A 57,671-nucleotide genomic window follows, 5' to 3' on the forward strand; every position below is an offset into this window, starting at 1 on the left:
CGCCAAAGATTTGAAAAACAGCGATACCACTGTCAAGACAGCATTGGCGAAAGTGGGGATCAGCGAACAGACATACTATAACTGGAAGAAGGCTTCAGAGACAAAAGTCCCAAGCGTGCCGGTACAGCAGAGTGATGAACTTAGAGCTTTGGTTGAACTTGAAGCTGAAAACCAACGGTTACGTAAGGCTTTAGCGGAAAAGCTTCATGCCGAAAATGCGGAGCTCCGCAAACGCCTTGGATTGTGATGATCGGTTGTTCGTGTATCGATTGGAATACGAATAACCAGCCCCTTTGTCGCCTTTCCATACATTGTCTGCTAACTTGTTTCGATGAAATCTCTAGCGACATTCTTGAGGAACAAGTTTGTATTTTGAAATAATCACAGTCGTGCTGCTGACACTTCTGAACGGCGTGCTTGCCATGTCGGAGTTAGCAGTGGTTTCCTCGCGCCCTGCAAGGTTGCGCGTTCTGGCAGATAAGGGCAGTCGAGGCGCTAGAATGGCCATAGCACTGGCAGAAAACCCTGGCCGTTTTCTGTCAACAGTCCAAATTGGCATTACTCTGGTCGGAATTTTATCAGGAGCATTTTCTGGTGCCACGCTCGGCGCACGCTTGACGGGCTGGCTCGTCGCCCAGGGCGTGTCTCCTTCGCTCGCTGACGCCTTTGGTGTCGGTTCTGTGGTGGTCGTCATCACTTATCTGTCGTTGATTGTTGGCGAGTTGGTTCCCAAACAGATCGCACTGCGCGAACCGGAAGTTATAGCGAGCCGTGTGGCGCCCAGCATGGCAGTTCTTTCAAAACTGGCTGCCCCACTCGTGTGGCTTTTGGATACATCTGGTCGTCTTGTTTTGCGCTTGCTCGGTCAGTCGGGTAAATCAAGCGACGGTGTCACAGATGAAGAAATCAAAACCGTACTTGCCGAGGCACACCATGCCGGTGTGATAGAGACTGAAGAATCTCGAATGATTGCTGGTGTTATGCGCCTTGCCGATCGTACTGCTCGCGGACTGATGACACCACGTCTCGATGTTGAAATGATAGACATTGAAGACGGCATTGAAACTATTCGCGATCAATTACAAAAGTCCAGCCGATCCCGCCTCCCCGTTCGGGGTGAAAATTCAGACGAAATAATCGGCGTCTTGCAAGCTCGCGATTTTTTTAATCAGCTTTCGTTAAAAGGTAGCGTCAATCTGCGTCAAATTCTCAAAGACGTACCAGTCGTTTCTGACTTTTCTGACGCTCTGGATGTCGTGGAGGCTATCCGCGGTACACCCACCCATATGGTGCTTGTTTATGATGAGTATGGCCATTTTGAAGGGTTAGTTACAGCTGGAGACATCATGGAAGCAATCATTGGCGCTATGCAGGAAGAACATATCGAGGAACAAGCCATTGTCCGTCGGGCTGATGGCTCTTATTTGGTGTCCGGCTGGATGCCCATTGATGAATTTTCGGAATTCATGCATTTTCCCATCGAAGACGATGTCGAGTATAATACAATCGCTGGTTTCGTACTTGAAGAACTGAAGCATCTTCCCGATGTTGGTGAAACTTTCAGCAAGAATGGTTGGATGTTCGAGATCGTCGATCTGGATGGTCGCCGCATAGATAAATTGCTTGTTAAATCGGAAGAACCTCAAACCGAATAATTTTTCGCGCGCGCTCAATGAACGTGCGCGAAGACACATCACAAAAGCAATTTATCTAAGCGTACATGATGACGCGTTTTTATACATTTGCCTATTTTATGAGCAACATATTGTCAAATATTGAACCTCTGGATTATGCTTAGCTCAATCCGCAGCACCTCCCAACCGTGATCATCTCAGCCTAAGCCCGCCTTTGGTTCACTAACGGTCGCTGAAACATGCGCGATCCCGCGATCGCTTCAACTGGCATGACACTTGCTTCTATTAAATCAAACGCATTGACGGACACATGACAAGTGGGCGGCAATGTTGGGAATCGGTTTAATACGCAGAACAAAAGAGACTAGGCGATGACAAAATATAAGCTCGAATATATCTGGTTGGACGGCTACACCCCTACCCCGAACCTGCGTGGTAAAACCCAGATCAAGGAATTCGAAACATTTCCAACCCTTGATCAGCTTCCCTACTGGGGCTTTGATGGTTCTTCCACGATGCAGGCAGAAGGCCGCAGCTCGGATTGCGTATTAAAGCCAGTTGCAATTTATCCTGATCCGGCGCGCACCAACGGCGCACTTGTTATGTGCGAAGTCATGATGCCTGATGGCGTGACGCCTCATCCATCGAACAGCCGTGCGACTGTTCTTGAAGATGAAGATGCGTGGTTCGGTTTCGAACAGGAGTATTTTTTCTACGAAAACGGTCGTCCACTTGGTTTCCCGGAACAAGGTTTCCCTGCACCACAGGGCCCGTATTATACCGGCGTCGGTTACAAAAACGTTGGATCGATCGCGCGCAAGATTGTAGAAGAGCATCTTGACCTCTGCCTTGCTGCAGGGATCAATCACGAAGGCATTAATGCTGAAGTGGCCAAGGGTCAGTGGGAATTCCAGGTTTTCGGTAAAGGCTCAAGAAGCGCTGCAGACCAGATCTGGATTGCTCGTTACCTTCTTCTGCGCCTTTGTGAACAGTACTCCATCGATATCGAGTTCCACTGCAAGCCACTCGGCGACACCGACTGGAATGGCTCGGGAATGCATTGCAACTTCTCGACCAAATTCATGCGCGAAGTTGGCGGAAAAGCCTATTTCGAAGCTCTGATGGCTCAGTTCGACAAAAACTTGCAGGATCATATCGACGTCTATGGTCCTGACAACCATATGCGTCTGACCGGTAAGCATGAAACGGCACCTTGGAACAAGTTCTCCTATGGCATTGCTGATCGCGGAGCATCGATCCGTGTACCACATTCGTTTGTGCAGAATGGCTATAAAGGCTATCTGGAAGATCGCCGCCCCAACTCACAGGGCTGCCCTTACCAGATTGCCTCTCAGGTTCTTAAGACAATTTCTGAAGTGCCAACGATAGCTGATGAAGCTCTCGCAGCTTAGATAGTAGAACAGAATAAATATGAAGGCCGACCGAGTGTTCCTCGGTCGGCCTTCAATTTTCTGGTTTCAATAACTTCCACCAAGCTCATTAGAGCACATCCCGAAAAGTGTGAAACGGTTTTCGGACAAAGATGCGCGTTAAAACAAATATTTAGAGCGCCGATCTGATCCAATCAGATCGGCGCTCTAACTGCACCCGCAAAGTGCAACATCAAAAAGTTAACTGTGCCCTCATCACGAAGTGGAAGCTTTTTAAAGAAACAGGCCCTAAAATGCTGATTTTGTTCCGCACTTTAGGACCTGATTATTTGATGCTGCCTCGTGTTAAAGATTTAGGCTGCCAGATAGTTTTTCAGGAATGTACGTGTTCGATCCTGCTGAGGGTTGCGCAGGAGCTCATCGGGAGCGCCCTCTTCGACGACTACCCCGCCATCCATGAACAGTACCCTGTCTGCAACTTCACCAGCAAAACGCATTTCGTGCGTGACGATCAGCATTGTCATGTGCTCTGCAGCGAGCTGTTTCATGACGAGATTGACCTCATCAACCAGTTCGGGATCGAGTGCCGATGTTGCTTCATCAAACAGCATCACCTTGGGCTGCATGGCCAACGCGCGCGCAATCGCAACACGCTGTTTTTGTCCGCCCGACAGGCGCGACGGATAGACATCGGCCTTATTAGCCAATCCAACTTTGGCAAGCAGCTCCAGTGCCAGCTCACGCGCTCGCGACTTACTTATGTTCTTCAATTTAATCGGACCGAGCGTAATATTCTCCAGAACGGTTAAATGTGGAAACAGATTAAAATGCTGGAACACCATACCCATTTGCTGACGCACGGAGTTTATATGCTTTTCAAAGGCCTGCCCTTTGAGCGGCTGATTGACTTGCGTACCGTCAAGCCAGACTTCGCCGCCATTCAGGGTCTCAAGATGGTTGATGGAGCGCAGAAGCGTACTCTTTCCTGAGCCGCTGGGACCTATAATTGCAATGATCTGCCCGCGCGATACAGAAAGATCGATGCCTTTTAGAACCTCCAATGCGCCATAGGCTTTGCGGGCACCTTTAACTTCAACCATTGGCTTCAGCGTGCTCATCGCGTGACCTCCACTTTTCTTTCAATATGTCGCAGCCCTGCTTCCATAACGAGGTTCACCAGATAGTAGAGTGCAGCTGCAGTAAGATAAAACTCAAAAGGACTATAGGTTTCGCTGATAGCGATCTGTGCACTATTGACCAGTTCGGCAATTCCGATAATCGAGACAAGTGATGTGTCCTTGAGCAAGACAATCATGTTGTTGCCAATGGGTGGAATAGTGTTCCGTATCGCCTGTGGTACGATCACATAACGTAGCGCCTGTCCCCGGCTCAAACCGATGGATCGTGCGCCTTCTGTTTGTCCGGGATCGACAGAAACAATACCCGCACGAATGACATCCGCATTATAGACCGCGAAATGCAGGCTCAGGCCGATAATGCCCGCAAAAAGTGCCGGGATATCGATGCCGATTTGCACAAGCCCGTAATAGATGAGGTAGAGCTGCAACAACAAGGGCGTTCCCATGAAAAGCCACATGAAGAAGCGTACGGGATATGCAAGTACAGATGGCGCATAAAGCACAATCAGGGCGAATAGAATACCGAAGGCAAAGCTGAGAACACTGGAGGCAACGGCCAAAACAAACGTCCACCAAAGCCCGGCCAATAAGAGGTCGTAATAGGGTACAACGATACTGAAATCGAGTGTTGGCATAATCTGTCCTCCCTCAATGCGGCGCAAAGCGCTTGTCGAGCAGATCGACAATCATGACGACGACATAAACAATGATCATGTAAAGCACAGCAGCGACTGCAAAAATCTCGAAGGGCTTGTATGTCGAGCTGATAAAGCGCTGCGCTGTATAAGTCAGTTCCACGACCGAAATTGTTGAAACCAGTGCCGATCCTTTGACGAGTGCGACGGCATTGACGCCCAATGGCCGGATCATGAGGCGGGCGGCTTGCGGCAGAATAATCAAACGTAACGTTCTTTCACGATCAAAACCAATTGAGCGTGCAGCTTCCGTTTGTCCGCGGTCCACACTGGCAATCGCACCACGAATTGACTCAGCCATGTAGGCGCCGATGTTCAACCCAAGGCCGATGACGCCTGCTGAATACGGCTCCAGTTCCAAGCCTATCTGGGGGCCACCGAAATACAGGACGAACAATTGCACCAGACAGGGTGTCCCACGAAATACGCTGACATATGCCCCGGACAAAAAACGCAAGATCGCAATGTTTGAGAGGCGACCGATCACCAACAGGCCTGCAACGACGAATCCTAGCAGAAGAGCAAGCACAGAAATCTGCACAGTGACCCATGCAGCCTCCAGAAAAAATGGGAGGACGCGCTGCATTAACGCAAGATCCATAAAGATACTCCGGAAAGTCATGTGAACCGGCCCGGAAAAACCGGGCCGGATTTAAACTCGATTAGCGAATGTCGCTGCCGATCCACTGCATCGAGATCTTTTCGTAACCACCATCAGCGAGCATATCGTCGAGGGTCTTCTGCATTGCAGCTTTCAGTTCCGGATTGTTTTTACGGATTGCAATACCGAGGGCAACGCGGCCACCTTCGATGTTTGGTGTATCCAGAATACGAACCTTTTGGCCTGTTTCCTTCACAGCAATCATGACCGGGATGCTATCCATGACAAGCGCATCGATACGACCTGCTTCCAGATCGATCAGCATTTCAGGCAAGCCCTTATACGTACGAACGGTCAAATCGCCCTGCGCTTTTGCCCATTTTTCATGCGCGTCACCCATTGTGACACCAACAGTCTTGCCGTTCAGTTCTTCAAGTTTTTGAATGGATGAACTGTCTTTTACAACGATTGTGCGGCCTGCGTGGTAGTAAGGGCCGACGAAGTCTACGGCCTTTTCACGCTCTGGTGTAATCGTCATGGATGCAACAACTGCATCATATTTCTTTGCAAGAAGACCCGCGATAATACCATCGAACGGCGTAGTAACGATCTTTGGCTTCATGCCCATGCGGCCCGCAATTTCAGCGCCAATCGATGCATCAAACCCAACCACTTCGTTTTTCTCGTTTGTGAAGCTGAACGGTGGATACTGACCACTCATCGCAATGCGCATCTCACCGGTTTCCTTGAGCTTTTCCAGCTCATCAGCCTGCGCTGGCACGTTCGAAAAACTTGCAGCAATCGCAACAGCTGCGATTGCAATGAGGCTCTTCAATTTGGAACTCATGACTTTCCGTTTCCTCTGGATTTGTCTTTTTGTTTTAGGGTTATGGTTTGCCACTAACCTTCATTTGAGAGCTTGGCACAGGCTCAGTTCGCAAGCATCCTGCAATATGTCTGCGCGCCCGACACATTGCCGGAATCTACCGGCATATTGTCGGCGTCTCGTATGAACGCTTTGACGATGATTATCGGAGCTCAAGCCACGTTCTGAGTGAACGATGAGTGTGAGTAAGCGAAACAAAAAGGCCGTATCCTCGTCCGGATTGCCCGGCGAGAATACGGCCTTTAGATCAAGCCTTTCGGCTGCTCTTACCGCAGAGCAGCTACAAAACTATCGTTCAGGACGCTGAGCAGATGATCGGCATTGTCGCGACTGAAAACCATCGATGGACGCATCTTCAGTACATTATCATGTGGCCCTTCCGTACCCATCAGAATACCGCGTTGTCTTGCGCCATCATTGATACGTTTTGCCAGAGTAGTTGCGGGTGCTTTCGTCTTACGATCTGTAACCAGTTCAATCCCCAGGAATAAACCTTCACCCCGAACATCGCCGATAATGTCAAAACGCGTCTGCATTTCGCGAAAGCCAGCAATAAGGTAGTTACCAACATCAAGCGCATTCTTACGCAGGCCATCTCTTTCGATCACATTGAGCACTGCGAGGCCCGCGGCACAGGAAACCGGATTGCCGCCGAAGGTGTTGAAATATTCCATGCCATTGTTAAAGCTGTCTGCCACTTCCCGCGTTGTGACAACCGCAGACATTGGATGACCGTTACCAATGGGTTTGCCCATGGTGACGATGTCAGGGACAACATCCTGCAATTCGAAAGCCCACCAGTGACTGCCCACCCGACCAAAGCCGACCTGCACTTCATCAGCGATACATATGCCGCCCGCAGCCCGAACCATAGCGTAGACTTCTTTGAGGTAGCCTTCCGGCAGAAATACCTGACCGGCAACACTTGGAATGGATTCAGCCAAGAAATATGCGGGTGCGCGACCCTGACTGCGCATCGTGTCGATATGCTCGGCAATATTGCTGGCAAAACGTTTGGCGTGCTCTTCAACAGGCCAATCTTCCGGAGCATGATAGCTGTCAGGAATGACACCTTCAAAGACATGCGTAGGGCGACCCTTCCCACCTTTGCGCTTATACTTATAAGGGCTGAGATCGATGAGTTCCTGCGTTGTCCCATGATAAGCCCAGTCAAGCACGATTGCTTCGTCGCGACCAGTATGATTGCGCGCCATTCGCAACGCCAAGCTGTTTGCCTCGCTGCCTGAGCAAGCAAATGATGCAACGGTTAGGCCTTCTGGCAATGTCGCGGTAAGCCGCTCGGCATATTCAACGATATTATCGTGCAGATAGCGTGTGTTGGTGTTCAACAATGCTGCTTGCCGTGCGATGGCTTCGACAACCTCGGGATGAGCGTGGCCTATGTGACAAACATTGTTAAAGCAATCGAGATACGCCCGCCCGTAATTGTCGATAAGCCAGGTGCCTTCTCCGCGTACAAACTTTATCGGCTCGGAATAGGAAATAGACAGGTTGGGCAGCAGGATTTCTTTGCGTTTTTCGATAATTTCCGCCCGTGTGCGACCATCCTGATGGAAGGTTTCAGGTGGAATACCTGCCAGTTCAGCCACATCCGGGAATAAATCCGCCCACACGTCCAGATATGCGGCTTCGCCCACACCCAGAATCTCGGTTGCTGTGAGATTGACGTCTGTCGTCATCTCAAAATGCAGATGTGGCGTCCATCCACCATTCTCATGAATACCGCCCATATGACCGACGAGATCACCAGCCTGCAGCTCCTGACCAGGCTTCAGACGTTCCAGTGCCTCATGTGCCATATGTCCCCAAAGCGTCACGAATGGCGGGCAGCCTTCGGGGCGGTGTTCCAGCTTGACCAGACCGCCATATCCAAGCGGCTCGTGTTCGATTTCAACGCTTATGACGGTTGCCGCCAGTGGCGTGTAAAGCGGAGTACCGGCTGGCATGAACAAATCCACACCAAGGTGATGGATGCGGCGCTGTCCATTAATGAAGCGCGATTCAAAAGCCTTGTCGGTATAGACAGTTCGCTTCTCGCCCCAGGAACCAATGCCAAGATCAACGTTATTCCGGGCACAGAAGTCGTCCCACCATTGCGTGGCCTCTGTTGCGCGCTGTTCAGCGGATGCGACTGTCATAAAATGGGATGCGTCGCCATAAGGGACAATCGCTTTGGTCATGGTCGCAGGCGCGGGACGCACAATTGGAGCAAATGTCTTGGCATTGTCAGATATCCATTTGCGGATAGCGCCTGCGCCATCTATGGCATCAAACCCGCAAGCTTTGCGCAAAATGGCTGTCGCAAAGCGTGGGTTCATTGCATCCATCTTCTCCAAGAGACGCCACGCTGGCGCTTCGCTAATGGCGAGATAAGGATTATCGTCTGTCTTCTCACGACGCGAGGCAGAGAATGTAACGCTTGTCACAAGCCGCATGGCAATAAGGTCGAACAGAAGATCGATTTCTTCTGCCTTGAGCGGGTATTTTTCATGAAAGCCCGATGCGAGTGCCGCAGCGGCGCCAATCGGATCGTCTGTGTCCAGCGCTGAATAGGCGCAAGCTATGGCCACTTCCGCGATCAGTACTGTATGAACGGCATCACCAAAGTCGATGAGACCTGCAATCTTTTCATGGTCTGTGTTGTCGACCAGAACATTCCAGTCATTCGCATCATTATGAATGACCTGCGCGCGCAAACCTGCAAGTTTGGGCTCAACAAGGGTTTCAAAGCGAGTGATGAAACGATCAAGCAATGCTCTTTTGTCGGCATCGTCTATGAAATGCAGGCGCGTACGCGCGCGGCCAGCATGACGGAGGTCCCAATCCAGATCGCGAAGCGCGCCCGGATGGATGAACCCTTGCAAAGCATGATCGAGCTCGCCCAATGAGCGGCCCAGATTACGCATCAAATCAAATGTTCTGGTTACCTGCGCAAGTGGTGTTCCCGGTAGCCAGCCAACCAGGCGCAGGGCATGTTTTTCTCCACCGTCAGCAACGGTTGAAGCAAGTACATCACCCGAAAGACTCGGTTTGAGATGCGGCACCGCCAATTTGGATTTGGCATTGGACAGGTGATGCAACAGAGCCGTCTGGAATTCACTCTCGACTTTCGGTTCGCTGGCATTGACGATCTTTAGAATCCAGTCGGATTCCGTTCCAGTTTTCAGGCGGAAATTACAATCACGCTCACTATCAAGCTCAGAAGCGCTTGCGCTTACGCCAAAAACTTCCTTGGCAAGCCTTTCGGCATCAATGGCTGAAAACTGGGGAGCGGGATGGGAGAGATCGGTCATAGTCAGTATTTTTCCAGGTTACATTTCTTACCCGCAGCTTGGCATGCAAAGGATTTTCGGGCATCAAGTATCCTGTCGGGATAACCGGCACTTTGTCGGAATAGACCGGCATATGTCCGGTCATGTGAATAGGGTAAAGATGCGCGAACTTGATGCGAAAGATCGTGAAATACTGGCAATCCTGTCGAAAGAGGCGCGTATTGCGCTGAAAACGCTGGCAGGGCGTATTGGGTTGTCGCGTAGTGCCACGAGTGAGCGCGTCACAAATCTTGAGCGCAGCGGGGTCATAAGAGGATACCGTGCGGATATCGGCGAAATCGACGCAAATGTTATTCGCGCGGCGTTTTTGATCAATCTGCGACGAACCCCGGCACATGATCTGCTGGATATACTGGCGCGTCACCCGGAGGTGCGTCGGGTATCATCGGTCAGCGGGCAGCTTGATCTGATCGTCGAACTGGAGACCGGTTCAATCGACGGTCTTAACAGGGTACGTGACTTGATAGCAGGACATGACATTGTGGAAGATCTCACAACCGCAATCGTTCTGAGACGCGATATTGATCGCGAGTTAAGTTAAGATCTGCCTTCTCCTTGAATGCCGCTTCGAATGACGCTATATTACGTCATAATTAATGGCTTCACGGATATGGAGGCAACATCATGGGTCTCACACAATATTCAGATAACGGTCTGTTCGCACCGCGAAAAATTGCTGACGCGCTGCGTACAACGAGCGATGAAGTCGCCCGTTCCGCAGGATTGGGACGTGACGCAGTACAGCGCAAGGATCGCGTGCAATCTGACAAGACGCAAAAACGGCTACGTGAGATGGTCGAGATCTTGAACAAGGTCGAACCGCGTTTTGGTTCAGCGCTTATGGCTTATGCCTGGTATCGTTCGGAGCCGCTGGCTGGCTTTTCGGGTCAGACTGCGATGCAACTGGTGCTTAATGGCCGAGCCAGCGCAGTGCTCGATTATATTGATGCGATTGACGCGGGGGTTTATGCCTAACCGTGTCAATCAGCTATCGAGATAAACTTTATCGGGCTTTGAATCCTGTCTTTGCCCGGGAACCTCTTTCCGGGCGGGGCGCCGAGCTTTATGGCGGACGCTTCAATCCCAAAGGAGTTCCCGCGCTTTACGCGTCTCTCAGCATCATGACGGCACTTCGCGAGGCCAATCAGGTCGGCAACCTGCAGCCAACGACAATTGTATCTTATGATGCGGAGATCGAAACCATATTCGATTGCAGGGATGAGCTTGCATTAAAGGCAATGGGACTGGAAGCTGCAATGCTTGGGCATGATGGCTGGCGGGAGCAAATGCGCTTGAAAGGCGAAGCTGCGACGCAGATTTTTGCGAGACGTTTGATTGCAGATGGATACAGCGGCTTGCTGGTTCGCAGTTTTGCAAAGGGCGCGAGCCGGGATGATCTCAATCTCGTTCTATGGCGGTGGGGTTCATCGTCCCCTTCCCGCCTCACCTTGATTGATGATGAAAACAGACTCTCGCTATAAAATGCGTTCCGTCACACAAATTCTGACGTAAACTTCTTCAAGAAACACTAGGAGGAAGCTGTCTCAACACAATTTTTTCCCTGCGATTTCGCTTCATAAAGCGCCATATCGGCTTGGCGCAAAATACTATCAAACGTCGATAATGTGTTTTTCTGCTTAGCCACACCGATCGATACCGTTACTTTTATTTTGACATCTCCGATGACGAAGACATCGCGTTCTATTTTTTTCCGGATCGCTTCGGTAGCCGTTGTGGCCAATTCGCTGTTGGCTTCCCCGAAGATAATCACAAACTCTTCCCCGCCAGAGCGCGCAACAAAATCCCCTTGTTCCATCGAATCTTGCAGTTGGAAAGCGACATGTTTGAGTACTTTGTCACCAATATCGTGACCATGACTGTCGTTGATCAACTTGAAATTGTCGATATCGAGAACCGCTACCGCGTGGTGAGCTTCTCGTTCACCGGTAGCTTCAAATCTTTCGCTGCCAACTTCATTCAATGTCCTGCGATTGGGGAGCCCCGTCAAATAATCATTAGAGGCGGCACGCTCCCAACGACGCCGTATTTGATCCGTACACATGAGTATAAAAGTGGTTGTCCCAATAATAGGAAGAATCGCCAGAAACAACGGCGTAACTGAGTTCATCCAGTTTGAATTACTTGCAATATCCAACGTTGCACCGGGGTTTACGCCCAAGTAAAAAAGCGCCCGCGCTGCGGTGGCACTCAAAGCGGCGATGTAAAGTGCAAGTAGCATCACACGGCTACGCGAGCCATCTCTATACCGACGGCTGGCAAGGATTCTAATGCTCGCAGCCATCAGCCATATCCAGACAATGGAAACAATCACGATACGTGCCAATGTGTTTGGCGCAAAAACCACAAAATATGTAAAAGGCATCATAGCCAAAATGAAAAGAACCCAGGGAAACAGAGTTTCTTTCAGATTGTGAAACTGCCTGATTGCCGTATAGTACAGGCATACACCTGCAAAAAGACAGGCGTTTGCCACTGTCACTGTTACATTGGGTGGCACGGCTTTGCCAGCCGCAAAAGTGGCACATCCGAGTGCGACAAACAGCGTTGCCCACATCCAACTCATGGCAGCTGGTCTTAGAGCGACCGGAAAATCACGATTGATCGCGCTCAGCATGCCGCCATTGACGAGAATAATCAAAGTGACGGTTAAAAAAACCGATTTGGCATCCACTTTTTCTTCCCCCCATCAATCCGATCTGATGAAGATCGAAACCGTTAGTTTAAGAGACGTTTCAACGCCTCGAAAATGTGACCACCGCGGTAGGTTACTTCCATCAAATCTCCTGACTCATATTGATTGAAACTGTTCAACCGAGTGCATTGTTCCAATCTATTCGGTATTTCATAATTTTATGATTAATGTATCTCAAAACATATGCGCGCGCTCGTGTTCAGCAAGGGTTCATAAACTTTTAGCTAACGAATTCGTGATGTCGCCGAACTTTGTTCTAAATCAACAAATAATGATGGCGGCATCAGCGTCGTGTTTGATCAGGATTCGATGAAATAGGGCGTGCAATTTCTGCCTTCCCAAGGAGAGGGATAATGAGTATTCGTTCCAAGCTTTTAGCAACCGTTGTTTTGCCGGCATTTTCCGCAACCATCATGATGCAGCCGGTCCAAGCAGAAACGTCTGGAGCGCCAATCATCCTCGCGCAGGATAGCGGTGAACAGCCCTCCGACGATCAATCGCTCCGTCAGCAACAGGCGGAAGAAATGGAACGGGAAGCAGAGGAATCCCGCCGCCAAGCTGCAGAACAACAGCGCGCAGCCGAAGAGGAAACCCGTCGGATAGCCGAAGAGCAGCAGCGCGCGGCACAGGAAGAGGCTGAGCGTCAGGCAGCCGAGCAGCAACGTGCGACTGAACAAGCCGAGCGCGAAGCCGCAGAACAACAACGCAAAGTCGATCAGCAGAAAGCACTTGAAGAAGAAGCGCGTCAAAAGGAAGCCGAAGACGCTGCGCGACAAGCTGCTGAGCAACAGAAAGCGGCAGAAGAGGACGCCAAACGCGTAGCGGAACAGCAGCAGAAAGCGGCTCAGGAAGAAGCCGATCGGCAAGCGGAAGAACAAAAGCGTGCGTCCGAGCAGGCACAGCGTGATGCAGCCGAACAGCAGAAAAATGCCGAGCAGCAAAAGGCAATCGAGGACGAAGCCAAAAGGCAAGCCAATGAGGCTGCGGAGCAGCCCAGACCAAAGGAAAATCCGGATCAGCAATCAGAACCCGCTCAGTCTGAAGAGGTCCCTGCGGCCCCTACTGATCAGGAACCGGTAAAGCAGCCGGAAGAGCCAGCTGTCCCTCAGGTCCAGCCCGAGCAGCCTGAACCACAATCACCCGCTCCCAATGAAAAGCCTCAGGATGTTGAACCCGTCCCAGCAGAACAACCGGATCAGCAGCAGCCACAGCCGCAACCTGAGCAAGAAGCACAGCAACCTGCAAATAATTCCGTGCCAGAGCCCAAAGCTGAGATTGTCGATGAACGAACAACCGAGCAGAAACAGGAAATCGCGAAAGATCCTGCCAGCACGGATGAAACTGTCGTTCTACCGGTCGAAAACGGAGCTGCCATTCTTGATAGTGACAAGGATGCCGACAATTCCGGGGGCAATCAGTCTCGAGAAGAGCGCCGCAAACAACGCGAACAACAACGCGCTGCCGACGAACAAAAAGCACCCCCGCCCACGGATGATGCCGCAGCTCAGGTTGAAATTCCTGCGGAGGTGAAAGCTGCCCTGCCCCAAAAAATCGAGGCTAATCTTAAGGAAGAAGGCACGCGCATCAAGGATGCACCAGCTTTCGTGGTTCCGGACACCACCAACATCGTCAACAACACGGTTATAAATAATACCGTCATTAACAACAACACGGTCAACAATGTGACGAATGTGAAGGTTGTCGAACAGGTTGATAACCGCGTTATTCTGGAGACAGGCGACCGCATTTTTGTTCGCGGCGATGATCGCCCTCGCCTGCGTCGTGACGCAGAAAGCACTTACTATGATGAGTTGCCGCGTGGCCGCCTCCGCGAAACTATCGTTCGCCCTGGTGGCTATGAGATCGTGACGGTTTATGACCGTTATGGCGATATTTTACAGCGCTCACGTATCGACCACGATGGAAATGAATATCTGATGATCTATGCGCCAGAATATGATGACAACCCGCGTGCTGCGATCTTCGACGTTGGATATGATCTGCCTCCGATGCGACTGACCATTCCTGTCAGCGACTATATCATTGACGTGGCGGCAGACCCTGAACGCGACTTCTATGATTTCCTCGCCTTGCCGCCCGTAGAACGTGTCGAACGCGTCTACACAATTGATGAGGTTCGCCACTCCGCTCGCTTGCGCGATAAAGTGCGTCGTATCGATCTCGACACGATCCATTTTGCGACTGGCAGCGCAGAGGTTTCGCTGTCTCAGGCCAAAACCTTGCGCAAAGTGGCGAATGCAATGCTAAAGGTACTCGCCAAGGATCCCGGTGAAACCTTCTTCATTGAAGGTCATACGGATGCCGTCGGCTCGGATCGGTCAAATCTTGTACTCTCGGACCGGCGCGCAGAATCCGTGGCAAGCCTGCTTACGGAAGTCTACGATATCCCGGCAGAAAACCTCGTAACGCAAGGCTATGGCGAACGGTTTTTGAAAATTCGCACGCAATCGGCGGAACAGGAGAACCGCCGCGTAACGATCAGGCGTGTAACGCCGTTGGTGCGCCCTGTTGCTCAAAGATAAACCGTAGAGCGCATCCCGAAAAGTGTGAAACGGTTTTCGGATAAGATGCGCCCTAAATATGTTCGGTCGGTCAGGCGTAAACAACCTGACCGACCGAACATACACACTTGGCCTAAGCCTGAACGAACTGCACCTTCATCGTGGCAGGATCGCCACCTTTTTTTGTAAAGAACGGCAGCATTTCTTCAATAGGCAGGCGATGTGACACCAGACGGGCCATGTGGCCTTTATCCTTTTGTAGAATTTCCAACGCTTGCGGAATGTTGCGATTAAGCGAATGCGAGCCAGCAATGCGTATCTGGCGACGGAATATCTCAAACGGCGCCACCGAAATACGCGCGTCAGGTGCACAAACGCCAAATACCAGCACAGTGCCACCATCTGCCGTGAAACTGGCCATGCCTTCCGCAACCTTGGCAATGCCGGTTGCATCAGCGACAAAATCAAAACTCTTCTTCCGCGTTTCAAGCGCGCCTGAGCCCGAAGCCAACGGTTCAAGTCCAAGGCTCTCGGTGAATGCTAGACGGTGCTCATTGATATCTGCAACTGCGACCTTGGCCACACCTTGCGCTTTGAGCGAAAGAGCAAGCAGCAAACCAATCGGCCCTGCGCCAAATATCAGCGCTGTCTCGGCTCCTTGCGGGCCGGTTTTCAGTTCGGCTGCCCCAAGACCGTTGAGCACACAAGCCAGCGGCTCCGCCAGAGCGGCAACATCGAAAGGCAGATCACCAATAAGATGCAGATGCTGTGCGTTGACGAGACTTTGGTCCGCAAAGCCGCCATTATGGGTAACGCCATAGGCCTTAAGGTCGACGCAGAGATTGGTTAGCCCCTTCTGACAAGCGCGGCAGTGCCCGCACGGTATATTCGGGTCGATTGCCACGCGATCACCTGGCTTTACGTTGGTCACATCTTCAGCAACCGCCAGAACAACGCCTACATATTCATGCCCCGGCACGAGCGGAAATGCGCTTGAACCATAGCGTCCATGCAGCACGTCTATATCAGTGTGGCAGAGACCCGACGCTTTGACATCAATCAAGGCGTGGCCGGGTTTGAGTTCCGGGTCGGGCAGTCGGGCAAGTTCCGCAACACCATGTCCGGTAAAATATATGGCTTTCATTTCTACACCTTAGAGCGCATCTCGAAAGCTATGAACGAGCGTTCGGAAAAGATGCGCGTTAGAAAATCATCAGAACGCCGATCTGTTTCGATCAGATCGGTGCTCTGATGGATGGCTCAAGCCATCCAGTTGCCACCGTCGACGCCAAAAGTCTGGGCGAGGATATAATCGCTGTCAGACGACGCAAGAAATACGGCCATGCCTGTAATGTCTTCAGGCGTTGCAAAGCGACCGATCGGAACTGACTTGGCCACGGCAGCTTTCTTCTCGCCGGGCTTAAGTCCTTCCCATTTGGCAAAATTCGCATCGACAACTTCCCAATGCTCACCATCAACAACGCCCGGTGCGATCGCATTGACCTGAATATTGTGCTTAACGAGAGCAAGCGCTGCCGATTGGGTTGCAGAGATGATCGCGGCTTTGGAGAGGCAATAGAGCGTCACCAATGCTTCCCCACGACGGCCAGCCTGGCTCGCCATATTGATGATTTTGCCGCCACCTCCGCGCGCGATCATCACATTGGATACCGCTTTCATCATAAAAAGCGGACCTTTGAGATTGATACCGAGGACACGTTCATAACTGTCTTCGGTGATCGCATTGATAGGTGCCATATCGAAAATGGCGGCATTATTGACCAGAATATCGATGCCTCCATATCCCTTATCGATATCCGCCACGACTTTATCGATATCTGCAAGATTGGTTACATCGAGCTTAACCGCTTTCACGGCGCTGCCCAGGCTGCGCGCCGCCTCTTCCGCACGCTCAATATTGATGTCGGCGATGATAACTTTCGCACCCTCACGCGCATAGGCTTCTGCGAAGCCAAGCCCAATACCGCGTGCGGCGCCGGTGATAAGGGCAACTTTGTCTTTCAGTCTCATGGACATGCTCATGGGAGTCTCCGGGAGAGTTATTCGATGCACTCAACGGTGCGTTTTCTTTTCGGAAAGCAGAAGCGGATGACGTTCACGCCGCTCGAGCGCCAATCCATCAGCTTTGAAAAGATGGGCGTCAGCCGGATTAAAGCCAAGATTGGCGATTTCATGCGCGCGCGCTGTGCTGCCCCCACCTGCTTCAGCAATGATCAGATCCTTCGCAGCAGAATTCTGGACATAAAGGTACGTTTCACCCCCCAGACGTTCCACAACCATGATCTCGCCATCCAAGCTGCCATCAGGGGCAGGATGAAGATGTTCAGGACGTATGCCGAGAACCAGAGGTGCTCCGATATCGACACCAACGTTCTTGACTGGCACCGTCACGCTATTGCCGTTCGTAAGCACGACCGTAACGCCGTCTGCATCAATTGCTTTCACCTTAACGTCGATGAAATTCATGGTTGGAGAGCCTATGAACCCCGCAACAAACTGATTGACAGGATGATGATAGAGTTCAAGCGGTGAGCCAAGCTGCTCAACCTTGCCATCCCGCAGGACAACAATCTTATCAGCAAGCGTCATCGCTTCTACCTGATCATGCGTCACGTAAATCATGGTTGCATTCAGACGATCATGCAGACGAGCAAGCTCGATACGCATCTGCACACGCAACGCGGCATCAAGGTTCGACAGCGGTTCATCAAAGAGAAAAATCTTCGGCTCACGTACCATAGCGCGACCAATGGCAACGCGCTGGCGCTGACCACCAGAGAGTTGGCGTGGCTTACGATCCAAAAGCTGATCAAGCTGAAGAGTCCTTGCCACCTCTTCAACCTTGCGATCGCGGTCTGATTTGGAAACCCCTGCCAATTTGAGTGCAAAACCCATATTGTCACGCACATTCATATGCGGATAAAGCGCATAGGTCTGGAACACCATTGCCAAACCGCGTTCATCAGGCGGCACATCATTACATTGCTGACCATCGATCATGAGATCGCCACCGGTTATTTCCTCAAGCCCGGCGATCATGCGAAGAAGTGTGGACTTACCCGATCCAGAGGGACCGACAAACACCACAAATTCGCGGTCTTCAATATTGAGATCAACGCCTTTGATGACATCGACATTGCCGTAGGATTTGGTAGCATTATGGAAAGAAAGCGTAGCCATAGGGTTCCCTTTATTTCACGGCGCCGAAAGTAAGACCGCGCACCAGCTGACGTTGAGTGACCCAACCAAAGACAAGAATTGGTGCAATGGCGAGCGTGGAAGCCGCCGAGAGTTTGGCCCAGAAAAGCCCCTCCGGTGATGAGAAGGACGCGATGAATGCTGTCAGCGGGCCTGCCTTGGATGCCGTCAGATTGAGGCTCCAAAATGCTTCGTTCCAACAAAGAATGATTGAGAGAAGTGCAGTTGATGCAATTCCGGGTAAGCTGAGTGGCAGCAACAGATAGCGGATCTGTTGTCCCACTTTCGCGCCATCCATGCGACTGGCCTCCAAAATCTCATGGGGCACTTCCTTGAAGAAGGAATAGAGCATCCAGACGACAATCGGCAGATTGGACAATGTGAAGATGATGATGAGGCCCGTGCGCGTATCGAGCATTCCGCTGTCGCGAGCGAGCAGATAGATCGGCACCAAAACACCCACTGCTGGAAGCATTTTTGTCGAAAGCATCCAAAGTAGAAGATCCTTGGTACGCTTGCCCGGAAAAAATGCCGCCGCATAAGCTGCAGGCACCGCGATGACAAGGGAGAGTATCGTTGCACCCAAACTTTCAACGACGCTGTTCATCGCATAGCGAAAATAATCCGCCCGCTGATTGACCGCTGTGAAGTTTTCAAGCGTTGGCGAGAAGAACAGCTTCGGCGGAGCCACAGCGTCGATTTCCGTTTTGAACGCTGCGAGTAACATCCAGAGGATGGGAAAGAACATCAGGAGCGCCACTACCCAGCCGATGATACCGGCAGAGACTGTGGCTTTGTTGAATTTACGTTTTGCAGCCATCTCAGCCTCCTAGTTATCCAGATTGCGCGCGACAGTGCGGATGAGGAAAAAGGCGACGATATTGGCAAGAACGATGGCAATCACACCGGCCGCCGATGCCCCGCCGATATCCCACTGCAAAAGCGCTTTGAGATAGATGAAATAGGTGAGCGTGGTGGTAGCAATGCCTGGACCGCCCGAAGTGGTGACAAGAATTTCTGCAAAAATCGACAGAAGGAAGATTGTCTCGATCATGATGACTACCGAGATCGGTCGCAAAAGATGCGGCAGGACGATGTAGTAAAACATTGCCAGGCCCTTAGCTCCATCAAGGCGCGCCGCTTCCATTTGCTCGCGATCCAGCGACTGCATCGCGGTCATCAGAATAAGCGTTGCAAAGGGAACCCATTGCCATGAAACAATCATGATGATTGAAGCCATGGGGAATTGCGAAAACCAGTCGACCACCGGCAGGCCAAAACTGCGCGAAATAAACGCGAAGAAGCCATTCACCGGATGCATCAGCAAGTTTTTCCAGATGAGTGCCGACACTGTCGGCATGACGAAAAATGGCGCAATGACCAAAAGCCGCGCTATGTTCTTGCCGAAGAAATCCTGATCGAAAATAACTGCAAACAAGACGCCCAGTACGATGGATATGGTCAAAACAGATCCAAGCAGGATCAATGTGTTAGCAATTGCGGACCAAAGCCCTGGATCAGAAAGAAGAAACGAATAATTCGAAACGCCGGCAAAGCCCGTCACGAAGGGATTGATCAGATTATAATACTGGAATGAAAACCACAGCGTCATCGCCAGTGGCACGATCATCCATAAAAGCAACACGATCACAGCTGGCGCAAGCAGAGGACCGGTACGGATACTGCGGCGCGATCTGGATGCAAAACGAGATTTGGTGCCGGTGACGGCGACAGTGCTAGACGGCATTGAATGCCCCTCCCTTTCCGCTGATGCCCTCACTCCACTAAGAGCCTGCGAAAATTGGAGCAGTTCCGATTAAAGTCACAACATCGGAACTGCTCTAACTGGCTGGTTCGTTGCATTATTTCCAGCAAAAATGTTTTACACTTTTGTTGGAAATGCTCCAAATCTGACTACTTGATATAGCCAGCCTGCGTCATCATTTGCTCAGCCTGTCGCTGTGCGCCATCAAGCGCCGCATCTACACTTTGCTGACCAGCAACAGCCGAAGAAATCGCCTGACCTACAATCGTACCGATTGCCTGGAATTCAGGGATAGCTACGAACTGGATACCTGTGTAAGGAACCGGGTCCTTGGTAGGCTTTGTCGGATCAGCGGACTCGATAGCTGTGAGAACAGTTTCAGCGAAGGGCGCTGCCTTCTTGTAATTCTCATTGGAGTAGGTTGATTGGCGTGTGCCCGGAGGAACTGCGACCCAGCCTTCCTTCTCGCCGACCAGCTCCACATATTTCTTGGAGGTCGCCCATTTGAGAAATGACTTTGCAGCTTCAGCCTTGCTGGTCGATGCCGGAATCGCAAGGTTCCACGACCAGGCCCATGCAGAGCCATTCGGTGTCACTTCAACAGGCGCTTTGGTGAAAGCTACCTTGTCGGCTACCTGGCTCTGCGTCTTATCGTAGATGCGACCGGCTGCAGATGTCGCATCGATCCACATCGCGCAATGACCGGTCGAGAACAGTGCCTGATTTTCATTGAAGCCATTCGATGTAATTCCGGGAGGGCCCGCTTCTTTCATCAGGTCGACGTAGAAATTGATTGCCTTCTTCCATTCATCTGAGTTTATCTGCGGCTTCCACTGCTCATCGAACCAACGGCCACCAAATGTGTTTACGAGCGTGCCCAGATAGGCCATGTTTTCGCCCCAGCCCGGCTTGCCGCGCAGGCAGAGACCGTACTGCTCTTTGGACTTATCGGTGAGCTTGGTGGCGAATTCCTTGATCTGCTCATAAGTCGGCTCATCCGGCATTTTAAGGCCAGCGGCATCAAACAGATCCTTGCGGTAAAGTGTGAATGAGCTTTCTGCGTAGAAGGGGACGGCATAGAGCTTATCCTCAACCGTCAGGCCTGCACGGACGGGCTTGATGAGATCGTCATAGTCGTAATCATCACCAAGGTCATCGACTTCAAGCAACCATCCGGCCTTGCCCCAGATCGGCGCTTCGTAACCACCGATGGTCATGATATCGAACTGACCGCTCTTGGTCGCGATGTCAGTAGTAACACGCTGACGCAGGACGTTTTCTTCAAGAACGACCCAGTTGAGCTTGTTGCCGGTTTCCTTTTCCCATTCCGACGACAGTTTCTGCATGATGATCATGTCAGCGTTATTCACGGTGGCAATAGTCAGCTCTTCAGCTGAAGCAGCCCCAGAAATAATGGCTAGCCCCGCAACGGACGCAATTAGCCCTGCTACATAAGATTTGGTTCGCATTTCGTCTCCTCCTTTACGAATGCATAGCAAAATTCTTACATGTGTAAAATTTATGAACAGTAGTTTGCTGCTTGTCAAGCAAGGCTTTTATGCAAATTCTAAGGAGTGATATGCTATCAGCAAAAGCTAATATACGATAAGGAATATTCTGTTTTAGCACCCGAAAAGAGGCCGGACTTTTGTTCGTTTCATTTCGAGAAAGTGAAATTAATAATTTACATTCAAATACCTACACTGAACACGCAGCGTCAAAAAATCTGAATATCAGACAATGCGGTCAGATATTCTAATCACAACGCCCGCGATGGAGAACTGCCTATCGAACATTGGTAGAGATTACGCGATGTATAACTTTAGTCGTAATCTCTCTACGAACGAATGATCAAAATTCGGCGTCAGGCTGAACCGCGCATAATAAGATGACTATCGAGGCGACGTACTTCCGTTTCGATGGCAGCGCCGCTTTCTTGTGCACTGATGCGTGAAAACAGCATATCAAGCCCGAGCTGGGCGATATTGCGATAATCCTGGGCAACCGTTGTCAAAGGCGGACAGGTGAAGCGGCTAAGGGGATGATCATCGTGACCAGCCACGCGAAAATCGCAACCTTCCTCACGCCCGACGCGGCGTCTACGTTCAAATGCAGCTGAGATCACTCCAAAAGCAAGCCGGTCGTTTGCACAAAGCACAGTCCGGGTTGGAAAGCCACCACGATCAAGAATCCGACCTGCTTCCTGATATCCCAGTTCCTCGAAATTCCAGTTCTTCGCCGTCATAGGCAAAACAATTGGTTCAGTGCCAAGTCGTTCCATTGTCGCGATATAAGCGGCGCGACGGTCGAGCGCATTCTGATTGACGGTAGGCATTTCCAAAAAGCATGGATGTTCTCCAGTCCGGCACAAATATTCAGTTATATTGCCGATACTTTGACGATTATCCGTGCCCACAAATGGCTGATCTTCGTTAATACGATTATCGAGAAAAACCACCGGCATTGAATTCGAAAGACTGGCCAGAAGCTTGGCATCGGTGTCGAAACCCAGCGGCGCCATGAGAACGCCCGCAATCTTGAGCGACATCAACGTGCGCATGGCACGCGCTTCCAGCTTTCTATCGCCATGAGAGGACAACACAATTGTCCAATACCCCTCCGCGAGACAACGCATTTCAATCTGACGGATTATTTCCGCGTAAAAGGGATCCGAAATATGTGGAACAATGACGCCGATATTCTTTGGCTTCTTGCGGTTAAGGCTCACGGCAAAGATGTTCGGCTGATAATTGTAGTCTTTAAGCGCCTTTTCAATGCGGGCGCGGGTCGACGGCTTAACGCTCTCAGGATTGTCGAAATACTTGGATACAGTGGGACGAGACAGGCCGCTTGCCACGGCAAACTCCTCCATCGTCCTGATCTTGCTTTCACCCATTATGCGCTCTTCCCGTTCCGGCCAGAATATCAACTGGCAGGCCCATTTTCTTTCTTTGCGTAAAATTTTTTTTACATCGACGCAACCAGAATTTATATTTTGCCCCGTTTCAACACTGATTTCTCATATATATTTTGACGGAATTTTGCGATTATGCGGTGTTTAAATCATTATAAATTTTACGCGTGATAATTTTTATATTGACTCGCCGAACAAGCTCTATCATGTCTAGAGACAGCCCGGTTTCGGGTTAAAAGAGGAGCCTGCCCTTCAGGGAGATTTCAAGATCGGCAACGGTATTGAGCCCGCAGGAAAACGTTTTTGTGTCCCAAATCAGAAGGACGATCCGGCGGGTGCCGGTTCTATTCGGAGGAAATCATGTTTCGCAAATCGCTCAGCCGTATTCTCTTTTCCGGTGTGGCCCTCGTCATGATAGCGGGTGCAGCTTCTGCCGAAGGTATCGGCGCATCGCTTCTCACCCAGCAGCATCCATTCTATATCTCGCTCGCAGATGCGATGAAGAAGGAAGCGCAGGCTCAGAACGTGTCGCTCGAAGTGTCTATTGCCAATCAGGATCTAAGCAAACAGCTTGCCGATGTAGAAGATTTCATCACCAAAGGCGTTGACGTCATCATCATCTCGCCGGTCGACAGCAAGGGCGTACGCTCGGCAATCAACAAGGCGGAAAAGGCAGGTATCAAAGTCATCACAGTTGACGTTCCTGCCAATAATGTTGAGGTCACATCTTTCGTCGGCACAGATAATTTCGCTGGCGGCGAGAAGGCAGGCGATCTGATGGCAAAATCGGTCGGCGAGAAGGGCAATGTTGCCGTTATCGAATATCCGACCGTACAGTCTGTCGTCGATCGCGTTGAAGGTTTCAAGAAAGCCATCGCCAACTATCCCGACATCAAGATCGTATCGATCCAGCCAGGCATCACTCGCTCTGAAGCCCTGGCTGCCGCGCAAAACATTATTCAGGCCAATCCCGACATCGTTGGCATCTTCGGCTTTGGTGATGACGCAGCCCTGGCGGCAGCTTCTGCTGTGAAGGCGGCCAAGCTCGAAAACCAGGTCAAGGTTATCGGTTTTGACGGCATGGAAGAAGCTCGCAATGCCGTGAAAAATGATCCCGTTATGGTTGGCGTTATCGCCCAGTATCCAGATCAAATGGGCAAGGCTGCTGTTGAAACCGCTGTGAAGGTGATCAAAGGTGAAAGTGTTCCGGCCAAGCAACCGATCATACCTGGCGTCGTCACCAAAGACGGCGAAACCAAGTAATACCGCGTGAAACGGCGGCACTCCTCCCAGTCGTCGTTTCCATTATGCGCGCGGCAGCTTTTGCGACACCACACGCCCGAGCTGCCGCAGCATCCTCATCGACAGTTGATCCCGAGCGCTCATCGTTTCGCCGCGCGGGCATTTGCAATATAACGGAGAGCGGAGGCCCAAAATGACAGCCACCAATTCCGCCCAAGCCATAAGCCCGGATTTGATGAACGATACAGTGCTTGATATCCACGACATCGCCAAGTCGTTCGGTCCGGTGATTGCGCTCAAGCGTATGAATTTGACTGTCCGTCGCGGGCGTGTTCATACGCTTCTCGGTGAAAATGGTGCTGGCAAATCAACGTTGATGAAAATCCTTGCAGGGGTTTTCAAGCCAACATCGGGCTCAATCACGCTCAAGGGAACATCATATGCGCCCAAGAACCCGCGCGATGCACGCTCTCACGGCATTTCGATTGTATTTCAGGAACTGAGCCTCTGCCGCAATCTCTCTGTTGCAGAAAACATTTTTGCAAATAATGAGCCAAGCCGGTTTGGTTTCATTCGCAACACGGAACTGAATGCAGAAGCCGACAGATTGATCGACGAACTCGGCCTGCCGATCGATGTACGCGCCAAGGTCGGCGATCTTTCAATTGCACAGCGGCAGCTCGTTGAAATCGCCAAGGGGCTGAGCCAACCCGCTGACGTCGTTATCCTTGATGAGCCAACGTCTTCCCTTTCAGACAGTGAAGCAGAAATCCTTTTCTCAATCATTGAGCGACTAAAGGCACGTGGCACAGCCGTCATCTACATTTCTCATCGCATGGAAGAAATCATGCGGCTCTCCGACGACATTACTGTCGTTCGTGACGGCGAGTATGTAACGACAACGGAAAAGAGTCAGACCAGTATCGACAAGCTGATTGCGCTGATGGTCGGACGCGAGATGAACGACATCTATCCGCCGCGCGAAGCTCCTCGTCCATCGGCAAACGTTCCGCCAATTCTCGCAACCAAGAATCTCAGTGTGCCCGGCAAATTTCACGATGTTTCCATCGATGTGAAACCGGGCGAAGTACTGGGATTATTCGGGCTCATCGGATCAGGTCGTTCGGATGTTATGAAGGCTTTATTCGGCATGCTCCAACCAACGGGCGAGATCATGCTGGACGAGAAGCCGATCAACTTGGCTTCACCAGCTGATGCGATCCGCAATGGCATCGCTTTTGTGACAGAAAACCGTAAGGAAGAAGGCCTGGTCCTGCCACACAGCGTAGAGCGCAACATCAACATGGTGGCGCTTGGCCAGCTCGCAGGCCCATTTGGCATGATGCGCTCATCTGCGGAACGCTCTAGCGCGAAAGCGGAAGTGCTGCGCCTTGCCATCAAGACCGCTTCACTTGATACCATTGCGGGCTCACTCAGCGGCGGCAATCAACAGAAAATCGTGCTTGCCAAATGGCTCCAGATGAAGCCACGCATACTGATCCTCGACGAGCCAACACGCGGCGTCGATGTCGGCGCGAAATTCGAAATCTATCGCATCATCCGTGAACTCGCCGCCAATGGCGCGGCAATCCTGATGGTTTCCTCCGAACTGCCGGAAGTGCTGGGTCTCAGTGACCGTGTGGTCGTCATGCATAACAAACATGTCGCCGCCGTTCTTGATGCCGATGGCCTCACGCCCGAAACCGTCATGAGCTACGCAGCAGGAATGCACAAATGAGCAACGCACCGAAGCAAAATCACGAAAAGCAGAATGCCTTTTCGGGTAAGATTATGCGACCAAATACAGAAATGGCTATCCAGAAAAGAGCCGCGGATGCCGAAGTCCGCCGCTCGTTGTTCTCCTCACCGATGATCCGCCAATATGGCGGTATTGTCGTTTCGCTAGCCGTGCTCTGCGTGGTCTTTGCTGTGTTGAATCCGCGCTTCCTCGCCTTCAACAATTTCATGAATATCATGCAGCAGGTGGCGGTGATCGCGGTTGCCGCTTATGGCATGACCTATGTGATCCTGCTCGGTGAAATTGATCTTTCCATCGGCTCCATTATTGCTGTTTCCGGCATGGTGGCGGCGCAAGCCTTTGCCATGGGCTTCGGTTTTGCGCCCACAGTCATATTCACGCTCGCAGCCGGTGCAATCATGGGCGGCCTGAATGGTGTCCTGTCAGCCAAGCTGATGTTGCCGTCTTTCATCGTAACCGTTGCGACTATGGGCATCTATCGCGGCATGGTAAGCCTGCCAACCAATGGCGCCCCCGAAATCATCGAGAATGATACATGGCTGGCCATAGGATCTGAAAGCTGGCTTGGTCTGCCGATTATCATCTGGATCGTCGGCGTGCTCTTCATCGTCAATTATGTCCTGTTATCCAAGACGGTATTCGGCCGCCGCATTTATCTGGCTGGCGGCAACAAGGAAGCCGCCATCTATTCCGGTATCCGCGTTGATCGCATCAAGATCATTGTTTTCATGCTCTCCGGTGTTATGGCGGCCATTAGCGGCATTCTTCTGTCATCACGTCTTTCTTCCGCACAGACCAATGCCGGTATGGGCTACGAACTCGATGCGATTGCAGCTGTTGTTCTTGGTGGCACGTCGCTTGCAGGCGGCGTTGGCACTATGGTGGGTACCATTCTCGGCGCGCTCATTATCGGCGTCATCAACAACGGCATGAACATGCTGTCCGTGCCCTATTTCTATCAGCTGATCGTCAAGGGTGTTGTCATTCTCGTTGCCGTCTGGCTCGATGTCCGCTCCAAGTCCGTCAGAACATAAGTAACGGTACATATAATGAAAAAGATCATCACCATCGGCGAGATCGTCGTTGAGATCATGGCCATGGAGACGGGTAACGGCTTCAAGACTGCCATTCCGCTGATCGGGCCTTTCGCATCCGGCGCACCTGCAATCTTTATCGATCAGGCCGCAAAGATGGGCCAGCCTTGCGGTATGGTCAGCGCTGTTGGCAAAGACGATTTCGGTGCTCTCAATATTGAGCGACTGCAAAAAGACGGTGTTGATGTGTCCGCCATCGGCATACATCCGACTGCAGCCACCGGCAGCGCCTTCGTGCGTTACCGCCCGGATGGCAATCGTGATTTCATCTTCAATATCAAGCACAGCGCTTGCGGTGCTATTGAACTAACGCCGGAAGCAGAGGCGTTGATCGAAACTGCCGATCATCTTCACATCATGGGTTCGGCGCTGTTTTCGGACGGCATCGTTACGGCGATCCATGAAGCGACAGTCCGCATCAAGGCCAAAGGCGGCACCGTTTCTTTTGATCCGAATATCCGAAAAGAAATGCTGGACCTGCCCGGCATGCGCGAAGCACTTGCCCATGCGCTCGAAAATACCGATCTGTTCATGCCAAGCGGTCCGGAAATTTTCCTCTTCACCAAAGCGACAGAGGAAAAGGCCGCGATAGAAGAATTGCTGGAGCGCGGCGTCAAAGCAATCGTCGTCAAGCGCGGAGCTGAGGGTGCAAGCTATTTCGACCATTCTGGCGAAGTGTCTTCCCCCGCATTCAAAGTCGAAGAAATCGATCCGACTGGCGCAGGCGACAGCTTCGGAGCAGCCTTCGTCACATGCTGGTTGCGTGATATGAAACCTGCGCAAGCGCTGCACATTGCCAATGCAACGGGTGCGCGGGCGGTCGGCGTAAAAGGTCCGATGGAAGGCACATCCACTATGGCTGAAATTGAATCTTTCATTGCAAATAACGGAGTTTCGTCATGAGCAGCACCCAGACCCTGAGCACCCTTCCCACCCGTTTTTCGAGCGGTGCACGCGGAGGCATCACCTCGATCTGCTCGGCGCATCCTCTGGTCATCGAAGCAGCACTCCTTGAAGGCATTGCTACCAATACCGACGTTCTGATTGAAGCCACCTGCAATCAGGTCAATCAGGATGGCGGCTATACCGGCATGACACCGGCTGATTTCCGCCGCTTTGTTGAGGACATTGCCGCTCGTCTTGGTTTTGATACCAAGCGCCTCATTCTGGGCGGCGATCATCTTGGCCCAAATCCATGGAAACATCTCTCCGCAGAAGAAGCCCTGGCGAAATCTGAGGTCATGATGGATGGCTTTGTGCGTGCAGGCTTCACCAAGATCCATCTCGATACCTCAATGGGCTGTGCCGGTGAGCCGGTTGCCCTGCCCGATGCAATCACCGCAGAGCGTGCGGCACGTCTTGCAAGAGTTGCAGAAAAAGCAGCCGCCGAATCCGGTTTCGATCTACCTGTTTATATTGTGGGCACCGAAGTTCCGATTCCCGGTGGCGCGATGGAAGAAATCGAAGAGCTGGAACTGACCACACCACAAGCGGCCCTTGAAACCGTTGCCATTCACCGCAAGGCTTTTGCAGCGCTTGGACTGGAAGATGCATTTGCGCGTGCCATTGGTGTGGTCGTGCAGCCGGGTGTGGAGTTTGGCAATGAGAATGTCGTCTATTACGATAGCGACAAGGCAACCGCACTGAGCAGCACGCTCAATGAAATGCCGCAATTTGTCTTTGAAGCCCATTCAACCGACTATCAGCCGGTGGAGGCTCTTTCAGCGCTAGTTCATGACGGCTTTGCCATTCTGAAAGTCGGACCGGGACTGACTTTCGCACTGCGTGAAGCGCTTTATGGCCTTGATCAGATTGCAGCCTTTCTCGACAAACTTCCGGAAGAAGAGACGGTTCGCGGCAAGCTTGAAAAGCTGCTTCTCAGCGAGCCTAAGAACTGGGAGAAATATTATCATGGCGATGCAGAAGAGCTGCGTCTTCAGCGCCATTTCTCCTATAGCGACCGCATCCGCTATTACTGGCCGCACCCAGAAGCAACCGCTGCTGTAAATTCGCTGTTGGAGCGTCTTGAAGGCCGCAAGATCCCGGAAACGCTAATCAGCCAGTATCTCGGCACGCTTTATCCAGCGGTCGCATCGGGCAAGGTTGAAGCAACTCCACATGCGCTGATGGTCGAAGCCGTCCGCAATGTCATCCGCATCTATGGCAAAGCTGTCGGGACACATTGAGGGTCTACACCGGTCAAGGAAAAGGCGGCCAAAAGGCCGCCTTTTTTATTTATGCATTCAGAGATGCGATATCGATAACGAACCGATAGCGCACATCGCTTTTGAGAACGCGCTCGTAAGCCTCATTGATATCCTGAATATTGATCTTCTCGATTTCCGAGACAATGTTGTGTTCGCCACAGAAATCCAGCATTTCCTGTGTCTCTTTGATCGAACCGATCATCGAGCCAGCAAGGCTCTTGCGGCCCGGAATGAGCGAGAACGCATGTACTGGCACCATATCTTCCGGCGCACCAACGACGACCATTGTGCCATTTACTTTGAGCAAACCAAGATAGGCGTTCCAGTCAATCGCTACACCCACCGTGCAAATGATCAGATCAAATGTTCCGGCAAGCGTCTCGAATGTTTTGCTGTCACTGGTAGCATAATACTCTTTTGCCCCAAGCTTCAGTCCGTCGTCCTTCTTTGAGAGCGATTGGCTAAGCACGGTGACATGTGCGCCCATGGCATTTGCCAGTTTCACACCCATATGACCAAGACCACCCATACCGATGATCGCAACCTTTTTGCCGGGGCCGGCCTGCCAATGACGCAATGGTGAGTAGAGCGTAATGCCAGCGCAAAGAAGAGGTGCTGAGGCATCAAGTGGCAGATTGTCAGGTATGGATAAAACATATCCTTCCCTGACGACGATCTGATCCGAATAGCCGCCTTGCGTTGGTGTTTTTCCGTCCGCATCGACACTGTTATAGGTCTGCACCAGACCCGGCAGATAGTGTTCGTTATCAAGATCGCGCGTGGCACAACCGACACAGGAATCGACAAAACAGCCAACACCAACCTTATCGCCGACTTTGAATTTGGTTACATCGGAACCAACAGCCGTTACGATCCCAACGATCTCATGTCCTGGTACAATCGGATAGACTGCATTTTTCCATTCGTTGCGAACCGTATGAATATCAGAGTGGCAAACGCCACAATATTGGATTGAAATCACCACATCGTCCGCATTGGGTTCGCGACGTTCAAACGTGAACGGAACCAACGGTTGATCCGCGTCAGTTGCGGCATAACCTCTTGCAATAGCCATAATGAACTCCAATCATTGCAATGAAACTGGGGAGAGAAGGTACGCTGCAATATGAACCAGTTTCTCAGAAGGAGGTAGACCGATCCTACAAGCTTCTTGCACGATCCTGCAAAAATTGGTGTATCCTCCTCGCAAGCTGAACTATCAGGCATACATAAGTCGCGGTTCAACCAGTTCCGAAATGAGGTTATATGAGATCACCGGCAGACGCATATAGCGAGCTTTCATCCCTTGCGGCTCGTTTCGTAAAAGAAGACGGTGAAGTGCGAACAGCTATAGGTGGGCTGTCGCTAAGCAGACGTTCGACACCAAGTATTCCGTGTCACGGTAGTTACAGACCGTGCCTTGCAATGGTTCTCCAGGGCGCAAAGTCGTTGCAGCTCGGGTCTGCAACAATCAACTATACCACGGGTGAGTATCTGGTGACATCGCTGGACTTACCCGTCACATGGCGCGTTTCTGAAGCAAGCCCTGAAGCCCCACATCTTTGCCTGTCGCTGGCAATTGATAACGAAAAGCTCGTTAATCTTCTTGGTCAGATGGATATTCGGCGTAGTTCGAATATGTCCGGGGTAAAAAGGGGCATAGCTGTAAATGCTGCCCCCGCGGAACTGCTCGATGCTACGATCCGGTTATTACGTCTTCTCGAGACACCCAGTGAAATCCCTATTATGGCGCCTCTTGTGGAACAAGAGATCCTGTATCGGTTACTGACTGGGTCGGATGGTGAGCGGCTTATCAATATCGCAACTGTCGATAGTCAGGCAAACAGGATCGTGCGTGCAATTGCCTGGCTTCGGCAGAACTTTGCCCTTCCACTCAGGATAGAACAACTTGCTGAATACGTGAACATGAGCGTTTCATCATTTCACCATCACTTCAAAGCAATCACCGCAATGACGCCGATACAATACCAAAAACAGCTAAGGCTTAATGAAGCGCGGAGATTGATGTTGGTCGAACGGCTCGATGCGGGCACGGCAGGGCATCGTGTAGGCTATCAGAGTCCTTCCCAATTTAGCCGCGAGTACAGTCGATTTTACGGCAACCCGCCGCTTCGTGATATTGAAGCAGCCTAAGACGGCTCAGCCCCATCAGTCCTCAGAACACAAACCAAAAGTATGAGACAGTTTTGGCAAAATTCGCATCGAGGCAAATGTTAGAGCGCTAATCGGATTCAATCAGATCGAAATGCACTCTATTAAGTTATCGTCATCATTTGCGGGGATGATAATTGACACCGAAGCACCTCCACCTGGCCGGTTTTGCAACTCGAGCTTTCCTCCATGTGCGACTGCAATAGCCTGAACAACCGAGAGACCCAGTCCTGTTCCACCTGTGGCGCGTGATCTGGACACTTCTCCGCGCCAAAATGGCTTCACTTCCACGTCACACATATCGTCGGGAAAGCCGGGACCGCGATCAAGAACACGGATAGCCAAGGCGCTATCGGCCAAATTGTCTATTTCGCAACGTAAACTCACCCCTTCTGCAGCATAGCGACAGGCATTTTCGAGAAGCGCCAGAACAGCCTGCCGAATGCGCTGCGAATCCACGAAAGCCACTATTGGTTGCAGTGCTGTTTCCACTTTGACTTTGTTTGTCTCAAACATAGGTTTCGCAGACAGTAGAACACTGTCAATCAACTCATCCAACTCAACTCGTTCGGGATACATGACGAGTTTCTGACCTATTGCGAGAGATAGAGTACGGAGGTCCTCGACAATTCGGGACAACCCTTCAGCTTGTAAAAGCAGATTGTCTAAAGCCTTCTTTTCCATCGGGAATACACCGTCGACCATGCCCTGCATCGTGCCTCGCAAAATTGTAAGCGGAGTACGCAGTTCATGCGCTACGGCCATATTATTAAACTGCAGTCTGTCTTCCATGTTTTGAAGGCTTGTAGCCAGTGCATTGAAGCTATCGATAAGGCTCGATACTTCGATGGTGCTTTTGTGGGAGCCCGTCATGCGAACGGAAAAGTCACCTGATTTCAATGCTTCTGCAACAACGGTCAATTGTTCCAGTGGTCGCGCAATTTTTCTGGCCAGATAGATCCCTATCGCACTACAGATCAGCGCTGAGAGAAGACCTGATACCAGAACCGAGATATAAAGGTTCCAATCCAGCGGTTCTGAAACCCCGTTGATATACTCGAACAGCTCCTTGAGCGCCGCTGTATCAGGAACCATACCTGCATTCATCTCTCGATAGGCACGTGCCGCATCTGTGGGAAGTTGCTTTAAGAACCCTTCTTCGAGATAAGACGAATACCAGTTGACACCAAGATAAGCCAAACCAACACTCAACAAAAGCATTGCTGCGATGATGATTGCGGTCAATGTGGCAAGTGAAAGAACCGGAAGCTTCATTTTGGATCACAAAAACGATAACCAATACCCCGGACAGCAGAGAAAAAACCAATCTGACCGAGCTCTTCAAGCTTCCTTCTCAGATTTGAAATATGCGTGTCCACGGTCCGAACCAGTGCATCACTTTCAGGCAGGCAGGCATCCAGAATATCAGCGCGTTCAAAAGCATGGGTGGGGCGACGGATCATGTAAGCAAGAATTCGAAATTCACTTAGGGTGAGTTGTAAAGTGACCCGTCTTTCATCCTGATACACAAAAGCCGAATAAGCCCTAAAGTCTACTTCAAAATTACCAAAGCGCCGGACGGTTTCGGATTGTGCGCCATTCGTTCTGCGGAGCACAGCCTTTACGCGCGCAACAACTTCCTGAGGGTTGAACGGCTTAACAATATAGTCGTCGGCTCCCAGACGCAAACCACTCAACCGATCCAGATCTTCAGCCAAAGCGGTTATCATAATCACAGGCGTATTTTCAGTCTGCCGCAAACGACCCAGCACCGCAAAACCGTCCAGTTTCGGGAGACCGACGTCCAGCAAAACGAGATCTGGCGAGAGGAGTGCATGATGTTGCAGTGCCGTTTCACCATCCGCAGCACGAACCGTCCGGTATCCTTCCCGTTCCAAGTAAGCGCTCAGAATTTGTGCGATTTCCGGCTCATCTTCCACGATTAGAACGAGGCTGTTTTCTACCATTGGCTCCGAACTTCTTTATTATATTTTGTTTAATCTTTGTCGTGTCGGCGAGACTTATGCCGTAGAAACAGCGAACGCGCAATTTCCAAACAACAGATAGACGGGACTGCTGTTGTATTTTGACAAGGCACAGATGTGCTCTCCACCATTTCTTGACAATCGGGGTTCAAATCGCGGCCATGTTAATTTTGCAAGGCTTTAGAAATGCGCAACCCTGCTCCCGGCCCCGGCGATGTTCCTTATCGGGCGCACCACATCAACAGCATATGGCTGTCCAGATGGACTACACCGGCTGTCAGCTTTCTATTGATATCAAGTTTAATTTTCATCATGTTCCCTACGTTTGATCTAGCGGTCACTCGCTTTTTTGCAAACGGGAACAGTTTTCCATGGTCGGAAAACCCGATACTTCTGGCTGTCCGGGACGCGAACCGTCGCGCCATGATTTATCTGCTCATTTTGATGATTGTGATGATCGTTCTTTATGCGGTTAAGCCGCAGAAGTTCAAGTTTTTCCAGCCTCATAAGGCGTTCTTTGTCATTTTAACTTTTCTTATCGGGCCATTTCTCATTGTACAGTTTCTTAAAAATTTTTTTGCCCGAGCACGACCACGTAGCCTTCATGAATTTGGGGGCTCTGCAGACTTTACACCTGTTTGGCAATACGCTGTTCAATGCAGCCGTAACTGCTCCTTTCCATCGGGCGAAGCGGCGACGGCCGCAGCAACACTTTCGGTGATCATCCTGATACCCGTAAAATGGCGTCCAATTGCAGTTGCCGTTATTACACCGATTTTGCTACTAGCGTCGTTCAATCGCGTGATATTTGGTGCCCATTTTCTATCGGATGTCGCTATCGCATGGGGACTCATGTGCTGCCTAATGATTTGGCTTTGGCGACGAATTTCCCAAAATGCTCAAAACATAGACTATCTGATTGAGAATCTGGGTCGCACAGCATCCAAGTAACAATACCCAGTCGGTCATTCAACCGACTGGGTTTACTCTCAAAATGTTTTCGAGAGCTTTTCAGCTAACGAATAAACCTTTGGAAAAGCTCTATCTATTGGCTTTGATGCAAGCCTTCATCCAAAGGCCAGCTCCCAGTTTTGCGAAGCGTGCTCCAGTTAGGCGGCGCGCGCAAATAGCCAAACACTCTCGCGTGGGATATCGACCCAAACCGGACCTTCAGGCAAAGCCTTGGGACCAAAGGCCTTGGCTGCAAAATCTCCGGCGCGCAAACGATATTCCCAACGATCACCGAGATACAAGCAAGCGTCGAGATGCATCTCCTTACGGTGCTGACCGGGGGCATTATGCACGGTAATCTGCTCGACCCGGATCACGGCCTTATCATCCTTTTCGTCGCTTTTCCCAACGATCACACCATCCAACTGCCAGTTGGATCCATGAATGCTGGCGGCTTCGCCTGTCCGGCGTATCTCACCATTGGCGATATTATTGGCCCCGAGAAAATCGGCCGCGTAAAAGCTTTTCGGCTTGGTGTAGATATCTTGTGGTGTTCCTTCCTGCACAATGGCACCGTTGCGCAACAGCAGGATGTTGTCGGATGCGGCAAGGGCTTCCGATTGGTCGTGGGTGACAAGAACGCCGCAAATCTCTAGATCAAGGATCAGTTTACGTATCCAGTAACGCGCCTCCTCACGCAGCTTCGCATCAAGGTTGGAAAGCGGTTCATCCATGAGAAGCACACGCGGTTCATAAACCAATGCACGGCAGATGGCGACGCGCTGTTGCTGTCCGCCTGAAAGCTGGTCTGGATAACGTTCGGCCAGATGACCGAGCCCGATCTTTTCCAGCGTTGCCTGCACGCGCTTGCCTGCTTCCACCTTGTTGACCCCGCGCAGTTTGAGGCCATAGGCGACATTTTCCATAACGGTACGATGAGGCCAGAGCGCGTAAGATTGAAACACAAGACCGATATTGCGGTTTTCCGGAGCAACAGTAAGACCTTTGCTGCCATCGAGCATCGGCTTGTCACCAATACTGATCAGGCCTTGCTCAGGCTGTTCAAGGCCCGCGATACAGCGCAGCAAAGTCGTTTTGCCGCTACCCGATGCGCCAAGCAGCGAGACAATGGAGCCGCGTTCAGCCGTGAAGGAGGCTCCTTGCAAAATATGCAAACCACCGAGATATTTGTGAACGTCACGTACAACGAGTTCAGTCATGGATTTTTGCTCCCAGACGAAGGGCGAGACCAAGGCCTGCGCCGGTAAGAACGATACTGACAAAGGCGAGTGCTGCAATCGTATCCATTGCACCCGACTGGATCATCGACACCATCAGAGAGCCGATAACTTCGGTTCCAGCGCTCATGAGATAGATGCCGGTTGCGTAGTCGCGTAAGAAGACGATCATGATCAGCGCCCATGCACCGACAAGTCCTGGACGCACGATAGGAATGACGACATCGCGCCAGGTCTGACCAATGGTTGCGCCGGTAGTACGCGCTGCTTCTTCCAGTTCCGGGCTTACCTGAATGAGCGTGCCCTGCAACAGACGAAGACCATAAGAAAGACCCACGATCAGATAAGCGATGAACAGGCTTATCAATGTCGTTCGCAGCGGTACGAGGAACGGGATGAACAGGAAGAGCCAGAAGAATGCAAGACCAATAATCAAGCTTGGCATGGAGCGTGGTAGCAGGACCATATAGTCAAGAACGGTATTGGAAACGTCACGATTACGATGACCGGCAAGCCCGACGACCAAATAGAACGCGACCGCTACGGCTCCGCCTACAACCGCCAGAATGACCGTATTAAGAACACCGCGATAAAGGCTTGGCACTTCAAAAAGAGCGTTGAAATGCTTTGTTGTGAGATGAGCAAACGGATTGACGCCCTGCCCCCATGCATCAACGAAAGCGCGCAGTATAATACCGCCAATTGGCAAGATAACCGACAGGAAGAGCCAGAAGCCGATAATAGAAAGCGCGATGATCTGCCCTGCTCGACCCAGGCGCATGACGGTTGTGCGCGAGCCTTTTCCACCGAGCGCCGCATATCGGCGACTATGGCGCAACAGGCGACGCTGATACCACACCAAAGGCAAGGTCAGGAGCACCAGCAACACAACCACGACGGCCATCAGCTGATAGGTTGGAACACCGAATAGCGTGGTAAGCTTATAGATATAGGTCGTCAAAACATTGATGCCGCTTGGATCTCCGAGGACCAGAGGTACACCAAACATCTCAAAACCGATCAGCAGGTTAAGTGCTGTTGCGAAGATCAGTGCAGGCAGGACCATCGGAACCGTAACATCCCAGCATACACGCCAGATGGGAGCGCCAGTGATACGCGCCGCTTCTTCCAGATCGGAAGGCAGGTTGCGCATTGCGGCCGATACATAAAGATAGACATGCGGAACATGCGCAAGACCGGTAACCAGAACAATGCCGCTCAGCGAGTAGATATTCCATGGTACGAAGCCGAAGATGTCGCGTACAAAGATCGACACAAATCCGGATGGCCCGATAGCAACCGTATATCCAAACGCAAGAACCAGTGCTGAAATGAACATCGGAACCAGTACAATGACTTCCAGCGCCTTGCGAAACCGGACATCAGTACGGGTAAGCAGGAAGGAGAGCGCTGCGCCAAGAGGAACTGCGATCAGCACCATGCCGACAGCCATGATGACCGTGTTCCACAATGCATCATAAAACATTGGATCAACGAGGATGTATTCATAGGCGCTCAGCCCCAATTGCGCGTTCGCACTAAAAAACGGGGCATCAAGAAAGCTTTGATAAATGATCAGGCAAATAGGTGTGAGTACGCAGAGTGTCAGCAACCCGATCACAAGACGTCTCAACAGGAGCGCTTCGCCCGGTGCGCGAGGTGTCCTCAGGCGTACTTGGCGGGGCACTTCGTGGGTCAGTTTTTGGGTATAAGTATCCGCCGGCATGGATTGTAACCTCCGGGAAACAAGCGATTTACAAGAATGGAACGACCTGAGGGCTATATCTCTCCGAGAACGGGCCAGGCATCACTATCTTCACAGGGGAAAAGACTTTGATGCACTGGCCCCATACCGGGAGGAGCCGTCTAAGCCAACAGGGCTTAGATAATTATCAACCCTTCAGCGCTGCACGCCATTCATTGAGGAATTTCAGTCGCTTCATGGGATCCATGAACTGAAGAAGAGTTTCATCAAGTGCAATTGGCTTGAGGTTGCCACCGACCAGCTCATTGAGCGTGTCGATATTATAACCTTCTGTTGCATCCTTACGCAGTGCAGGCATTCCCTTGGAAGCAAGGGCTGTTTGACCTTCCTGAGAAAGCAGAAAATCAATAAACAGCTTTCCAGCGTTCGGATGCGGTGCATCTTTCAGCACACCCGTAACTCGTGAGAAGGCAGGCGTATAATCCTTGCCGAAGGCAACACCAAGATTTGGTGCACTCTTCACCCAATCCAGAGCGTATGAACCGATCAGATTGTAAGCAAGAACATTCTCCCCCGAAACCACAGTTTCACGCATTGAGCCGGTCGATGAGTAAGATTTTCCCTTGGCGGCGCCGAGTGCTTTGGTCAGATCCCAAAAATTTTTGGTATTATCCAGATCGTTGGTCTGAATAAGGAAGCCGACACCTGACTTCTCGGGATCAAACGTCGCGATACGACCGCTGTAATCGCCGCTGGAAATGAAATTGATCAGATCTTCACGTGTTTGTGGAACCTTGTCCTCGGGCAGAACTGTTTTATTATAGATCATGCCGATGGGCTCGATCGATGTCGCATAAACGATATCTTTATAGACGGCCCAGCTCGGCAGTGACGAACTCTCAGCTGATTTATACGTTTCCAGATATCCATCGACTGCGAGTTTCACGCCCTGATCCATCGCCGAAGTCCAGAACACGTCGCCACCCACTTGCTTCGCGGCGGCTTCCGAAATCACACGATTATAAACGCCGTTTGTACCAATATCGTTGTAATCGACGCGGATACCAGGATACTTTTTTGCAAATGCATCAAGCGCTGCCTGTGCCTGTGCCTGATCGGTCGCCGAATAAATAGTGACTGAACCCTCTTTACGAGCCGCTTCTACAAGATCCTCGCTTGCCGCCAGCGCTGGCATGGCTATAGCCAAAGTTGCAGCGCTTGAAATCAGGGCATAAGAAAAAGAATGCTTCACTTCCGTAGTCCTCCCAAATTGATTTCTAATCTCAAGGAAGGACACGCTACGCGACTTGTTAAGTTTTAGACTTAAATACAAGCACTTTGCATTTCGATTTTACTGGACAAAGCAATAGTATTTCCGCTTCATATGAAGCAGACTAAAGTTTTCAGAAAATCGATATCCTCCCAAGGATATAGGAAAACTCTTCGCTCCCACGAAAAATTCGCCATAATACATAGATTGATTGCCTAAACTGTCAGCAACCTGTCAAAACCAGACAGGATTTTGTTGCGAGTGATAATTTTTCGTGCAATTTATAAATTATGCGCATCCTATTGGTCGAAGACACGCGGGATGTCGGGGAGGCAATCAATCAACGGTTGGAGCGAGTGGGACACTCGGTTGATTGGGAGACAGACGGGTTAGCCGCGGCTGAAATTCTCGACTTTACCGATTATGATCTAATCATTCTTGACGTCATGCTGCCCGGGCTTGGCGGCTTTGACATATTGCGTCGTGTACGGGCCGCGAAAAAAGTCGTCCCGGTTCTGGTGCTAACAGCGCGCTCAGAGATCGAGGATCGGGTAAGCGCTCTCGATCTTGGCGCAGACGACTATCTGGTCAAGCCCTTTGATTTTCGTGAACTGGAAGCACGCGTGCGTGTTTTGCTGCGGCGCAACAGTGGTGAAACGACCAATATCATTGCTTGTGGCAATTTACAGCTCGATAGACAAAGCCGCAACGTGCGCATAGGCAATCGCGAGGTTCAGCTGAAACGACGCGAAATTGCCATTCTGGAGGTTTTCGCTACCCGCCCGGGCCGACTGTTCAGCAAAGATGAACTGATGGATACTCTGTTCGGTTTTGACGAGGGCGTCAATCACAATGCGGTCGAGCTTTACATCTCCAGAATACGCAAGAAAATTGAAGGCTCGGGCGTATCGATTATCACTCAGCGCGGTATTGGCTATCAACTGGTGATCGATGAGAACGCGTGAACCATCGCTCTTTTCGCGCCTTGTAATTCGTGTCGGCATGGTTCTGCTCATCGGAGCGAGCATCCTGATCACAGCAGCATGGTATTATGGTCAGACCGCCGCGAATAAAACCTATGATCAGCTGTTGCGAGGAGCCGCCCTTCAGATCGCCGACGGCATTACCCAGACGGATGGCAAGTTGATCGTCAACCTGCCGCCTTCTGCTTTTGAACTTCTTGGCTTTGCCGAAAGAGATCGCATTTTCTATCGCATCGTTGGTCCCGATGGGATGGTCGTCAGCGGTTATCCTGATCTCAATATCGACGACGACCTTATTGCTGCACGTCGCGATCCGAAACTGGAAACCCAAAGATATCGCGGTGCGGAAGTTCGCATTATTACCGTCTCTCGCGCACTTGCCGATCAAGCACAAAGTGGGTGGGTCTATGTTGTTCTGGCCCAAACCACCGAGGCGCGGCGGACGCTTGCTGGCGAGGTGACGCAAGGTGCCATGCTCATTGTTGGCATCATGATTTTACTTGGGCTTGGCGGGACATTTCTGGCTGTGCGCTATGCACTTAAACCTGTAACAAGCCTCGCCCATGCGCTGCGACTGCGTAATCCGGAAGATTTGACCCCAATGCAGACACCTGCGCCGCAAGAATTGCTGCCATTTGTGGGCGCGATCAATCATTTCATGACACGATTGGACCAACGGGTTGTGCGCCTTCAGCAATTCATTGCCGATGCCGCACACCAGATACGCACACCCTTGACTGCTCTTTCCGCTCAAGTCGATATGCTCGACGAAGATCGGATGAGCCAGGCGGACCGGGAACGTACTCAACGTATTAAAACGCGTACGGGCGAACTGGCACAATTAACCAATCAATTGCTCAGCCACGCCATGGTCATTCACCGTTCGGGCATCATCAAGCTTGAGAAAGTCAATCTCGTTGAAGTGGCCCGCATGGCGTTCAATCACACAATTCCCCTGACGATTGATCCGGACATGGTCATTTCTTTTGAGGCGGGGCGGCCCAGTTTGATTGTCAACGGCGACGCGGTGAGCTTGCGGGAAGCTATTGCCAACATCATCAGCAATGCGCTGCGCCATGGAGCAATCTCACGTCTTGATGTGCGCGTCATGCAATTTGAGCAGCGTATTTGTGTTGAAGTCGAAGACGACGGGCCCGGCATTCCGCCTGAGAAATGGGATCAGATGTCGCGCCGTTTTAATGCCGCTTCTTCCAAAGCCGCCGCCGCATCAGGCCTTGGTTTCGCCATAGCCGCAGAAGTTGCGCTCGCACATGATGGTTTGATCCGCTTCCGGGAAAAAGGGGCAACAGGCTTTACTGTGATACTCGATTTGCCATGCGCATCGGAGAATGCATCTTGAAAATCTATCTTCTAGCCGCTTTTTTCACAATCATAACAATGGGTATGGCACACGCTCAATCAGATGAAGGTACAACGACACACTTCCCTGCATTGAGCGAAGAGACCGGTCGGCTTGTGATCAAAGGAGCTGCGGATACCTCGGCCTTAAAACCCTTGGTGCGGGATTTTCAGGAAGTTGAGCCACATATCGCTGTCGATTACACTGATTTTGTCACAAATGACCTCTACCGTGAGGCTGATATAGCTTGCCGCGAAGGCAAGAATTTCGGCGATCTTCTGATGTCATCTTCTGTGGATCAGATGGTGAAACTGGCCAATGACGGATGTGCTGTACCGCATGTCTCTGCTCAAACGCGGGCAATAGAGAACCATGCCAATAACTGGCGCGACGAGGTCTATGGCTTCACCTTTGAACCATCTGTCATTGTATATCACAGTGATTATGTCTTGCCGCAGGATGTTCCTCATACGCGTGGTGAACTCGCCGATCTTCTGCGGCGCAAACAGGAATACTTTAGAAGACATGTCGCTACCTATGACTTGCGCCAATCCGGGGTTGGCTATCTTCTTGCCTTCCTTGACGCTGAACAAAACTCTACCGCTTATGGACGGTTGTTGGAGAGTATGAGCCGTGTCGATACTCAGCTTCGCTGTTGCAACAACTCGATCCTGGCCGACATTGAAGATCAAAAAATATATATAGGATACAATATCATAGGATCTTACGCCTATGCAGCGAGCCTGCGCAACCCAAAGCTGAAAATCGTGCTGCCCCGCGATTACACACTTGTTTTGAGCCGCGCTACACTAATTCCTCAAAAAGCAAAACATCCCGATCTCGCAGCGCGTTTTATCGACTATCTTCTGTCTGAACGCGGGCGGCGCGTTGCAAGAGAAAAGGCATTCTTCTTCTCGCGAGATGGAACTCTTCCGGCAGGGGTTGATGGCCCACCATCGCTTATTGAAAGCGGTGTCGGCCGCCCTGTTCGTATTGGCCCAGCCCTGCTTGCTACACAGGATGAAGCCCAACGCAAACGATTCATTGACGACTGGACTGATGTAATGGCTTCAAAAGACAATCATACAGCCAAGTGATCACCATACAAATTTGAATTGCGTTTGCGTCTTTGTGGGTAAACTATCTGATGTTACCGAGAGCAACTCATTTGCTTTATTCTTGCAGTGAAAAATAACCTCAGCCGGATTGTTGTGCTTACAGTTTCAGCAAAAGAGAATGATCAAACCGAGATCGTGTCCTCTAATGGCATGAAGGCTTCTGCCAAATAGTCGAGCAGAATTCGCAAAATCGGCCTGACGCTCCGCGATGACGGATATTCCGCATAAACTGGACAAAGCATCGGTTGTAAATCCGGTAGGAGGCGCAATAACTGTCCGGAATAAATATCATCGACAACAAACCGATGCGGAAGCAACCCTATCCCCAGACCATGACGTGCTGCGGTATGGATAGTCATCAGGCAATCGGTCACCATACGTGGGGTGTGCTGAAAGCGCCTCGTTTTATTCTTCGCGTCCAAGAACACCCATTCATTCCGTAAATGCATCGCAGCTCCACTTCGGTCCATAATGGGGAAACCAAATGCCAGGCTTGGATAAGCCTTAAGTTCCTGCATATTCTTTGGAATTTTACCTCGCTCGAAAAGTGTCGGGCTGGCAACAAGACATTGAGAATGACTTCCTAGATAACGCCTCGAAAGGGTTGCATTGTCGTGTGGCTCCAGGCTTTCACGAATGGCAAGATCATAAGCTTCACCAACCAGATCGACGTGCCGATTTAAACACTTCAGATGGATTTCAATTTTTGGGTGCCGTAACATGAACACCGCAATCAATTCACTCAATTGATAGTTAAGCAACCCAACCGGACAGACCATGCGGATTATTCCGTGAGGCTCTTCGCGAATTTGCTCGATAAACTCCTGCGCAGCGTCCGCGTCTTCCAGCACGATCAAGCAACGACGATAATATTCGGCGCCAACTTCCGTTACAGAAAACTGACGACTTGTTCGATAAATCAATGTTGTGCCAAGGCGCTCTTCCAAAAGAGAAATTCTACGGCTCAGAGTGGATTTCTGCACACCCACTCTCCGCGCAGCCGCAGCAAAGCCGCCGCTGGATACAACTTGAACATAATAGAAGAGATCGTTCAAATCCTGCATCGTTGCATTAATAAAACGATATGTTCTAATATTCAATCTTCACCCAACACCATCCTAATGATAGTATCTAAGTCGTTAGATCTAATGCGTAATTCTACGTGTTCTATTGACGCTCGGTAGTGCACACGCCTTCAAAACAGCACCTTTTCTCTATTGTATCCGCGTTTTAGCGCGGAGCGTAAGCAGTGTTGACTTCAAAGGAGGACGCAATGACAAGCGAACCGATACGTGATCCCGTAAAAGATCGACTACTCACTCCTAAGAATTCCGCCTTCATTATCATTGACTACCAGCCGGTTCAGGTGAATTCGATCGCCTCAATGGACCGACAACTTCTCATCAACAATATCGTTGGCGCGAGCAAGGCGGCGCGGGTTTATGATCTCCCGATTGTTCATTCGACCGTGAACGTCAAGACAGGCCTCAACAAGCCGCCTATCCCGCAGGTCCGCAAGGCCTTGGAAGGCATTCCAACCTACGACCGTACATCGATCAATTCATGGGAAGATGTCGAGTTTCGCAAGGCGGTCGAACAAACCGGGCGCAAAAAGCTGATCATGACTGCGCTCTGGACTGAAGCATGTCTGACCTTTCCAGCGATTGATGCCCTTGCCGAAGGCTATGAGGTCTATGTGGTTGCGGATGCGGTCGGTGGCACCTCATTGGCTGCGCATGATGCAGCACTTCGACGGATAGAGCAGGCCGGAGGCAAGATGATCAGCGTCCCGCAATTGTTCTGCGAACTGCAGCGAGATTGGCAACGCAAGGAAACTGTTCCCCAATTCATGAACCTCTTCATCGAGACCGGCGGCACAGCTGGCATTCAGTTTGCCTACGACAAGGCTGAATAGTCTATCCTTAAGGAGCCGGCCTCTGGACCGGCTCCTCCTATTTTTGGCCATTGAAAGGATCAGGACATGAGCGAACTGTTTCTCGTCGTTAGCCTTAAAGCAAAAATGGGCAAGGAAAACGCGCTACGCCACGACCTGAAAGTGGTTACTGAAGAATCCCGCAAAGAGGACGGTAGCATCAGTTATGATCTTTTTGTCGACCAAAACGATCCCGGACGGTTCCTCTTTTTGTCGAACGCTGGGCTTCCAGGAAACAGCGTGACAAGCACCACAATGAAGGTCCTCATATTCAATTTTTCCAAGAGAATGGCGCAAAGAACGTCGAGCTCACAGAGTTCGCTTACTTCCTAAACCGGGTCGAGTGACCAAACATTAAACACTGAACGGACAAACAGGGAAGGTTAGGACCAATGACAATAGCAAATTTCAACGGACAGCGCCCTATCATCGATCCCGATGACTCCGCCATGCTGCTGATTGACCACCAAAGTGGGCTTTTTCAAACCGTAGCAGATATGCCATTTACAGTTCTGCGAAACCACGCGACTGCCCTCGCAAAAATGGCGACGCTGGCGAAGATTCCTGTGGTAACGACAGCATCTGTTCCACAAGGCCCGAACGGCCCGCTTATTCCGGAAATCCACGAAAATGCACCGCACGCCAAATACGTGGCTCGAAAGGGTGAGATTAATCGGCGCTCATTGGTGGCGTAGCACTATGGAACACCGATCTGATTGAACCAGGATCAGAAATCAGTCTGGGCATTTTTACTCTATCCAGCTGAGCAATCTAGGATATCTTAATTCACAGACGCCGCCTGAGCGCGGCGTCACCTATATTTGTGAACTAGTACCAGAGATCACGCGAACGGCAGGTAAAATGGTAAGAATCATAGGCATTTCCGGAAGCCTTCGGGCCGGCTCTTACAACACTCATTTGTTGCAACTCGCAGCAAGCCTCATGCCAGAAGGCTCGCAGATGGTGGTGGAAACGCTGCATGGTATTCCGCTTTACGATGCGGATCTCGAAGCGAGCGAAGGTTTGCCACCTCGTGTCACAGAACTGAAGGAAGCCGTTGCCAGTGCCGACGGCCTGCTTCTGGCAACACCGGAATACAACAACTCTATTCCCGGCGTTTTCAAGAACGGCATCGACTGGCTGTCTCGTCCGGCCAACGATATCGCTCGTGTTTTCGGCGGCAAGCCGGTTGCTCTTTTTGGAGCGTCACCGGGAGGCTTCGGCACAGTGCTGAGCCAGAATGCGTGGCTCCCGGTTTTGCGTACTTTGCGCACTGAACCATGGTTTGCAGGACGCCTGCTGGTTTCACACGCGGGTAATGTGTTCGACAATCAGGGAAAGCTGACGGACGAGGCTCTTATCACGCAACTAAAGACATTCCTTGCAGGGTTTGTGACTTTCATCGAGACACAGCAAACGAAAACAGTATAGTCAGATTGTCGGGTCTTCGCCCGGCGGTACCGTCATCACATCTGCCCATTCCGGGTGCCTGCGATATTGCGCCCGGACATAGGGACAGAGTGGTATGATTTTCATTCCGTTCTGGCGTGCATCTTCAATCATGAAGGTTACAAGCGCCGCAGCCGATCCCGTACCTTTCATGCTGTCCGACGCCCCTGTGTGGTCGGCGCTGATCAGACTGTTGCCGCGCTTGGTGAAGGTGATTTCAGTTTCACCATCAATTCCGTCGATGCGGGCCACATAACGTCCGTTGCGGGCGTCTTTGTCTTCTCTCCCCATCCTCATATCGACCATTTCAGTCTCCTCCCACTCTCTGATCTTCCAGAGCGGTTCCCGTTCTAACAGAATGGGCGGAACCGCTCTAACTGTTTGACTTATTACACTCTCGGCAAAACCGTTTCGCACTTTTGCTGGGAGTGCTCTATCCTGCACGCTGCAATTGGAGAGCATTCTCCATATCTGCCCGATTGACCATCGCGCCGAACAGCGGCGTTCCGGTATCAAATGAACGGCTGAAAGGCAGCGCTCCTGCATCGACAGGATCGAATCCGATACGGTCGATAAAGACGGCGACTTCCCGGCGTGCATCTGCATCGTTTCCGGCAATTGCCATCGCACGACGCTCCGGATCGCCTGCCGGGCGAGCTTCCTCATCTATTTCGTGATAGCCCATATGATTAAAGCTCCGCACCAGCCGCGCATGTGCCAAGAATTCCTGCACAATCTCGCTGCTCGAGCGCTCGCCTTCAAACTCGGCAATTGTTCCGTCTGTTGGTGCCCAGTAGTTCATGGCATCAACAACGATCTTATCGGCCAACAGTTCCGGTGAAAGGCTGCGATATTTAGACAGCGGCAATGCAAGCACGACAATGTCGGCAGCTGCAATCACGTTTTCCGCCGTCTCAGCTTTTGCACCCGGCACCATGATTTCCAGCACAAGGGCGATGTCTTCCGGCGCTTTGGAAGTTGCCAGCCGCACCTCATAGCCCGCCGCAATTGCGCGACGAGCTATGGCGGTGCCGACACGGCCCGCACCCAATATGCCGATAGTTTTGACCTGAGATATTGGCATATTCAGTTTGCTCCTGTTTATTTTCCAGAACCCAGTTCCGCATCAACGAGCGGCTTCACCTTGGTGCCCAGCAATTCTATCGACCGCAGGAATGCCTTGTGTGGCATCTGTCCGACGTCCATCTGAAAGAACTGTCGTGTATGACCAATGTGCTTGTGCAACTCGACGATACGTTCGGCGATTTCCTCCGGACTACCCGCAAAGAGTGCACCCGCGCCACTTGCTTCCTTGTCGTAGTGCGAGCGTGGCGGCGGCGCGAAGCCCCGGATCTTGCCGAGCTGTTCCATGACCGCATGCCAATGGGTCCAGAAGAATTCCTTGGCTTCCTTTGCATCCTCGCCGATGAAACCCGGGCTTGCGACCGAGACCTTCACCTTTTCCGGGGCAATTTCCGCTTGGGCGGCCGCGCGCCGGTAAAGATCAGCCAGCGGTGCAAACCGCGATGCCTGACCGCCGATAATAGCGTAGGAAATCGGCAGGCCAAGCAGGCCCGCACGAACTGACGAGTGCGGATTACCCCCGGTGGCAAGCCAGACCGGCAGCGATCCGCTATCCGGACGCGGCACAACAAGTGCATCGTTTAGCGCGGGACGAAATTTACCCTGCCAGGTGACCTTTTCGCTTTCGTTGATCTTCAAAAGCAGATCAAGTTTTTCAGCATAAAGTTCGTCATAATCGTTGAGATCATGTCCGAAAAGCGGAAAAGATTCCGTTGAAGACCCTCTGCCGGCCGTAATTTCGGCGCGTCCGTTCGACAACGCGTCCACCGAGGCAAACTGCTGATAAACCCGCACCGGGTCGTCCGTGCTCAGCACTGTGACGGCGCTGCCAAGTTTAATGTTGTTTGTCGTCGATGCCGCAGCACCCAGAATGACGGTCGCAGCCGAAGCTGGCATCTCACGTGTATGATGCTCGCCGATACCAAAATAATCGAGACCCACCTCATCAGCGAGCTGGATCGCCTCGAGCAGGTTGCGCGTTGCATCTGCCGTAGAGCCGAGTTCGCCAGTGACGGTATTCTTCTGCACGTCCCCGAAACTATATACGCCCAATTCCATGTTATTCTCTCCTTAAGGCCTATGCCGACAATCTTAGCCAGCAGTATATGTTAGTAACTGAGTATAATATCGGTACTGCTCGTTGCCATACAAGAAGGCACATTTTGGGAACCCGGTATCCTGAAAGTGCCTGCGATATAGACCCACTCGACGGGCATATGATCTTGTAAATCAGAGAACACTATCGCCGCTGGCGATATAGACTATGGGACTGCCAGTCGTTTATCTTGGCTTTTGAGATTGCAACCGGAGACGACGCGTTCATGATCAAGGGTATAGCGCTGCTATTGTTGTTTCAGCTGCTTGGCGAAAGCATCATCTTCTTGAGCGGACTTCCCATACCAGGCCCCGTTGTGGGGCTCGTGCTTCTGTTTGTTGCCATGCAACTGTGCAAGATATTCGACTGGGGTATCTTTGCCGAAGCAGAAACAGCGGCTGATGGTTTTCTCGGTAATCTCGGCCTGCTTTTTGTCCCGGCGGGTGTCGGAGTGGTCGCTATGTGGAGCCAGATTCAGGGGCAAGCCACAGCAATTCTGGCTATCGTGGTGATCTCGGCAATTCTCACATTGGCGGTGACGGTCTGGACTTTCATTCTTGTGCAACGCTTCATGAGGCGGAGGTAGCTTTATGAAACATCCGCTGGAACTATGGGTGTACCTTTCAGCATCACCATTGCTGTGGCTCACTCTCACATTATGCGCATGGATCGTTGCGACGCATATTTCCGTTCGACTGAAGCGCCATCCATTGGCCAATCCTGTACTGATTTCCATCGTGCTGCTTTCCAGCCTGCTCGTGATTTTCGATGTTCCCTATGGAACGTTCTTTGAGGGCGCTCAGTTTATCCACTTCCTGCTTGGTCCAGCCACTGTCGCCATCGCGGTGCCTCTATTCCGCCAATGGCATCAGGTGCGGCAAGCGCTCATCCCAATGGGAGCAGCGCTGGTCGTCGGTTCGTTCTTTGCCGTTCTTTCCATTGTCGTGATGGGCAAATGGGCTAATCTCTCCAATGAAGTGCTGATTTCTTTTCTACCAAAATCCGCAACTGCGGGGGTTGCCATGGCGATCTCTTCCACACTTGGCGGCACACCGTCGCTAACCGCAGTATTGGTTATACTCACCGGCATTATCGGTGCGCTTGTCGTCACCCCTTTCATGAATGCCATGCGGATAAAAGACTACGCTGCGCGTGGATTTGCGGTGGGGCTGACATCGCACGGCATCGGAACCGCACGTGCCTTTGATGTCGATGAAACGGCTGGGCTCTTCGCCGGAATTGCCATGGCCCTGAACGCTATTGCAACATCACTTGTTGTTCCGTTGCTCGTCAAACTGCTCTTTTGACGAGTTCACCGAGCCAACGAAAGGCGGTCAAGAAAATGACCGCCTTTTCACTCTTTACGAAGACTACTCGAAATCCTTATCGGTATAGAGTCGGGTTTTCTTGACTGCCTCAATGTTCTGCGCGCCACCCAGCATCATGTTGATGGTCAGCTCCTTGTTCAATTGCTGAACAACGGAATTCACACCTTCAGCACCGCCCAGGTTGAGCCCGTAGAGGATCGGGCGCCCGACAGCGACAATATCGGCACCGCTGGCAAGCGCTTTGAACACATGCGAGCCTCGGCGAACACCACTGTCAAATACGATCGGCACACGCTTGTTGACGACCTTGGCGATGGACGGCAACACCTCGAAGGATGCCGGACCGCTATCCAACTGGCGACCGCCATGATTGGATACCCATATGGCATCCGCCCCTGCCTTGATAACCGTGTCGGCATCATCAGGAGACTGAATGCCCTTCACGATGACGGGCAGATTGGTCAGATCCTTCACGTATTTGATATCCGTCGGTGTAAAAGCCTGCTTGGCCTGAGCGTAAATTTCACTGATGCCCGCGCCCTTGCCGGTCTTAGAACCGTCGTCTTTCTGCTTGGCAAACAGTTCCAGATTGGCGAAGCCCAGCGGGAACTGGAAGCTGTTCTTGATATCATCTTCACGATAGCCGCCAACCGGCGAGTCGACCGTCAGAATAATGGCCTTCGCACCACTATCTTTGGCGCGTTTCAGCGTGAACTCGTTAAATGCGTTGTTCTTGCTCATATAGAGCTGGAAGAAGAACGGGTTGTCGCCTGAGACCTCGGCCACTTCTTCAATTGTCTTATTGCCATAGGTGCTAAGTGAGAAGATGGAACCAGCCTTGGCCATGCCTTTTGCTGTCGCAATCTCACCGTCCTGATGCGCCAGTCCTTGCGCGGCCATTGGGGCCTGAATGACAGGCGTTTTCAGCTTGAGGCCAAGAAAACTGGTCGACAAGTCAATGTTCGACAGTTCGATGCCCTGCATGACGCGTGGCATGATATATTTCTTGTCAAACGCAGATGTATTCGAGCGGAGGTTCTGCTCATTTTCGGCACCACCGCGGATATAACCGAAGGCACCTTTTTCCATATTGTTCTGAACCTGAGCTTCAAGGTCGTTCAGGTTGACGATTTTAATCGGGCCTTCCGCAGTGCTGGCCTTATAATCACTGGCGTGAGCAACCCCAAGGGAGAATGCCAGCACAACCGCACTCAGCGATGCGGCATATTTTCTACCGTGTAGACTGATCATGATACTATCTCCTGAGGCATCTCGTGGCCGGATGTAATCCTTGGTGGCCACGCGGATGCCCAAAAATGCTTTGCTTGACCCATACAGCCAAGTTGAAAACAACCGTTCCGGTTTACTGCTTGATTGCCTCAGCCTGAATTTCAAGCTTGACCATCTTGGCCATGCCTTCCTTTACAAGGAAGTCCACACCCCACTGGGTACGATCAATGGTTGCTTCAAAATCGCCACCACAGACTTCTGCTTTGAAGATCGGGCTCTGGTAGCAACCGAACTTGGTGGCCGTCAGCTTGATTGGCTGTGTCTTTCCTTTCATGGTCAGATTGCCATCCACCGATACCAGCTTGTTTTCGACAAAGTTCCACTTGGTCGACTTGAACTCAATGGTCGGGAATTTTTCCGCATCCAGCATATCAGCGCTTTTCACGTGCTTGTCGAATGCGACCATGCCTGTATTCAGCGTCTTTACGGGAATTGAAATATCCATCTTCCCATCCATGGTTTCAGGATCGAACGAGATATCGCCGTTGATTTCGTAGAAGCCACCACTGTTTGTCGATGTATTGAAGTGATCAATATAGAAAACAGCTTTTGTGTGTGTTGGGTCCAGTTTGTAATCCGCCGCCTGGGCAGCTGAGACTGACAGCAACGAGGCTAAGAGTGGTAGTATGAACTTTCTCATGTCGATTTCCTTGTCGAGATGTGAATTAAAAGCGAGAAGCAGGTCGCCCCAATTCTTCGACAGTTTGTCAGAGGGGCATCGCTTCGATGTTCACAAAGTAACCCTGCAGTCTTGTGTCGGGTAGATCGGATTTCGGTACTCAATGTCCTATAAATAGGACGCTTGTTGGTGTTGACCAGAAGCAACAGGACTATATGCGTTTCAGAGAAACTTTCCCGGCAGCGACGGTCGGCGCATGAAGAGTGTTGCGAGCGCTGCAAGAGCAATAGCGAGACCGATCATGACGAACATGTCGCTGTAGGCCAGCACGAAAGCCTCCCGTTGAACGGTTCTGGCGAGCATGGCCGTGGCTTGGGCAGTCACCGTCGTTGGATCGCTGTTATGAGCTTCCAGCATGGCTGCGGTTCGGTCGATGCGGCCCTGCACATCCGCAGCGCCCCGTTCCAGATGCAGGCCAAGCAGATTGGAGTGCACCTGCTCCTGCATGCGTGTGAATGTGCTGACCGCAGCAAGACCAATGGCTGTGCCAACCGTGCGAACGATATGAACGAGAGAAGCGATCCACGGTATTTCCCTGACGCTGATGTCTTCCGTTATCAGAACCATCAAGGGTATGGCGGTGAATGGTGCCGCGATGGACTGCACGAACAGCGAAGGCAATATCTGATCCGACGTCCATAGATGCGTGAGATCGGACAGCATAAGAACGCCTGCGCCGAACAGCATCAGCCCGAATGCTGTCAGACTGCGCGGATCCATCTTGTAGGCCAGCCAGGCGACGAATGGCGTCAGAACGATCTGCGGCAAAGCGGAGACCCAGAACATCGTTCCACTTTCCAACGCGCGATATCCTTGAATTCGGATCAGGTATTGCGGCAGCAGATAGGCAGAGGTCATCAGCCCGATGCGCATGGCGAACATCAGGAATAGACTGAAGCCAATATTCCGTCTGGCAAGCAGACGCGGGCTGACCACCGGATCCGGATGCCGCAATGCATGGATGAGATAAATGCTCAGAAAGAACAGAGCTGAAGCCAGCAGACCCACGATCAATCCCGATCCGAGCCAGTCGAGGCGATTGCCCTGATCGAGTGCCGTTACCAATGCAGCCAGCCCGAAAGACAGCGCCAGCAGACCAAAACCATCATGCCTACGGAAACGCAGGAATTTGATAGGATCGTTGGCAAGCCCGTAGGCTCCCGCGAGCAGCGTAAGACTGCCAGGTATGATATTGATCCAGAACAGATATTCCCATGATAGATGCGTGATCACCCACCCCTCGATGCTGGCGGCAAGGTTTGGTGTAAGTGACGAAGCCAGCGCATAGAGCGACAAGCCGTAAAGCCGCAGATGCTGTGGCAAATGCCGCATGATCACGGCATAAGCCATCGGCATCAGGATACCTGCACTCAGGCCGCGTATCGCCTGAATGCTGATAAGCGTCTGGAGATTGGGGCTGAACGGCGCCAGCATCGATGCGATCGTGAAAATGAGCGCTCCGATCATGACCCCGCGAGCGGGCGAAAGGATGGAGCGCAGCCAGACGGCGGATGGTATGGCGGCCACTTCGGCAACGACATAAGCCGTCGTCAGCCAGCTCGCCTCATCCATGCCAACACCAAGTGCTCCGCGAATATCAGCAAGTCCGATATCGGTGAGGCGCGAGTTCAACAGGGATGTTGTAGTGCCCAGCAGGACAGCGGCAACGCCGATCAGCGCCCGTATGTTGGGCAGTCCTGTGGGGCGCGATTGGGCAGAACCCTGAACGGTCGTAGCGGTGGACATGGCTTTTCGGCTCCTGCCGCCTGTCCGCTCAGAATGAAGTTTCCGGACAAACGGCTTCGTTGGTTATTTGATCAGGTTGGCTGTCGTCTCAATGCTCTGGTCGGTATGCACGGTTGCCACGACCGACATGCCCGGGCGAAGCAGACCGTCGAGTTCACCATTCTGTTCAAGTGCGATACGCACGCCGACGCGCTGAGCTACTTTGGTGAAGTTGCCGGTCGCATTGTCCGGCGGCAGCAGGCTGAATTCCGATCCCGTTGCCGGTGACAACCGCTCAACATGACCGCGCAGCTCCTTGCCCGGGAATGTATCGACCGTCACGCTGACAACCTGACCCGGCCTGAACTTGGCCAGCTGCGTTTCCTTGAAATTGGCGACGACATAGAGCTTCGAGACAGGCACGACTGAAACGAGTTGCGACCCGGCCCGCACATATTGTCCTTCGCGCGCGCCGCTGACCCCCACAACGCCATCCATCGGTGCTGTGATATGGGTACGATCCAGGTCGATCTGCGCGAGCCGCAATGCAGCCTGCTGATTGGACAGTTCAGCCTGGGCTTGGTCGGATTGGGTGGCAAGAACGTCCAGCTTCTGACGCTCGGCTGCTATTTCGGCCTGTTTTTCAGCAATCTGCGCTTCGATGCGTTTGACGTCGGCAATCGCGGCTTCCAGCTTTTGCGCTGTCGACCAGCCGTCTTTCGTGAGAGATGTCTGTCGGTGACCTTCACTGACAACGCGCTCGCGGTCGGCGTTGAACGCCGCCAGTCCGGCTTCTGCTTGTTCGATCACACGCTGCTGCAAGGTGATGTTGCTCTGCGCATTACGGATTGCGGCCTGTGCGGCGGCTACGCTAGCTCCGGCCTGATCCACCCGAGCCTGATACTGGGTCGGGTCGATCTGCATCAGCAGTTGTCCAGTCTTGACGTGCTGGTAATCCTCCACCAGCAGATGCACGATACGCCCGCCAACCTCAGCACTGACCGGTGTTGTGTCGGCGCGCAGATAGGCATTGTCGGTCGCCTGGTTGGTCATGCCTGCCACCCAGCTTCCCCAGCCAAGCGGAATGACGATGGCAAGACCGATCCCAGCGACAATCACAGATGCGCGGGCAAGGCTGAGATATGTCCGGCGCCGGGCCTTTCCTGCGATTTTGGGGAGCTCCGGCTTGTCTTTGGCTGGAGCTGGCTGCTGAAAGAGAACAACTGGCTTGTTCATAACACACAGTTCCTCAGTTGATTGTCTGAATCGAGATCCGACTGTGAGAGCCAAAAGGCGAAGCCGCGGCTTCGCCTTCAGTTTTGACATGGGATGAGTATCGTTAGTTCTGGAAGCTGGAAGGTGAAGCATCGCCAAAGCGATGAGCCGAACCGTCTTCCCTCACCTGTGTTGCAGGGGTAATCGCCGCCGTGCTCGTGAAATCGAGCTTACGAGCAGGAAGATTTACATCCTGTCCGGGCAGAACAAATGCTTTATCCTGTGCGGCCATGTCTTCCGGCTGACCGACGAATGGGTTTTCAGCCAGAGCGGCGCCGGTGCTAAGAACAATTGCGGTAATAGCAAAAGCGATCTTTTTCATTTTCTGTCTCCTTGAAACTTTGGTTTGGCTTGTGAAAATCAAAGCCGTTTGATGGAGCGAATATGGTATGTCCCCTTCCATGATTGAAATGATTTGTTATAATCTGAATTATGAGCACTATTCATAATATCGATCTTAATCTGATCCGTGTTTTCAACGCTCTGATGGAAGAGCGGAACGTGACCAAGGCCGGAGAGAGACTCAATCTCACCCAGTCGGCAGTCAGTCACGCACTCGGAAAATTGCGATATATTCTGTCAGACGAACTGTTCGTGCGCGGCCCGCAGGGCATGCATCCGACGCCACGCGCCGAAGAGCTGTCGCAGCCGCTGCGTTCGGCTCTTGCCGACATATCGGCGGCACTTTCACCAGTTCAGTTCGATCCCGCCACGGCGGATATGAGCTTTGTGGTCGCCACTTCCGATTTCTATATCGGCACGCTCTTTCCTGCCGTCATGGAGCGGCTCGAAAAGGAAGCGCCGGGCATCCGGCTTTGGCTTCGATTGTTCAATGATCTCAATCTGGTCGAAGAACTGGATCGCGGAACTCTGCATCTCGTTGTCGGTGCTTTCGGACGCATTCCCAGCCGATTCAGGCGGGAGCCGCTGGTATCCGTCGATAATGTCTGGATCATGCGCAAAGACCATCCGGCTTCTTCCGGTCCGCTGACAATCGAAACACTCGGGCATTATCCACACATTGACGTCTTGTTGTCAGGCCGCGCGGCAATGGAAGCTGCCGGCATGCAAGAACAGGAAGGTCTCGAGCGCGCGTTTGTAACCAGCAATCCGCCATTTCTTGAGGGGCTGCTACGGGAGGTCGGTCTATCACGCCGTATTGGCGCAACGGTTTCCCTCATTCTGGCAGTGCCGCCGCTTGTCGCGGCGACCAATATGATCGCCCTGTTACCGCGCAGTGTCGCGGAAACATACAAAGATACTTACGGTCTTGTTCTGCATGAGGCGCCCTATCCGTTGCCAGCCACTCAGATCAACATGCTATCGCACAATACTTTCGGTGCGCATCCGGCTGTTGCCTGGCTGCGCTCCGTTCTGCGCGAAGCGATAACAGTTTCCCAGGCCTGACTCATCAGAAATGACAAAAAAACGCCGGGCTGTAACCCGGCGTTCTCTTGCAACGCTCCAACCGACAAGCAAAGCTCGCTTACCGGAATTGTCGCGGCGGCTTATTTGCCGGACGTCATTGTGTTGTAGCTGGTGATCAGGTTGCGATAATCCGGAATGTGGTTGGCAAACAGCGTGCCCAGACCTTCAATATCGTTGCGCCAGTCGCGATGCAGCTCACAGGCAACCCCGAACCAGGTCATCAGCTGCACACCGGCTGCACTCATGCGGTCCCATGCCGAATGGCGGGTCACTTCATTGAAGGTGCCCGATGCATCGGTGACGACAAAGACGTCGAAACCGGCTTCGATAGCGGACAATGCCGGGAAAGCCACACAGACTTCGGTTACGACACCAGCGATGAGCAGTTGCTTCTTGCCGGTAGCCTTCACCGCCTTGACGAATTCCTCATTGTCCCAGGCGTTGATCTGGCCAGGGCGAGCGATATAGGGCGCATCGGGGAATGTTTCCTTCAGCTCCGGCACCAACGGGCCATTCGGGCCGTTTTCAAAACTGGTGGTCAGAACAGTCGGCAGCTTGAAATACTTGGCGAGATCGGCGAGCGCCAGCACATTGTTCTTGAACTTGTCCGGGTCGAAATCCCGCACCAGCGACAGCAGACCGGTCTGGTGATCGACGAGAAGAACCGCAACATCATCCTTGTTGAGGCGTACATATGGCTTGGTCATCGACGTTTCCTTTCAGGAAGTCAGAGGATAGATCGCCACCCGTATATTCGTGTAACGTTTGGCGTTGGTGGAATGAACGAAAGCTATCTCAGCAACGAAAAGCGCAAAAGATTGTCAAAATCGACGCTGCGTTCTATTAATGGAACGATGGAAGACCTGAACGACCTTTATTACTTTGTGCAGGTGGTTGATCATGGCGGCTTCGCGCAGGCAGGCCGTGCCATCGGCCTGCCAAAATCGAAACTGAGCCGCCGCATCGCGCTTCTGGAGGAGCGGCTGGGCGTCCGCCTGATCCAGCGCTCGTCGCGCCATTTTTCCGTCACCGATATCGGGCGTGAATATTACCGCCGCTGTCTGGCAGTTCTGGTCGAAGCGGAAGCTGCCACTGCTTTCATTGCGCAGCATCGCGACGAGCCGCGAGGTGTGGTTCGGTTAAGCTGCCCGACAGCGCTGATTTCATTCCAGTTCGGGGCGTTATTTGCCAAGTTTCTCACAGCCTATCCGAAGGTGGACCTACATCTGGAAAGCACCAATCGCCGTGTTGACGTGATCGGCGAACGTTTCGATGTTTCCATCCGCGTACGGTTTCCGCCGCTGGAGCAAACCGATCTTTTGATGCGCAAACTGGACGACAGTTCGCAGTATCTGGTCGCGCGGCCGGGCTTCCTCAATGAACCTGTGACCACACCGGCTGATCTGGTGGGGCTCCCAAGCCTCGCATGGACATCAGCCTCCCATAATTACGAATGGCGGCTTGAAAAGCACAATGGCGAGCGCGCCGTCATTCCGCACCGCCCCCGCTTTCTGACTGACGACATGGCGGCCTTACGCGATGCGGCGCTGGACGGTGCCGGGATCGTGCAGCTGCCAACCATGATGATCTGGCGGGACCTTGCCGCAGGCACGTTGGTGCCTGTCCTGCCCGAATGGCGTCCGGCTGCGGGCATCGTCCATGCGGTATTTCCATCCCGACGTGGTCTACTGCCCTCGGTACGCACGCTGATCGACTTTCTGGCGCGGGAATGTGCCGTGCAACGCAAAGCTATCGACGAAAGTATTTTCTGGCCGGAAGCAGGAGAAAATACTGAAACGTGAAGGCGACGACACGGCAATAACGCGAATTTAATAGGATGCGCATGATACCGGTGCATCAATCTGCACCCAACATTGATCTCTCTGGTCATCCCCCAATAATCAATGGAGTTTAAAAGTAGAATTTCCTCGGCGTTGTAATCGGGGAGATTTTGATGAAGGCTTAGGATGATGAGAGCTGCGCAGAAACAGAAAATGGTTGCGCAAATTCTACCGAAGTACCCCGTTTAAAATGAGCGATTGTCCAATCTGGTGTCGCGAGGACAGCTTCAATTTGAATTGGGGAGCAGGAGGCATGTGTTGCTGCTTGTGCATCATATGAACGAGCGCGATACTTGGGAGTGGCGGCACTTTCTTTTGCAAAACATTTATTGAGACACTTTCGGCTTTCCGAACTTTCTAACTGAAAAATCGAGGAAGGTTCTTAACTTAGGTGTCATTCGCCTGTCGGCAGCATAAAGTGCGTGGAGCTGACGCGCAGGCGGTTCATAATCCTGTAGGATGCGACGCAATCGACCCGACACTAACTCGTCAGAAACCAGTTCGAGCGGTTGCAATAGCACGCCCATGCCAGATACTGCGGCAGCGCGAAGAGCTTCACCGCTATCGGTAGCAAATCGACCTTTGATTGGAATCTCGATTGGCCCGTTAGGGCCATTGAAATTCCAGT

The 57,671-nt window shown here is 51.8% G+C and carries 54 protein-coding genes and 1 pseudogene (2 of these 55 cut by a window edge); 25 read left to right on the forward strand and 30 right to left on the reverse strand.

Going from position 1 to position 57,671, the window contains the following annotated elements:
- From CEV33_RS22050 to CEV33_RS22060, 3 genes are all read left to right on the forward strand, one after another.
- On the forward strand, positions 1 to 247 hold the 3' portion of the coding sequence (locus CEV33_RS22050) for a transposase (protein WP_094542503.1). 197 nt of this gene lie to the left of the window's left edge; 247 of the gene's 444 nt are visible here — the last part of the coding sequence; the start codon falls outside the window, past its left edge; the stop codon is at positions 245 to 247.
- A gap of 118 nt (positions 248 to 365) precedes the next feature.
- Entirely contained in the window at positions 366 to 1,655 is a 1,290-nt protein-coding gene (locus tag CEV33_RS22055) for a hemolysin family protein (RefSeq protein ID WP_094542504.1), read from the forward strand.
- A 350-nt stretch (positions 1,656 to 2,005) separates the two neighbouring features.
- A complete protein-coding gene (locus tag CEV33_RS22060) occupies positions 2,006 to 3,046 on the forward strand; it encodes a glutamine synthetase beta-grasp domain-containing protein (protein WP_094542505.1) in 1,041 nt (346 codons plus the stop codon).
- A 332-nt stretch (positions 3,047 to 3,378) separates the two neighbouring features.
- On the opposite strand, the gene CEV33_RS22065 is transcribed toward CEV33_RS22060, so the two are convergent.
- The 5 genes from CEV33_RS22065 to CEV33_RS22085 all read right to left on the reverse strand — a co-directional run bounded on the left by CEV33_RS22065 (position 3,379) and on the right by CEV33_RS22085 (position 9,660).
- Positions 3,379 to 4,143, reverse strand: a complete 765-nt coding sequence (locus tag CEV33_RS22065; RefSeq protein WP_094542506.1) for an amino acid ABC transporter ATP-binding protein — start codon at positions 4,141 to 4,143, stop codon at positions 3,379 to 3,381.
- The gene (locus CEV33_RS22070; RefSeq protein WP_094542507.1) at positions 4,140 to 4,799 is read right to left on the reverse strand and encodes an amino acid ABC transporter permease; all 660 of its coding nucleotides are present in this window, start codon (positions 4,797 to 4,799) and stop codon (positions 4,140 to 4,142) included. The genes CEV33_RS22065 and CEV33_RS22070 overlap by 4 nt, the downstream gene beginning before the upstream one ends.
- 13 nt (positions 4,800 to 4,812) lie before the next feature.
- Positions 4,813 to 5,460 (reverse strand): amino acid ABC transporter permease, encoded by a 648-nt coding sequence (locus CEV33_RS22075; RefSeq protein WP_094542508.1) that lies wholly within the window; start codon positions 5,458 to 5,460, stop codon positions 4,813 to 4,815.
- Positions 5,461 to 5,521: 61 nt separating this feature from the next.
- Positions 5,522 to 6,307, reverse strand: a complete 786-nt coding sequence (locus CEV33_RS22080; RefSeq protein WP_094542509.1) for an ABC transporter substrate-binding protein — start codon at positions 6,305 to 6,307, stop codon at positions 5,522 to 5,524.
- A gap of 305 nt (positions 6,308 to 6,612) precedes the next feature.
- The gene (locus CEV33_RS22085) at positions 6,613 to 9,660 is read right to left on the reverse strand and encodes an aminotransferase class III-fold pyridoxal phosphate-dependent enzyme (RefSeq protein WP_094542510.1); all 3,048 of its coding nucleotides are present in this window, start codon (positions 9,658 to 9,660) and stop codon (positions 6,613 to 6,615) included.
- Positions 9,661 to 9,799: 139 nt separating this feature from the next.
- On the opposite strand from CEV33_RS22085, the gene CEV33_RS22090 reads away from it, so the two are divergent.
- From CEV33_RS22090 to CEV33_RS22100, 3 genes are all read left to right on the forward strand, one after another.
- Positions 9,800 to 10,240: an Lrp/AsnC family transcriptional regulator gene (locus CEV33_RS22090; RefSeq protein ID WP_024899125.1), complete on the forward strand. Its 441-nt coding sequence runs from the start codon at positions 9,800 to 9,802 to the stop codon at positions 10,238 to 10,240.
- Positions 10,241 to 10,323: 83 nt separating this feature from the next.
- Complete coding sequence (locus tag CEV33_RS22095) at positions 10,324 to 10,674, forward strand: MbcA/ParS/Xre antitoxin family protein (RefSeq protein WP_024899124.1); 351 nt, start codon at positions 10,324 to 10,326, stop codon at positions 10,672 to 10,674.
- Positions 10,675 to 10,682: 8 nt separating this feature from the next.
- Positions 10,683 to 11,180, forward strand: a complete 498-nt coding sequence (locus CEV33_RS22100) for an RES family NAD+ phosphorylase (RefSeq protein WP_094542603.1) — start codon at positions 10,683 to 10,685, stop codon at positions 11,178 to 11,180.
- Positions 11,181 to 11,227: 47 nt separating this feature from the next.
- On the opposite strand, the gene CEV33_RS22105 is transcribed toward CEV33_RS22100, so the two are convergent.
- Positions 11,228 to 12,391, reverse strand: coding sequence for a GGDEF domain-containing protein (locus tag CEV33_RS22105; RefSeq protein ID WP_094542511.1), 1,164 nt, complete (start codon positions 12,389 to 12,391; stop codon positions 11,228 to 11,230).
- A 374-nt stretch (positions 12,392 to 12,765) separates the two neighbouring features.
- Here CEV33_RS22105 and CEV33_RS22110 point away from each other — a divergent pair, with 374 nt between their 5' ends.
- The gene (locus tag CEV33_RS22110) at positions 12,766 to 14,955 is read left to right on the forward strand and encodes an OmpA family protein (protein ID WP_094542512.1); all 2,190 of its coding nucleotides are present in this window, start codon (positions 12,766 to 12,768) and stop codon (positions 14,953 to 14,955) included.
- 112 nt (positions 14,956 to 15,067) lie between these two features.
- On the opposite strand, the gene CEV33_RS22115 is transcribed toward CEV33_RS22110, so the two are convergent.
- The 7 genes from CEV33_RS22115 to CEV33_RS22145 form a co-directional block, all read right to left on the reverse strand.
- Positions 15,068 to 16,078 (reverse strand): zinc-dependent alcohol dehydrogenase family protein, encoded by a 1,011-nt coding sequence (locus tag CEV33_RS22115; RefSeq protein WP_094542513.1) that lies wholly within the window; start codon positions 16,076 to 16,078, stop codon positions 15,068 to 15,070.
- A 116-nt stretch (positions 16,079 to 16,194) separates the two neighbouring features.
- Positions 16,195 to 16,965 (reverse strand): L-iditol 2-dehydrogenase, encoded by a 771-nt coding sequence (locus tag CEV33_RS22120; protein WP_094542604.1) that lies wholly within the window; start codon positions 16,963 to 16,965, stop codon positions 16,195 to 16,197.
- 42 nt (positions 16,966 to 17,007) lie between these two features.
- Entirely contained in the window at positions 17,008 to 18,135 is a 1,128-nt protein-coding gene (locus tag CEV33_RS22125; RefSeq protein WP_094542514.1) for an ABC transporter ATP-binding protein, read from the reverse strand.
- Between the two features lie 10 nt (positions 18,136 to 18,145).
- On the reverse strand, positions 18,146 to 18,973 hold the full coding sequence (locus tag CEV33_RS22130; protein WP_094542515.1) for a carbohydrate ABC transporter permease: 828 nt from the start codon (positions 18,971 to 18,973) through the stop codon (positions 18,146 to 18,148).
- Positions 18,974 to 18,982: 9 nt separating this feature from the next.
- A complete protein-coding gene (locus tag CEV33_RS22135) occupies positions 18,983 to 19,900 on the reverse strand; it encodes a carbohydrate ABC transporter permease (RefSeq protein ID WP_094542516.1) in 918 nt (305 codons plus the stop codon).
- A 167-nt stretch (positions 19,901 to 20,067) separates the two neighbouring features.
- Positions 20,068 to 21,387, reverse strand: coding sequence for an ABC transporter substrate-binding protein (locus tag CEV33_RS22140; RefSeq protein ID WP_024896999.1), 1,320 nt, complete (start codon positions 21,385 to 21,387; stop codon positions 20,068 to 20,070).
- A 395-nt stretch (positions 21,388 to 21,782) separates the two neighbouring features.
- Positions 21,783 to 22,814 (reverse strand): LacI family DNA-binding transcriptional regulator, encoded by a 1,032-nt coding sequence (locus CEV33_RS22145; RefSeq protein ID WP_094542517.1) that lies wholly within the window; start codon positions 22,812 to 22,814, stop codon positions 21,783 to 21,785.
- Positions 22,815 to 23,192: 378 nt separating this feature from the next.
- Between CEV33_RS22145 and CEV33_RS22150 the strand changes: the two genes are divergently transcribed.
- The 5 genes from CEV33_RS22150 to CEV33_RS22170 all read left to right on the forward strand — a co-directional run bounded on the left by CEV33_RS22150 (position 23,193) and on the right by CEV33_RS22170 (position 29,113).
- Complete coding sequence (locus CEV33_RS22150) at positions 23,193 to 24,095, forward strand: substrate-binding domain-containing protein (protein ID WP_094542518.1); 903 nt, start codon at positions 23,193 to 23,195, stop codon at positions 24,093 to 24,095.
- Between the two features lie 172 nt (positions 24,096 to 24,267).
- Positions 24,268 to 25,812: a sugar ABC transporter ATP-binding protein gene (locus tag CEV33_RS22155; protein ID WP_094542519.1), complete on the forward strand. Its 1,545-nt coding sequence runs from the start codon at positions 24,268 to 24,270 to the stop codon at positions 25,810 to 25,812.
- Between the two features lie 131 nt (positions 25,813 to 25,943).
- On the forward strand, positions 25,944 to 26,867 hold the full coding sequence (locus tag CEV33_RS22160) for an ABC transporter permease (protein WP_094542605.1): 924 nt from the start codon (positions 25,944 to 25,946) through the stop codon (positions 26,865 to 26,867).
- Positions 26,868 to 26,882: 15 nt separating this feature from the next.
- The gene (locus CEV33_RS22165; RefSeq protein WP_094542520.1) at positions 26,883 to 27,830 is read left to right on the forward strand and encodes a tagatose kinase; all 948 of its coding nucleotides are present in this window, start codon (positions 26,883 to 26,885) and stop codon (positions 27,828 to 27,830) included.
- The gene (locus tag CEV33_RS22170) at positions 27,827 to 29,113 is read left to right on the forward strand and encodes a D-tagatose-bisphosphate aldolase, class II, non-catalytic subunit (protein ID WP_094542521.1); all 1,287 of its coding nucleotides are present in this window, start codon (positions 27,827 to 27,829) and stop codon (positions 29,111 to 29,113) included. Before CEV33_RS22165 ends, CEV33_RS22170 begins: the two co-directional genes overlap by 4 nt.
- A gap of 49 nt (positions 29,114 to 29,162) precedes the next feature.
- Here the strand turns inward: CEV33_RS22170 and CEV33_RS22175 are convergent, their stop codons facing one another.
- Positions 29,163 to 30,209: an NAD(P)-dependent alcohol dehydrogenase gene (locus CEV33_RS22175; protein ID WP_094542522.1), complete on the reverse strand. Its 1,047-nt coding sequence runs from the start codon at positions 30,207 to 30,209 to the stop codon at positions 29,163 to 29,165.
- 191 nt (positions 30,210 to 30,400) lie between these two features.
- Here CEV33_RS22175 and CEV33_RS22180 point away from each other — a divergent pair, with 191 nt between their 5' ends.
- Positions 30,401 to 31,288, forward strand: a complete 888-nt coding sequence (locus CEV33_RS22180; RefSeq protein WP_094542523.1) for an AraC family transcriptional regulator — start codon at positions 30,401 to 30,403, stop codon at positions 31,286 to 31,288.
- A gap of 102 nt (positions 31,289 to 31,390) precedes the next feature.
- Here the strand turns inward: CEV33_RS22180 and CEV33_RS22185 are convergent, their stop codons facing one another.
- Both CEV33_RS22185 and CEV33_RS22190 read right to left on the reverse strand, forming a co-directional pair.
- Complete coding sequence (locus CEV33_RS22185; protein ID WP_094542524.1) at positions 31,391 to 32,581, reverse strand: ATP-binding protein; 1,191 nt, start codon at positions 32,579 to 32,581, stop codon at positions 31,391 to 31,393.
- Positions 32,578 to 33,273 (reverse strand): response regulator, encoded by a 696-nt coding sequence (locus CEV33_RS22190; protein ID WP_094542525.1) that lies wholly within the window; start codon positions 33,271 to 33,273, stop codon positions 32,578 to 32,580. The genes CEV33_RS22185 and CEV33_RS22190 overlap by 4 nt, the downstream gene beginning before the upstream one ends.
- A gap of 204 nt (positions 33,274 to 33,477) precedes the next feature.
- Between CEV33_RS22190 and CEV33_RS22195 the strand changes: the two genes are divergently transcribed.
- Positions 33,478 to 34,242: a phosphatase PAP2 family protein gene (locus tag CEV33_RS22195; RefSeq protein WP_094542526.1), complete on the forward strand. Its 765-nt coding sequence runs from the start codon at positions 33,478 to 33,480 to the stop codon at positions 34,240 to 34,242.
- A 158-nt stretch (positions 34,243 to 34,400) separates the two neighbouring features.
- Here the strand turns inward: CEV33_RS22195 and CEV33_RS22200 are convergent, their stop codons facing one another.
- From CEV33_RS22200 to CEV33_RS22210, 3 genes are all read right to left on the reverse strand, one after another.
- Entirely contained in the window at positions 34,401 to 35,462 is a 1,062-nt protein-coding gene (locus tag CEV33_RS22200; RefSeq protein ID WP_094542527.1) for an ABC transporter ATP-binding protein, read from the reverse strand.
- Positions 35,455 to 37,206, reverse strand: a complete 1,752-nt coding sequence (locus CEV33_RS22205) for an ABC transporter permease (RefSeq protein ID WP_235818498.1) — start codon at positions 37,204 to 37,206, stop codon at positions 35,455 to 35,457. The genes CEV33_RS22200 and CEV33_RS22205 overlap by 8 nt, the downstream gene beginning before the upstream one ends.
- A 166-nt stretch (positions 37,207 to 37,372) precedes the next feature.
- Positions 37,373 to 38,437 carry an ABC transporter substrate-binding protein gene (locus CEV33_RS22210; RefSeq protein WP_235818499.1) on the reverse strand — a complete coding sequence of 355 codons (1,065 nt, stop codon included), beginning with the start codon at positions 38,435 to 38,437 and terminating at the stop codon, positions 37,373 to 37,375.
- Positions 38,438 to 38,745: 308 nt separating this feature from the next.
- On the opposite strand from CEV33_RS22210, the gene CEV33_RS22215 reads away from it, so the two are divergent.
- The 3 genes from CEV33_RS22215 to CEV33_RS22225 are packed head-to-tail and all read left to right on the forward strand — an operon-like array spanning position 38,746 to position 41,895.
- Positions 38,746 to 39,420, forward strand: a complete 675-nt coding sequence (locus tag CEV33_RS22215; RefSeq protein ID WP_094542528.1) for a response regulator transcription factor — start codon at positions 38,746 to 38,748, stop codon at positions 39,418 to 39,420.
- Positions 39,407 to 40,798, forward strand: a complete 1,392-nt coding sequence (locus CEV33_RS22220; RefSeq protein ID WP_094542529.1) for a sensor histidine kinase — start codon at positions 39,407 to 39,409, stop codon at positions 40,796 to 40,798. The genes CEV33_RS22215 and CEV33_RS22220 overlap by 14 nt, the downstream gene beginning before the upstream one ends.
- The gene (locus tag CEV33_RS22225; protein WP_235818500.1) at positions 40,795 to 41,895 is read left to right on the forward strand and encodes an ABC transporter substrate-binding protein; all 1,101 of its coding nucleotides are present in this window, start codon (positions 40,795 to 40,797) and stop codon (positions 41,893 to 41,895) included. Before CEV33_RS22220 ends, CEV33_RS22225 begins: the two co-directional genes overlap by 4 nt.
- Before the next feature lie 143 nt (positions 41,896 to 42,038).
- Here CEV33_RS22225 and CEV33_RS22230 read toward each other — a convergent pair whose 3' ends face one another.
- Positions 42,039 to 43,016 (reverse strand): LysR substrate-binding domain-containing protein, encoded by a 978-nt coding sequence (locus tag CEV33_RS22230; protein ID WP_141211616.1) that lies wholly within the window; start codon positions 43,014 to 43,016, stop codon positions 42,039 to 42,041.
- Between the two features lie 173 nt (positions 43,017 to 43,189).
- Here CEV33_RS22230 and CEV33_RS22235 point away from each other — a divergent pair, with 173 nt between their 5' ends.
- From CEV33_RS22235 to CEV33_RS22250, 4 genes and pseudogenes are all read left to right on the forward strand, one after another.
- On the forward strand, positions 43,190 to 43,831 hold the full coding sequence (locus tag CEV33_RS22235; RefSeq protein ID WP_094542531.1) for a hydrolase: 642 nt from the start codon (positions 43,190 to 43,192) through the stop codon (positions 43,829 to 43,831).
- Positions 43,832 to 43,897: 66 nt separating this feature from the next.
- On the forward strand, positions 43,898 to 44,182 hold the full coding sequence (locus CEV33_RS22240) for a putative quinol monooxygenase (protein WP_208620247.1): 285 nt from the start codon (positions 43,898 to 43,900) through the stop codon (positions 44,180 to 44,182).
- Between the two features lie 59 nt (positions 44,183 to 44,241).
- Positions 44,242 to 44,523, forward strand: a pseudogene (locus CEV33_RS22245) (hydrolase); the annotation flags it as partial.
- A gap of 187 nt (positions 44,524 to 44,710) precedes the next feature.
- Complete coding sequence (locus tag CEV33_RS22250) at positions 44,711 to 45,280, forward strand: NADPH-dependent FMN reductase (RefSeq protein WP_094542532.1); 570 nt, start codon at positions 44,711 to 44,713, stop codon at positions 45,278 to 45,280.
- Here the strand turns inward: CEV33_RS22250 and CEV33_RS22255 are convergent, their stop codons facing one another.
- The 3 genes from CEV33_RS22255 to CEV33_RS22265 all read right to left on the reverse strand — a co-directional run bounded on the left by CEV33_RS22255 (position 45,281) and on the right by CEV33_RS22265 (position 47,440).
- Entirely contained in the window at positions 45,281 to 45,604 is a 324-nt protein-coding gene (locus tag CEV33_RS22255; protein WP_094542533.1) for a GNAT family N-acetyltransferase, read from the reverse strand. It lies immediately after the preceding gene.
- A gap of 127 nt (positions 45,605 to 45,731) precedes the next feature.
- Positions 45,732 to 46,382, reverse strand: a complete 651-nt coding sequence (locus tag CEV33_RS22260; RefSeq protein ID WP_094542534.1) for an NADPH-dependent F420 reductase — start codon at positions 46,380 to 46,382, stop codon at positions 45,732 to 45,734.
- A 17-nt stretch (positions 46,383 to 46,399) separates the two neighbouring features.
- Positions 46,400 to 47,440 (reverse strand): LLM class flavin-dependent oxidoreductase, encoded by a 1,041-nt coding sequence (locus tag CEV33_RS22265; protein ID WP_094542535.1) that lies wholly within the window; start codon positions 47,438 to 47,440, stop codon positions 46,400 to 46,402.
- A 263-nt stretch (positions 47,441 to 47,703) separates the two neighbouring features.
- Here CEV33_RS22265 and CEV33_RS22270 point away from each other — a divergent pair, with 263 nt between their 5' ends.
- Positions 47,704 to 48,063 (forward strand): CidA/LrgA family protein, encoded by a 360-nt coding sequence (locus CEV33_RS22270; RefSeq protein WP_094542536.1) that lies wholly within the window; start codon positions 47,704 to 47,706, stop codon positions 48,061 to 48,063.
- A 4-nt stretch (positions 48,064 to 48,067) separates the two neighbouring features.
- Entirely contained in the window at positions 48,068 to 48,784 is a 717-nt protein-coding gene (locus CEV33_RS22275) for an LrgB family protein (RefSeq protein ID WP_094542537.1), read from the forward strand.
- Between the two features lie 63 nt (positions 48,785 to 48,847).
- Here the strand turns inward: CEV33_RS22275 and CEV33_RS22280 are convergent, their stop codons facing one another.
- From CEV33_RS22280 to CEV33_RS22300, 5 genes are all read right to left on the reverse strand, one after another.
- A complete protein-coding gene (locus CEV33_RS22280) occupies positions 48,848 to 50,056 on the reverse strand; it encodes a lactate oxidase (RefSeq protein ID WP_094542538.1) in 1,209 nt (402 codons plus the stop codon).
- A 112-nt stretch (positions 50,057 to 50,168) separates the two neighbouring features.
- Positions 50,169 to 50,735, reverse strand: a complete 567-nt coding sequence (locus CEV33_RS22285) for a YceI family protein (protein WP_094542539.1) — start codon at positions 50,733 to 50,735, stop codon at positions 50,169 to 50,171.
- Between the two features lie 201 nt (positions 50,736 to 50,936).
- Complete coding sequence (locus tag CEV33_RS22290; RefSeq protein WP_094542540.1) at positions 50,937 to 52,520, reverse strand: DHA2 family efflux MFS transporter permease subunit; 1,584 nt, start codon at positions 52,518 to 52,520, stop codon at positions 50,937 to 50,939.
- A 63-nt stretch (positions 52,521 to 52,583) separates the two neighbouring features.
- On the reverse strand, positions 52,584 to 53,735 hold the full coding sequence (locus CEV33_RS22295; protein ID WP_167388216.1) for an HlyD family secretion protein: 1,152 nt from the start codon (positions 53,733 to 53,735) through the stop codon (positions 52,584 to 52,586).
- 103 nt (positions 53,736 to 53,838) lie between these two features.
- Positions 53,839 to 54,096: a hypothetical protein gene (locus CEV33_RS22300; RefSeq protein WP_094542542.1), complete on the reverse strand. Its 258-nt coding sequence runs from the start codon at positions 54,094 to 54,096 to the stop codon at positions 53,839 to 53,841.
- Between the two features lie 110 nt (positions 54,097 to 54,206).
- Between CEV33_RS22300 and CEV33_RS22305 the strand changes: the two genes are divergently transcribed.
- A complete protein-coding gene (locus CEV33_RS22305) occupies positions 54,207 to 55,181 on the forward strand; it encodes a LysR substrate-binding domain-containing protein (RefSeq protein WP_094542543.1) in 975 nt (324 codons plus the stop codon).
- Between the two features lie 101 nt (positions 55,182 to 55,282).
- On the opposite strand, the gene ycaC is transcribed toward CEV33_RS22305, so the two are convergent.
- Entirely contained in the window at positions 55,283 to 55,909 is a 627-nt protein-coding gene (gene ycaC / locus CEV33_RS22310; RefSeq protein WP_012093322.1) for an isochorismate family cysteine hydrolase YcaC, read from the reverse strand.
- A 147-nt stretch (positions 55,910 to 56,056) separates the two neighbouring features.
- Here ycaC and CEV33_RS22315 point away from each other — a divergent pair, with 147 nt between their 5' ends.
- The gene (locus tag CEV33_RS22315) at positions 56,057 to 57,004 is read left to right on the forward strand and encodes a LysR substrate-binding domain-containing protein (protein WP_094542609.1); all 948 of its coding nucleotides are present in this window, start codon (positions 56,057 to 56,059) and stop codon (positions 57,002 to 57,004) included.
- Positions 57,005 to 57,369: 365 nt separating this feature from the next.
- Here CEV33_RS22315 and CEV33_RS22320 read toward each other — a convergent pair whose 3' ends face one another.
- Positions 57,370 to 57,671 carry the final stretch of a LysR family transcriptional regulator gene (locus tag CEV33_RS22320; protein ID WP_328588602.1) on the reverse strand. It continues 637 nt past the right edge of the window, so the window shows 302 of its 939 coding nt (coding positions 638-939); its start codon lies beyond the right edge, outside the window — the gene reads right to left on this strand; the stop codon is at positions 57,370 to 57,372.

The sequence above is a fragment of the Brucella grignonensis genome (assembly GCF_002252505.1).
GTDB classification, from domain to species: Bacteria; Pseudomonadota; Alphaproteobacteria; order Rhizobiales; family Rhizobiaceae; genus Brucella; species Brucella grignonensis.

Coding starts and splice junctions, on each gene's coding strand:
- CEV33_RS22300 (WP_094542542.1), bottom strand. CDS start 54,096: ATGAAAAAGATCGCTTTTGCTATTACCGCAATTGTTCTTAGCACCGGC.
- CEV33_RS22140 (WP_024896999.1), bottom strand. CDS start 21,387: ATGCGAACCAAATCTTATGTAGCAGGGCTAATTGCGTCCGTTGCGGGG.
- CEV33_RS22280 (WP_094542538.1), bottom strand. CDS start 50,056: ATGATCAGTCTACACGGTAGAAAATATGCCGCATCGCTGAGTGCGGTT.
- CEV33_RS22110 (WP_094542512.1), top strand. CDS start 12,766: ATGAGTATTCGTTCCAAGCTTTTAGCAACCGTTGTTTTGCCGGCATTT.
- CEV33_RS22070 (WP_094542507.1), bottom strand. CDS start 4,799: ATGCCAACACTCGATTTCAGTATCGTTGTACCCTATTACGACCTCTTA.
- CEV33_RS22195 (WP_094542526.1), top strand. CDS start 33,478: ATGCGCAACCCTGCTCCCGGCCCCGGCGATGTTCCTTATCGGGCGCAC.
- CEV33_RS22305 (WP_094542543.1), top strand. CDS start 54,207: ATGAGCACTATTCATAATATCGATCTTAATCTGATCCGTGTTTTCAAC.
- CEV33_RS22200 (WP_094542527.1), bottom strand. CDS start 35,462: ATGACTGAACTCGTTGTACGTGACGTTCACAAATATCTCGGTGGTTTG.
- CEV33_RS22275 (WP_094542537.1), top strand. CDS start 48,068: ATGAAACATCCGCTGGAACTATGGGTGTACCTTTCAGCATCACCATTG.
- CEV33_RS22270 (WP_094542536.1), top strand. CDS start 47,704: ATGATCAAGGGTATAGCGCTGCTATTGTTGTTTCAGCTGCTTGGCGAA.
- CEV33_RS22080 (WP_094542509.1), bottom strand. CDS start 6,307: ATGAGTTCCAAATTGAAGAGCCTCATTGCAATCGCAGCTGTTGCGATT.
- CEV33_RS22125 (WP_094542514.1), bottom strand. CDS start 18,135: ATGGCTACGCTTTCTTTCCATAATGCTACCAAATCCTACGGCAATGTC.
- CEV33_RS22180 (WP_094542523.1), top strand. CDS start 30,401: ATGAGATCACCGGCAGACGCATATAGCGAGCTTTCATCCCTTGCGGCT.
- CEV33_RS22065 (WP_094542506.1), bottom strand. CDS start 4,143: ATGAGCACGCTGAAGCCAATGGTTGAAGTTAAAGGTGCCCGCAAAGCC.
- CEV33_RS22290 (WP_094542540.1), bottom strand. CDS start 52,520: ATGTCCACCGCTACGACCGTTCAGGGTTCTGCCCAATCGCGCCCCACA.
- CEV33_RS22075 (WP_094542508.1), bottom strand. CDS start 5,460: ATGGATCTTGCGTTAATGCAGCGCGTCCTCCCATTTTTTCTGGAGGCT.
- CEV33_RS22095 (WP_024899124.1), top strand. CDS start 10,324: ATGGGTCTCACACAATATTCAGATAACGGTCTGTTCGCACCGCGAAAA.
- CEV33_RS22165 (WP_094542520.1), top strand. CDS start 26,883: ATGAAAAAGATCATCACCATCGGCGAGATCGTCGTTGAGATCATGGCC.
- CEV33_RS22185 (WP_094542524.1), bottom strand. CDS start 32,581: ATGAAGCTTCCGGTTCTTTCACTTGCCACATTGACCGCAATCATCATC.
- CEV33_RS22240 (WP_208620247.1), top strand. CDS start 43,898: ATGAGCGAACTGTTTCTCGTCGTTAGCCTTAAAGCAAAAATGGGCAAG.
- CEV33_RS22115 (WP_094542513.1), bottom strand. CDS start 16,078: ATGAAAGCCATATATTTTACCGGACATGGTGTTGCGGAACTTGCCCGA.
- CEV33_RS22205 (WP_235818498.1), bottom strand. CDS start 37,206: ATGCCGGCGGATACTTATACCCAAAAACTGACCCACGAAGTGCCCCGC.
- CEV33_RS22285 (WP_094542539.1), bottom strand. CDS start 50,735: ATGAGAAAGTTCATACTACCACTCTTAGCCTCGTTGCTGTCAGTCTCA.
- CEV33_RS22160 (WP_094542605.1), top strand. CDS start 25,944: ATGATCCGCCAATATGGCGGTATTGTCGTTTCGCTAGCCGTGCTCTGC.
- CEV33_RS22120 (WP_094542604.1), bottom strand. CDS start 16,965: ATGAGACTGAAAGACAAAGTTGCCCTTATCACCGGCGCCGCACGCGGT.
- CEV33_RS22235 (WP_094542531.1), top strand. CDS start 43,190: ATGACAAGCGAACCGATACGTGATCCCGTAAAAGATCGACTACTCACT.
- CEV33_RS22255 (WP_094542533.1), bottom strand. CDS start 45,604: ATGGTCGATATGAGGATGGGGAGAGAAGACAAAGACGCCCGCAACGGA.
- ycaC (WP_012093322.1), bottom strand. CDS start 55,909: ATGACCAAGCCATATGTACGCCTCAACAAGGATGATGTTGCGGTTCTT.
- CEV33_RS22085 (WP_094542510.1), bottom strand. CDS start 9,660: ATGACCGATCTCTCCCATCCCGCTCCCCAGTTTTCAGCCATTGATGCC.
- CEV33_RS22315 (WP_094542609.1), top strand. CDS start 56,057: ATGGAAGACCTGAACGACCTTTATTACTTTGTGCAGGTGGTTGATCAT.
- CEV33_RS22150 (WP_094542518.1), top strand. CDS start 23,193: ATGTTTCGCAAATCGCTCAGCCGTATTCTCTTTTCCGGTGTGGCCCTC.
- CEV33_RS22260 (WP_094542534.1), bottom strand. CDS start 46,382: ATGCCAATATCTCAGGTCAAAACTATCGGCATATTGGGTGCGGGCCGT.
- CEV33_RS22170 (WP_094542521.1), top strand. CDS start 27,827: ATGAGCAGCACCCAGACCCTGAGCACCCTTCCCACCCGTTTTTCGAGC.
- CEV33_RS22145 (WP_094542517.1), bottom strand. CDS start 22,814: ATGGGTGAAAGCAAGATCAGGACGATGGAGGAGTTTGCCGTGGCAAGC.
- CEV33_RS22295 (WP_167388216.1), bottom strand. CDS start 53,735: ATGAACAAGCCAGTTGTTCTCTTTCAGCAGCCAGCTCCAGCCAAAGAC.
- CEV33_RS22265 (WP_094542535.1), bottom strand. CDS start 47,440: ATGGAATTGGGCGTATATAGTTTCGGGGACGTGCAGAAGAATACCGTC.
- CEV33_RS22215 (WP_094542528.1), top strand. CDS start 38,746: ATGCGCATCCTATTGGTCGAAGACACGCGGGATGTCGGGGAGGCAATC.
- CEV33_RS22090 (WP_024899125.1), top strand. CDS start 9,800: ATGCGCGAACTTGATGCGAAAGATCGTGAAATACTGGCAATCCTGTCG.
- CEV33_RS22130 (WP_094542515.1), bottom strand. CDS start 18,973: ATGGCTGCAAAACGTAAATTCAACAAAGCCACAGTCTCTGCCGGTATC.
- CEV33_RS22175 (WP_094542522.1), bottom strand. CDS start 30,209: ATGGCTATTGCAAGAGGTTATGCCGCAACTGACGCGGATCAACCGTTG.
- CEV33_RS22155 (WP_094542519.1), top strand. CDS start 24,268: ATGACAGCCACCAATTCCGCCCAAGCCATAAGCCCGGATTTGATGAAC.
- CEV33_RS22060 (WP_094542505.1), top strand. CDS start 2,006: ATGACAAAATATAAGCTCGAATATATCTGGTTGGACGGCTACACCCCT.
- CEV33_RS22250 (WP_094542532.1), top strand. CDS start 44,711: ATGGTAAGAATCATAGGCATTTCCGGAAGCCTTCGGGCCGGCTCTTAC.
- CEV33_RS22135 (WP_094542516.1), bottom strand. CDS start 19,900: ATGCCGTCTAGCACTGTCGCCGTCACCGGCACCAAATCTCGTTTTGCA.
- CEV33_RS22220 (WP_094542529.1), top strand. CDS start 39,407: ATGAGAACGCGTGAACCATCGCTCTTTTCGCGCCTTGTAATTCGTGTC.
- CEV33_RS22190 (WP_094542525.1), bottom strand. CDS start 33,273: ATGGTAGAAAACAGCCTCGTTCTAATCGTGGAAGATGAGCCGGAAATC.